We start from the raw sequence: 48,735 nt of genomic DNA on the forward strand, positions 1-48,735 counted from the left end.
CATAACGCCGTTATTCACTGAGCCGCTGCGATGGCGATAACGCCGCAGCGGCGCAAAACGGACAGGCAGGGCGGGATAATATCTCGCCCTTTTTTCATTTTGCGGGTGCTGCTATGCGGCCCCTATCAGGAGAGTTGCCATGAGCCACAGCGATACCATTGTAGCCCAGGCCACACCGCCAGGGCGCGGCGGCGTGGGCATCCTGCGCGTATCGGGTACGAAAGCAGCCGAGGTCGCTCAGCAGCTGCTCGGCAAGCTGCCGAAGCCGCGTTACGCTGATTATCTGCCCTTCCGTGATGCCGACGGCACGCCGCTCGATCAGGGCATTGCCCTCTGGTTTCCCGGTCCCCACTCTTTCACCGGTGAAGATGTGCTGGAGCTGCAGGGCCACGGCGGCCCGGTTATTCTCGATCTGCTGCTGAAGCGCATCGTCGCGCTGCCCGGCATCCGCATTGCGCAACCGGGTGAGTTTTCTGAACGCGCCTTTTTGAATGACAAACTCGATCTGGCGCAGGCAGAAGCGATTGCCGATCTGATTGATGCCAGTTCAGAGCAGGCTGCGCGCTCAGCGCTTAACTCGTTGCAGGGCGCTTTTTCGGCGCGCGTGAATCATCTGGTCGAAGCCCTGACCCACCTGCGCATTTTCGTTGAGGCCGCTATCGACTTTCCGGACGAAGAGATCGACTTCCTCTCTGACGGCAAAATTGAGGCGCAGCTGCAGCAGGTCATCGTCGATCTGGATAACGTCCGCAGCGAAGCGCGTCAGGGCAGCCTGCTGCGTGAAGGCATGAAGGTAGTCATTGCCGGTCGTCCGAATGCCGGTAAATCGAGCCTGCTTAATGCGCTGGCCGGTCGCGAAGCGGCGATCGTCACCGACATTGCCGGTACCACGCGCGATGTACTGCGTGAGCATATTCATATCGATGGCATGCCGCTGCATATCATCGATACCGCGGGATTACGCGACGCCAGCGATGAAGTAGAGCGCATTGGTATTGAGCGTGCCTGGCAGGAGATTGAACAGGCTGACCGCGTGTTGTTTATGGTTGACGGAACGACCACCGACGCCACCGAAGCGGCGCAAATCTGGCCTGACTTTATTGCGCGTCTGCCCGACACGCTGCCGATTACCGTGGTACGCAATAAAGCGGATATGACCGGCGAAACGCTGGGCCTGGCGGAGGCCAATGGCAGCGCGCTGATTCGGCTCTCTGCTCGCACCGGCGAAGGCATCGATCTGCTGCGCGATCACCTGAAACAGAGCATGGGTTTTGCTGGCAACATGGAAGGCGGCTTCCTGGCGCGCCGACGCCATCTACAAGCGCTGGAGCTGGCGGCTACTCATCTGCAACAGGGCAAAGCGCAGCTGCTCGGCGCGTGGGCCGGAGAACTGCTGGCTGAAGAGCTACGCCTGGCGCAGCAGTGTCTGAGCGAGATCACCGGCGAATTCAGTTCTGACGATCTGCTGGGACGGATTTTCTCCAGCTTTTGCATCGGCAAATAAACCCTCTCGCCTCATTGCCAAAGGCAGCCGGTGGCTGCCTTTTTTATTGCTGTAAATCAGCCAGCCGCCGCTGTCCTTAATCTGAAACTGGCCCAGTTTCGCCCTAATCTAATAGAAAATAGTCAGAAAATTCTTACAATGGATCTGATGATTATTCGACCATTATCACGGAGTGAAAGATGGCCAGTCATTTTGTGCGTGCCACGCTACCGTTATCCCTGCCCTGCGCCTTACCCACGTCGCAGGCGGTGCTCGATCACGCCAGCCGTCTGCCCGCGCGCCGTCGGGAACGCTTTCTTGCCGCAAGGGCGCTGCTGGCCGAACTGATGCTTAAGGTTTATGGCCTGACGCCGCTGCCAGAATTAACTACCTGCAAGTATGGTCGCCCTTTATTCGCTAATCGTGATCTGCCCGATTTCAGCATTGCCTATGCCGGAAACGTTATCGGCGTTTTGCTGGCGGAGGAAGGTGGCCGCGTTGGGCTGGATATGGAAATGGTGCGCGCGCACAGCCGTCAAACCATTGAATATCATCAGCGGTTTATCTCCTCCAGCGAACGCACCTGGATCAACGCGCAGCCGGATCCGCTGGAAGCTTCAACGCAAATCTGGACGCTGCGACAGAGCGTGGTTAAGCTGGCGGGCGAAGGGGAGCGCGAAATGGCGGCCATCTGTTTACAGCCTGGCGCCGGACGGTTACGCGCCACCCGCTTTCCTGATGTACAGGTCATTTCCGATGTCGAACCGTCGCTGGTGTGGTCATGCGCGCTGCTCACCAACACCGATCGCCTCTGCCTGTGGGATCGCGAAGCCGATGGCAGCTGGCGAGCCCTGCGGACACTCGAGCTCAATAAGCCCAGTATCGGCTCGCATACGTTGCGTCTTACCAGCCTGCCGCAGGATCGGCCGTTGCAGGCATAAAAAAACCGGAGGCACGCCCCCGGTTTCTGATTGTCATCACTCGCGTACGCTTAGTGATGATCGATAAACGCAATCTTCAGCACGAACAGCAGCGAGACAATCGGCACGCACGGTCCGATTTCACGCCAGCGGCCGGTTCCCGCCTTCATGATGCAATAGGCAATAAAGCCCAGCGCAATGCCCTCGGTAATTGAGAAGCTAAACGGCATCATCACCGCGGTGACAAACGCCGGCACCGCTTCGGTTAAATCGTCCCAGCGAACGCGCGCCAGGCTTCCGGTCATCAATACGCCAACGTAAATCAGTGCGCCTGCCGCTGCGTAAGCGGGCACCATGGAAGCCAGCGGCGACAGGAAAATGACCAGCAGAAACAGTACGCCGGTGACCACCGCCATCAAGCCGGTGCGTCCGCCAATGGCCACGCCCGATGAGCTTTCGATATAGGCGGTAACGGAAGAGGTGCCGATAAACGCGCCGCTCATCGAGCTGATGCTGTCGACATACAGCGCCTGCTGCATGCGGGGAAAGGTGCCCTTTTCATCGGTCAGGCCAGCTTTGTCCGTTACGCCAATCAGCGTGCCGGAGGAGTCAAACAGGTTAACCAGCATGAACGAGAAGATCACCCCGGCCATACTGATGTTCAGCGCACCTTTCAGATCCACCTGGCCAATCACCGAACTCACCGGCGGCGGCGCAGAGAACACGCCGTTAAAAGTGACATCGCCCAATAGCAGGCCAATCGCGGTGGTGATCACAATCGACACCAGCACCGCCGCATGCAGATTCCGTGAAGCCAGAATAGCGATGATAAAGAAGCCGAGTGCGCCAAGCAGCACGCTGTGCGACGTCAGGTTACCGATGGTCAGCAGCGTATCGGGATTGGCAACGATGATGCCAGCATTTTTCAGCCCCATCATGGCGATAAACAAGCCGATGCCCGCGGTGATGCCGACGCGCAGGCTAAGCGGAATATTGGCAATCATCCAGTAGCGCACGCGTAACAGCGTCAGGATCAGCAGGCCCACCGCGCCCCAGAAGATTGCGCCCATGCCAACCTGCCATGAGTAACCCATAGCGCCAACCACCACAAAAGCGAAAAAGGCGTTCAGCCCCATTGCCGGGGCCAGCGCGACCGGCAGATTGGCCACCAGCCCCATCATGATGCTGCCAAAGGCGGCAATCAGGCAGGTGGTGACAAACACCGCCTGGGTATCCATTCCGGCGGCACCGAGAATCTGCGGGTTAACGAAGACGATATAAACCATCGTCAGGAAAGTGGTGAAACCGGCGATCACTTCCGTACGCACGGTGGTGCCGTGCTCCTGCAGCTTAAAAACCCGCTGCAACAAACCCTGTTTACTCATGTGCAATACCCAGATGAGGAATGATTTTCGACGCGTATCCTAACGGCTTTGCCGCTGTGACACACTGATTTTTAGTCCTGGCGGGTTTGCGGGTCGCATTCTCTTACCACCAGGTTACAGTGTTCACCCTGACTAAAAAAAGAGGCGATGTGATGACGGTAGAATGTTTGCTTTTCGATTGCGATGGCACGCTGGTGGACAGCGAGATGCTCTGCACCCAGGGTTACGTGAATACCTTTGCACAGTTTGGCATCCAGCTCTCTTTGCAGGAGATGTTTGAGAAATACAAAGGCGTGAAGCTCTATGACATCATTGCCGACGTAACCGCGCAGCATCCGATTGAGGCCTCCACCGAGACGCTGGAAAGCACCTATCGGGCTGAAGTGGCACGCCTGTTTGATCTGCATCTGCAACCGATCAGCGGCGCAGCGGATCTGCTGGCTGCCATTCGCCTGCCGATGGGCGTGGTGTCCAACGGCACAGTAAAGAAAATGGAGCATTCGCTGGGACTTACCGGCCTGCGCCACTATTTTGGCCCCCATCTGTATAGCGGTTACGACATCGCCCGCTGGAAGCCCGATCCGGCCATCATGCACCATGCCGCACAGCAGATGCAGGTGCCGATTGAGAACTGCATTCTGATCGATGATTCTGAAGCGGGAGCCAAAGCGGGCATCGCCGCTGGCATTCCGGTGTTTTATTACTGCGCCGATGCCCACAACCCGCCGCTGGATCATCCGCTGGTGACGCGCTTTGATGATATGGCGCAGCTGCCAGGGTTGTGGCAAGCCCGGGGCTGGGAGATCGTATAAGCGAGGCCGCTTATGGGTTGTGCCTTGCAGGCTGGCGTTTAGGGTCAACGTCTTTAAGGTCAACGTCTTTAAGGTCGGTCAACGTCTTTAAGGTCAAGGGCCATTTCGTTCTGCCTGAAGGCAGCCCGCTTAAACGGCCAGGTCAACGGCCATTTCGTTCTGCCCTTCGGGCCGCCCGAGCAGGGGCGGCAGTCGCCCCGCCCCTGCACCCCGGCTATCCGGCAAACACAACCGCCCGCCACAGGCGGGTACCCTCGTCGGTTCACATTTCTTCACGGACCGCTCGCGATTCGCTCCTGCTCAGCGCTCCCTTGTCCCGCCATCCATGGCGGGACATCCTGAAATGTTCACCTCCTCAGCGGTGGTGATGCCTCCTCAACGTCAACACCCAGGTCAAAACCCAAAACAAAAACAAAAACAAAAACAAAAACAAAAAAACCTCTAAAACAAAGCCAAAGCCAAAGCCAAAGCCAAAGCCAAAGCCAAAGCCAAAGCCAAAGCCAATTCGATTTTCCAGATTTTGGGTTTTGGGTTTCCTTTTTATATTTTGGGTTTTCTTTTAGATTTTGGTTTTAGTCTTTTCGGTTTTGACGTTGACCTTGAGGAGGCATCACAAACGCCGAGGCAAAAGCGTTTTCCAGGGCGAGCCGCAGGGATGCGGCGAGAGGGCGCGCTGAGCCGGGAGCGAATCGCGTCCGGTCCGTCAGGAAAACGCTTTTGCTGAGGGCACCCACGAAGTGGGCGGTTGTGTTTGCCGGATAGTGCAGGGGCGGGGCGCATGCCGCCCCTGCTCGGGCTGCCTTCAGGCAGAACGAAAGGGTCTTTGACCTTAAGACATTGACCTTAAGACATTGACCTTAAGTCATTGACTTTGAAGACCTTGACTTTGAAGACCTTGACCTAAAGCCGCCTGCAAGGCAAAAAGCCGCCCGCAGCCGGTCTGCTGCTCAGATCTACCCAATGGCGCCCAACACATCTTCCTGTCCCTGCTTCCTGGGCAGCAAAAACAGCGTTGCGGCGATATCAAGCAGGTAAATCAACGCCAACAACGTAATGGCGGCGGTGAAGGAGAAATGCCCGGCCAGCAGGCCAATCACCAACGGGCCAAAACCACCAACGCCGCGGCCCAGATTAAACAACACGTTTTGCGCCGTGGCGCGGGCCTTCACCGGATAGGTGTCAGAGATGAGCGCGCCGTAGCCGCCAATCATACCGTTAACGAACATGCCCATGATCGCGCCGGTAAACAGCATCACCGTGGGATCGCGCAGCTGGGCATAGATAATCACCATTGCCACCGCGCCGAACTGGTAAATCAGGAAAATTTTCCAGCGTGCAAAACGATCGGCCAGCAGGCCAAACAGCCAGATGCCAAAGGTCATGCCCACCACCGTCACCGCGGTCCATAAACCCGATTTAGTCAGAGAAAAGCCGAAATTGCTGGAGAGATAACTTGGCATCCAGATCATCAGTCCGTAATAACCAAAGTTTTGTACCGAACAGAGAATCAGGATGCCGATGCTCGCTTTGGTCGTGGCGCGATCCTTAAACAGCAATTTCAGGCGGGCACCGAACGATAACCCCTGGCCCGGTTCCACGTGGCGGCTGAATGCTTCCGGCTCACCCATGCTGCGACGTATGAAGAAGGAGAGAATCGCCGGTGCCAGCCCAACCAGAAACATCCCGCGCCAGCCGATAATGCCAAGCAGCACCGGCGTGATAAATGCCGCCAGCAGCACGCCCAGTTGCCAGCCCATGCCAACCCAGGCTGAGGCACGGTTACGCTTTTCAGCGGGCCAGGCTTCAGCGATCAGCGCCATGCCGATGCCGAATTCGCCACCCAGGCCAACGCCCGCCAGCGTGCGATACGCCAGCAGATCCCAGTAACCCTGCGCCAGCGCGCACAGTCCGGTAAACACGGAAAAAATCAGGATGGTGACGGTGAGAATACGGATGCGGCCATAGCGATCGCTAAGATGACCAAAAATAATGCCGCCGATGACAGCGCCTATCAGCGTCCAGGTGACCAGCGATCCGGCCTGCGAAGGATCGAGCAGCAGTGAGGCGCTGATCGCTGGCAGCATAAAGCCGAGGATCAGCAGATCAAAGCCATCCATGGCGTAGCCACTGACGGCAGCCAGCATCGCCTTGCCCGGCGTGGCCTGTTTTTTCGGTGAGGAAGCGCGCATTGTTTTGCCCGGAAAGAGAAGAGGCCGCCAGTATAAGTTTGGCGGCCTCGACATGCCAGGCGGAATCATGCGCGGTGCAACAGGGCGTTCCCCTGCCCGCTTAGCGCTTAGGCAGGATTGCTGCCGCTCTCATCGCCAGCCAGCAGTTTATCCAGCTGGTCGCCGCCGACATGGCGGAAGTCCTGGCCTTTCACGAAATAGAAAATAATTTCGCAGATGTTCTGACAGCGATCGCCGATGCGCTCAATGGCGCGCGCGCAAAACAGCGCGGTCAGCACACTGGGAATGGTGCGCGGATCTTCCATCATGTAGGTCATTAGCTGACGCACGATGCCTTCATATTCCTGGTCGACCTTTTTATCTTCGCGATAGATATCGATGGCCGCGCTTAAATCCATGCGCGCAAAGGCGTCCAGCACGTCATGCAGCATCTGCACGGTGTGATATCCCAACGATTCAAGGCTAACCAGCAACGACTGATGCTGCTGGCCAAATTTCTCCAGCGCGGTGCGGCTAATTTTCTCCGCCACGTCACCAATGCGTTCCAGCTCGGAAATGGTTTTGATGATCGCCATCACCAGACGTAAATCGCTGGCGGTAGGCTGGCGCTTGGCAATAATGCGCACGCACGCCTCGTCAATCTCCACTTCCATCATGTTGACCTTTTGGTCGCCATCAATGACCCGCTGCGCCAGCTCACCATCCTGATTGTGCATGGCGGTAATCGCGTCAGTGAGCTGCTGCTCCACCATACCGCCCATGATCAAAACCTGGGTGCGGATGTGCTCCAGCTCGGCGTTGAACTGGCCGGAGATATGTTTGTTCAGATTTAAGCTATCCATTTACGTCTCCGTGGATCAGCCGTAGCGGCCAGTGATGTAATCTTCAGTCTGTTTTTGATGCGGCTTGGTAAACAGGGTGTCGGTGTCGCTGAACTCAATCAGCTCGCCCAGATACATAAAGGCGGTGTGGTCAGAGCAACGCGCCGCCTGCTGCATATTATGGGTGACGATAACCACGGTGTAATCCTGCTTCAGCTCGGTGATCAGCTCTTCGATACGGCCGGTTGAGATAGGATCGAGCGCGGAGCAGGGTTCGTCGAGCAGCAGCACTTCCGGACGAATAGCGATGCCGCGTGCAATACAGAGACGCTGCTGCTGGCCGCCGGAGAGACTGTAGCCGCTCTGATGCAGCTTGTCTTTGGTTTCGTTCCACAGCGCCGCCTTGGTCAGCGCCCACTGTACGCGCTCTTCCATCTCCGCGCGTGGCAGCTTCTCGAACAGGCGCACGCCAAAAGCGATATTGTCAAAAATCGACATCGGGAACGGCGTCGGCTTCTGAAACACCATGCCGACGCGCGCGCGCAGCAGGGCGATATCCTGGCTAAGGGTAAGAATATTTTCGCCATCCAGCAAAATCTCGCCTTCTGCACGCTGATCGGGATAGAGCGAAAACATCTTATTAAAGGTGCGCAGCAGCGTGGATTTGCCACAGCCGGACGGACCGATAAACGCCGTTACCTGGTTTTTGGCGATATCCAGATTGATGTTTTTCAGGGCATGGAATTTCCCGTAATAGAAGTTCAAATCGCGAACCTGAATCTTATCGGGGGTCTGATTTACCATACTCATAGCTGTTCTCTCATTACTGGCGCCGCTTTCGCCGCGCGAAAAAATTAGTGTTTACCTTTGGCGAAAACCACACGCGCCAGGATGTTCAGCAGCAGGACGCACAGCGTGATAATCAACACGCCCGCCCAGGCCAGGCTTTGCCATTCGGCAAACGGGCTCATGGCGAACTTAAAGATGGTCACCGGCAGGTTAGCCAGCGGCTGCATCATGTCGGTGCTCCAGAACTGGTTCGACAGCGACGTAAACAGCAGCGGGGCGGTTTCCCCGGCGATACGCGCGATAGCCAGCAGCACCCCGGTAATGATGCCCGAGACAGAGGCTTTCAACGTGATAGCAGAAATCATCTTCCACTTCGGCGTGCCGAGCGCGTAAGCCGCTTCACGCAGGCTGTCAGGTACCAGCTTGAGCATGTTTTCGGTGGTACGAATCACGATAGGAATCTGCAGCAGCGCCAGCGCAATCACGCCCGCCCAGCCGGAGAAGTGCTGCATGCGTGCCACCACCAGCGTGTAAACAAACAGGCCGACAACGATCGACGGTGCCGAAAGCAGGATATCGTTGATAAAACGAATCACCTCCGCCAGCCAGGATTTGCGACCGTATTCCGCCAGATAGATACCCGCCATAATGCCAAGCGGCGTACCTATTACCGTTGACCAGAGGATCAACAGGCCACTGCCCGCCAGTGCGTTTGCCAGACCACCGCCCGCGGTATTCGGCGGCGGCGTGCTTTCGGTAAACAGCGCCAGCGAGAAGCCATCCACGCCTTTGGTCACCGTGGTCCACAGGATCCACACCAGCCAGAACAGACCAAACGCCATGGTCAGCATCGACAGCACCAGCGCAATTTTGTTCTTGGTGCTGCGCCAGGCCTGCATTTTACGGCGTGATGCCTGTAGCTCAGCACGACTCTGTAATTCCAGGGCGGTCATGAGCGCGCTCCTTCATTTTTAGCCAGACGCATCACCATCAGTTTGGAGATCGCCAGCACGATAAAGGTAATAACAAACAGAATCAGTCCCAATTCCATCAGTGCGGCAACATGCACACCCGATTCCGCTTCGGCGAATTCGTTGGCCAGCGCCGAGGTAATGCTGTTGCCGGGCATGAACAGTGACGGACTGTCGAGCTGGTAGGTGTTACCAATGATAAAGGTCACCGCCATGGTTTCGCCCAGTGCGCGACCTAAGCCAAGCATGATGCCGCCGATCACGCCGTTTTTGGTAAACGGCAGCACGATGCGCCAGATCACTTCCCAAGTGGTACAGCCAATGCCATACGCGGACTCTTTCATCATCACCGGCGTCTGCTCAAACACATCGCGCATTACCGAGGCGATGTAAGGAATGATCATAATGGCGAGGATGACTCCAGCGGCGAGAATGCCGATGCCAAATGCCGGGCCGGAAAACAGCGCGCCGATAAACGGAATGCCGGAAAGTACGTCGCCCACCGGCGTCTGAAAGTATTCGGCAAACAGCGGAGCGAAGATAAACAGCCCCCACATACCGTAAACGATGCTTGGAATGGCGGCCAGCAGCTCAATCGCCGTGCCCAGCGGACGGCGCAGCCAGCCCGGAGCCAGTTCCGTCAGGAACAGCGCAATGCCGAAACTCACCGGCACAGCAATAATCAGCGCAATCAGCGAGGTGACCACCGTACCGTAAATCGGCACCAGTGCGCCAAACTGCTCGTTGGGGGCATCCCAGGTTTTATTCCACAGGAAAGAGAAGCCAAACTTCTGAATGCTCGGCCAGGAGGAGATGATCAGGGAGACGATAATGCCGCCCAGCAGCAATAGCACAACCAGCGCAGCCAGTTTTACCAGCGCGCCGAACAGGATATCGCCTTGCTTGCCAGGCGCTTTAAACGTCGGCTTAGTGGCAGCCATAGAAGTCTCAATAGTCAGGATGTCATGAAGCGGCACTGCGGGCGCCGGGGGAGGGGCCGGCGAACCGGCCCTGCCAATGCTTACTGATATAACGCCTTGCCTGAGCTGTCTTTGATATTGCTTTTCCATGCCGCGCGAATTTGCTCGGTCACAGAATCGGGCAGCGTGGCGTAATCCAGGCTGGTGGCGGTTTTATCGCCGTTTTTGTATGCCCAGTCGAAGAACTTCAGCACTTCTCCGCCCTTCTCCGCGTTGGCCTGATCTTTGTAAACCAAAATGAAGGTGGTTGAGGTGATTGGCCAGGCATCCGCGCCTTTCTGGAAGGTCAGGTCCTGAGCAAAGGTTTTGCTCCAGTCTGCGCCTTTCGCGGCGTTGCTGAAGCTGCTTTCGGTAGGCGCCACCGCTTTACCGTCAGCATCCATCAGCTTGGTGTAAGTCAGGTTGTTCTGCTTGGCGTAAGCGTATTCCACATAGCCAATAGAACCCGGCAGACGCTGAACAAAGGCGGCGACGCCGTCATTGCCTTTGCCGCCCAGGCCGGTTGGCCAGTTTACGGTGTTACCTTTGCCAATTTTGCTGTTCCACTCTTCGTTCACTTTTGCCAGATAGCTGGTGAATACGAAAGAGGTGCCGGAGCCGTCAGCGCGACGCACAACGTTAATGTTGGTCGACGGCAACTTCAGGCCAGGGTTCAGCTTTTTAATCGCTTCGTCGTCCCACTTTTTGATTTTGCCCAGATAGATATCGCCGGTGGTTTTACCGTCCAGCACGATCTCACCTGATTTGATGCCCGGCAGGTTTACCGCCAGCACCACGCCGCCAATCACGGTCGGGAACTGGAACAGACCATTTTTCTGCAGGTCTTCTTCTTTCATCGGCGCGTCGGAGGCACCAAAATCAACGGTTTTCGCGATGATCTGTTTTACGCCGCCAGAGGAACCGATACCCTGATAGTTAACCTTGCTGCCGGTTGCCTGCTGGTACTCCGCTGCCCACTTGGCATACACCGGCGCCGGAAACGTGCCGCCAGCGCCTGTGAGATCGGTGGCGGCAAACGCCGTTACCGCGCTCAGTGAAAGGGTCGCTGCGACGATTTGGGCTACGGTGCTACGCATCAGTGTCATATTCCCTCCAGGGGAGCAATGTCAGATAAATTGTCGTTTTATAAGATTGTTGATTGCTGCTGGAGGGAAAATAGGACAGTTTGGTGACAGTAAAATGTACGAAATATGACAGTTTTATGACGGGGAATGCAGCACGATCGCCCGGCGTTCAGATCGTGCTGCTGAGGGCAGAAGATTGCGGGAAAAACAGCGCCGCTGGGTTTAGCGCCCTTTCTTACGACGGCCCGACTGGGCAAAGCGTTTACGTGAGGCGGCATTGCCGTCCGCTTTTTCACTGCTTTTCGGCGCGTTCACTGCGGGCTTTTTTACTTTCGCTTTCGCTGGCGCCTTCTTGCCGGGCTTCTCTTCCGAGGTCGAGTTTTCAATTAGCTTAAACAGCTCGATCAGCTCATCGTCGGTTAAGTCACGCCATTCACCCAGCGGCAGGCCTTTGAGATTAACATTCATGATGCGCGTGCGTTCCAGCCGCGTCACCTCAAAGCCAAAGTGCTTACACATGCGCCGAATTTGTCGGTTAAGCCCTTGCACCAGCGTAATGCGGAACACCATCGGCGCTTCTTTTACCACTTTGCATTTTTTGGTCACCGTGCCGAGCATCGGTACACCCGCGCCCATGCCCTGAATAAACTCGTCGGTGATCGGTTTATTGACGGTCACCACGTACTCTTTTTCGTGGTTATTACCGGCACGGAGGATCTTGTTCACCAGGTCGCCGTGATTGGTAAGAAAAATCAGTCCCTGCGAATCTTTATCCAGTCGTCCGATCGGGAAAACACGCTTGCTGTGGTTGACGAAATCGCTGATGTTGTCGCGTTCGCCCTCTTCCATGGTGGTGATAATGCCCACCGGCTTATTCAGCGCAATCAGGACCAGATCTTCTTCATCACGCGGCTCAATCAGCTGACCATTCACTTTCACCACGTCTCCGGCAAACACCTGCGCGCCCACGGCGGCCCGTTTGCCGTTAATGAAAACGTTGCCCTGTTCGATATAGCGATCGGCGTCACGACGCGAACAGATGCCGCTTTCGCTGATGTATTTATTGAGACGAGTGGATGAGTTAGTCAGCATGGTTCCTCCGCAAAGAAGCGGACTATACCTTACCCGCATCAGCTTGCGAAGCCTTGGGCCCTGACTGCCGTAGCGCGGTTGCCGCTGGACGATACGGCGTGGCGTCGTGACTGATGGCAACACAACAGAATCCTGCTGATAAACCAGGCAATTGTTGCCGTTTTTTTCGCACCACCCTGTACTTTAGTTACAACTATATATGATAAAGACCATTAAGAAGCACCAGTAAAATTCGTTCATCTGCAAAAAGCTTCTGGCAGGGTCTGACAGAGACACCATCGCAAGCCCACGGCGCGTAACGCGTTCATCCTGCATGATTTTATAGCTATTTCTGCGGCAAATCTGCCGCCTTTGCTGTCAGCATATTTCGCTTCGCGCTACGTCAGATATCTGTGCGCAATAAACCGCACGTGCTTATTGATTACGACCATAATCAAAATAAGTTGACTCTTTAGATGATGATCGTAATTATTAATCCGGTGAGTTGACTACCGCCGCCTGTTTAAGGCGCCCCTTTTGATAACAGAGAGAACATCATATGACTACGCCTTCTGCTGTGCTGATTACTGGCGCCTCTTCCGGCATCGGTGCAACCTATGCCGAACGCTTCGCTCGTCGCGGCAACGACCTTGTGCTGGTGGCGCGAGATAAAGCGCGGCTGGATACGCTGGCGCTGCGCTTATGCCAGGAATATGGCGTTGGCGTTGATGTTATGCAGGCCGATCTGACCCGGGCCGACGACCTGCTCGCGGTAGAAGCGCGGCTGCGTGACGATATGCGCATCGACACGCTGATTAACAATGCCGGTATCGGTCAGTCCGGTGAATTTACGACGCAGACGCCAGCGACCATCGACGCGCTGATTGCGCTCAACGTTACCGCGCTGACGCGTTTGGCCAGTGCTGTCGCACCGCGATTTGCTCAGGCAGGCAGTGGATCGATTGTGAATATCGGCTCGGTGGTCGGTCTGGCACCTGAATTTGGCATGACGGTGTATGGCGCCACCAAAGCCTTTGTGCTGTTTCTGACGCAGGGGATGCGCCATGAATTAACGGCGAAAGGCGTGTATGTGCAGGCGGTGCTGCCAGCTGGCACCTATACCGAAATCTGGGATCGCGCCGGAATTGATATCACAGCGGCGGCGCCGATGATGGAAGTGGGTGAGCTGGTCGATGCGGCACTTCATGGCTTCGACCGTCGTGAAGGCATCACCATTCCGCCGCTGCATAACGCTGAACGCTGGGAAACGCTGGATACCGCCCGTCAGAGCCTGTTTATCGATCTCAAACAGCATGAAGCCGCCGAACGTTATAAAACGGTGCGCTAACTCCCTGCGCTGCTGCCGGTGATGGCTACTTCCGGCAGCGTCACCCAAGATTTAATAAAGGATATTGCGCCATGACAAATACCCCAGTCGCTCTGGTCACCGGCGCCTCATCAGGCATCGGTGAAGCCTGTGCAAGGCAACTTGCCGCCGCAGGCTATCGCGTTTACGGCACCAGCCGACGTGCAGACAGCCCATCATCCGGGGCCTTTACCCTGCTGCCGCTGGACGTTACCGATGAACAGTCGGTCGACGCGGTGATCAAAGAGGTCATTGCCCGTGAAGGGCGCATCGATTTGCTGATCAACAATGCCGGCTTTGGTATTGCCCCCGCCGCTGCCGAGGAGAGTTCCGTCGAACAGGCGTGGGCGCTTTTTGACACCAATTTTATGGGCATAGTGCGCATGACCTGCGCTGTGGTACCGCATATGCGTCGTCAGGGATCGGGGCGAATTATTAATATTGGTTCCATTCTCGGCGTGATTGCTATGCCTTATGTGGCACTGTATGCCGCCAGTAAACATGCAGTTGAAGGCTATTCAGAAGCGCTGGACCATGAGCTGCGTACGCAGGGCATCAGAGTATCGGTGATTGAGCCTGCCTATACGAAAACCGCATTTGATACCCATACCATCGCGCCCGATCGGCCACTGGCGGAATACAGCACGGTGCGTGCCAGCGTGACACAAACCATTCGCCAGGCGATGAATATTGCTGATACGCCCGATGATGTTGCGCGGGTTGTGGTGCGTGTAGCCCAGGCCAGGCGGCCAAAAATACGCTATACGGCTGGCAAGGCCGCTGCTCAGCTGGCCTTTTTACGCCGCTTTGCGCCATCACGCGTGCTGGATAAAGGCGTGCGCAAGAATTTGCAGCTTGATCAGGTACGGAAAAGTTGATGAGCTAATGCCCAGGTCGTTATGCAGGAGCGGAAGATGGATCGGCAACAGTTTATTGCCCATATGCAAAATCGATACGGCACGGCGCCCGACTATCCCTGGGCTAAACTGCCCGACTACGCGGTGTTTCGCCATGGTGACAGCGGAAAATGGTATGCCCTGCTGATAAAAATTGCCGCCAGCAAGCTGGGCGCAGAGAGTGATGCGCTGGTCGAGGCGATCAATATCAAGGTAGCGCCAGGCGTTGCCGGATCGCTGAGACAGCAGCCGGGCGTCTATCCGGCATGGCATATGAACAAAGAGCATTGGGTCACGTTATTGCTTGAGGGCCCAATGGGTGACGACGAGCTGCTGGGCTGGGTGGATGACAGCTATCGACTGACGTGGCCGGGCAAAAAGCGGACGATGCCGCGGTAGAACTATTCGCCTGCTTGCTGTTGAGCGGCAATCACGTCCATACCGATCTGCTGACCGTAAGAGAGTTCCAGCGTGTTGCCATCCGGATCGGCGAAGAAGGCCCAATAACCTACCGGTGCAGCAGATTGCTGTGCCGCCCGCCGCAGTACGCCCTCCTGCTCAGCCAGACGCACTTTTGCATCAATTTCATCGCGGCTGGCGCAGGCCACGCCAATATGTCCAAAAGGCCCCAGCGGCGTATCCACCGTGCTTTGTGATTGCACCAACACCAGCGCAAACGGGCGGGTAAGATCGGACAGCCAGGCCACTTTTTGCGCCTCGGCAATGCCCGGCTCGCGCTGATGAATCACCTGCATGCCGGCATAGCGCTGATAAAAGGCCACGCTCTTTTCCAGATCCCTTACCTGCAACGCTATATGGCTCAATCCACAATCGTTCACTGACATACATCGTCTCCTGTTCCCTGTTGAGCGTTCATCTTGCCACCCGCCTGAGGCGACATTTGATCGTCAGTGCCTGTTCCGCAAAGAGTACGCGAAAAAAATCACCGGCCCTGTAAGGATACCGGTGATGATTTATAAAGCCTGTTGCGGCGGACTTAGCGTAAAACGGGCCTGAGCAGGCCCGCTTGCTTACTCAACGGTAACGGATTTGGCAAGGTTACGCGGCTGATCAACGTCGGTGCCTTTGATCAGCGCGACGTGGTAGGAGAGCAGCTGTAGCGGCACGGTGTAGAAAATCGGTGCAATCACCTCTTCCACATGCGGCAGCGAAATGATCTTCATTCCTTCGCTGTCGCTGAAGCCCGCATCCTGATCGGCAAACACATAAAGCAGACCGCCACGAGCGCGTACTTCTTCAATGTTCGACTTCAGCTTTTCCAGCAGTTCGTTGTTGGGTGCCACGACGATGACCGGCATATCGGCATCGATCAGCGCCAGCGGACCATGTTTTAGCTCGCCAGCGGCATAGGCTTCCGCGTGAATGTAGGAGATCTCTTTCAGCTTCAGCGCACCTTCCATAGCGATCGGATATTGATCGCCGCGGCCAAGGAACAGCGCATGATGCTTGTCAGAGAAGCCCTCAGCCAGACTTTCGATCAGCTTATCCTGTGCCAGCATCTGTTCGATGCGGCTCGGCAGTGCCTGCAGCGCATGAACGATTTCATGCTCTTTTTCCAGACTCATGCCGTGCAGACGGCCCACTTTTGCCACCAGCATCAGCAGTACGGTCAGCTGCGTGGTAAAAGCTTTGGTCGACGCAACGCCAATCTCGGTACCCGCTTTGGTCATCAGCGCCAGATCGGATTCGCGTACCAGCGATGAGCCCGCCACGTTGCAGATTGCCAGCGAACCCAAATAGCCCAGCTCTTTTGACAGACGCAGCGCGGCCAGCGTATCGGCGGTTTCACCAGACTGCGACAGTGTGATCAGCAGACTGTTTTTCCGCACGGCAGATTTGCGATAACGAAACTCAGAGGCGATCTCGACGTCGCAGGTGACGTTGGCCAATGCTTCGAACCAGTAACGCGCCACCATACCTGAGTTATACGAGGTGCCACAGGCGATGATCTGTACATGCTCAATCTGGCCAAGCAGCGTCGCCGCTTCCGGGCCCAACTCACTGAGATCGATTTCGCCATGGCTAAAACGCCCGTGCAGGGTGTTTTTGATCGCCATCGGCTGCTCGTAAATCTCTTTCTGCATGTAATGACGATAAAGACCTTTATCACCGGCATCATACTGCACGTTAGACTCAATTTCGGCACGCTGTACGCTTTCGCCACGCACGTTGACGATAGCCACTTCACGGCGAGTAATTTCCGCGATATCGCCTTCTTCCAGATAGATAAAGCGACGGGTTACCGGCAGCAGCGCCAGCTGATCGGAGGCGATGAAGTTTTCACCCACGCCACGGCCAATCACCAGCGGGCTGCCAGAACGGGCGGCCACCAGCACAGCGGGATCACGGCTGTCCATGATTACCATGCCGTAAGCGCCGCGCAGTTGAGGAATCGCACGCTGCACCACTTCGCGCAGCGAGCCGCCCTGTTTTTGCTCCCAGTTGACCAGATGCGCCACCACTTCGGTGTCGGTTTCAGAGACAAACTGATAGCCGCGTTCAGTCAGCAGCGCACGCAGCGGTTCATGATTCTCAATGATGCCGTTATGCACCACGGTGATCGCCCCGGAAACATGGGGATGCGCATTCACTTCTGACGGCTCGCCGTGCGTGGCCCAGCGCGTATGCGCAATGCCGGTTCCGCCAATTAACGGATGTTGCTCGGCTGCTTCAGCCAGCTTTTGAACCTTACCCAGGCGACGCAGGCGCGTCATATGCCCTTGCCTGTCGACTACGGCCAGCCCGGCCGAATCGTAACCGCGATATTCCAGACGACGCAGACCTTCTAACAAAATCTCTGCGATATCACGTTGTGCTACAGCGCCAACAATTCCACACATAGTTAATTTCCTGACTCATGGCGTTTCGCGCCATTTGCATTGTCTTATGATCTGATATGCCGGTTGACCGGCGCCCCGAGCCTTGTAGAGAGTGGGGCTTATTATGCTTATCCATCTTCTGCGGATAAGTAGGATAACGCGCCTGTAGAGGCCGCTATCGATTTCGCGCCGGCATCGCTGGCCGGCGCAAGTAAATCATGACTTTTTCTTCGCTGGCCGCTGCCAGCCCGATTTTTGCAGCTGTTCTTTTCGGTTATAAACCAGATCGGCCGCGGTAACATCGTGCATCACCGTGGTTCCTGCGGCGATAGTCGCCCCTGCGGCCACGTTGACCGGCGCCACCAGCTGAGTATCAGAACCAACAAACACATTATCGCCGATGGTGGTCACTGATTTATTGACGCCATCGTAGTTACAGGTGATGGTGCCAGCGCCAATGTTAACGTTAGCGCCAATGTCAGCATCGCCCAGATAGCTCAGATGCCCGGCCTTGGAGCCTTTACCGAGACGCGCTTTTTTCATCTCGACAAAGTTACCGACGTGCGCACCTTCTGCCAGTTCAGCACCCGGACGCAGACGCGCAAATGGACCTACGGTACAGTCGGTCGACAGCGTGGCGTTTTCGATCACGGAATAAGGGCTGATTTCACAACCGTCGCCGATAACACTGTTTTTAATGACGCAACCGGCGCCAATCTTGACGTTATCGCCCAGCGTAACGTTGCCTTCGATCACCACATTGATATCAATCTCAACGTCGCGACCATGCTTCAGCTCGCCACGCAGATCGAATCGCTGCGGATCGCGTAGCATTACGCCAGCCAGCAGCAGCTTTTCCGCTTGTTCGCGTTGATAAACACGTTCCAGCGTTGCCAGTTGCAGACGATTGTTAACGCCGTCGGTTTCGCTGGCGCGATCCGGATGAACAGCGGTGATGGTGCGGCCTTCCTGATGCGCCAGGGCAATGATGTCAGTGATGTAGTATTCGCCCTGGGCATTGTTGTTGGTCAGCTTGCTGAGCCAGCGCGTTAAATCAGCGCCGTTGGCAATCAGAATGCCAGTGTTGATCTCATTGATCAGCAGCTGCTGCGGTGAACTGTCTTTCTGCTCAACGATGCCAACAATCTCACCCTGCTCGCGCACAATGCGCCCATAACCGGAAGGATCGTCTAATACCACGGTCAGCAGGCCAATGCCGCCCGCAGGTTTGGCATCGCGCAGGCGGCTCAGCGTCTGCGGCGAGATCAACGGCACGTCGCCGTAAAGCATCAGGATATCTTCGTCATCAGCAAAATGGGGCGCGGCCTGCTGCATTGCATGGCCGGTGCCGAGCTGCTCTGCCTGCATCACCCAGTTTAACGAATCATCGCCTAATGTGGATTGCAGTAGCTCTCCGCCATGACCATAAACCAGATGAATATGGCGTGCGCCAATACTTTTCGCAGCATCGATAACGTGCTGCACCATAGGTTTGCCGGCCAGCTTGTGCAGAACTTTAGGCAACGCCGAATACATGCGCGTTCCTTTGCCAGCCGCAAGGATGACCACGCTCAAAGTGCTGTTTGACATAACTATCCTGTTGGTTTTTTTCAGAGGAAAGTAAAACGGTTTCCCGGTGAGATTACTACATTTTTCTCAGTACGAAATTAGCCAGGCGACAGTGGCTAAAAATAGCTAAAAAAAATGCCAGCCCGAGGGCTGGCACTGTTTATATACCGTAAACCTGTTACATCGCTTTGTTGCGGGTCAACTCGATCACACGCAGCTTGGCAATGGCTTTCGCCAGTTCAGCCGAAGCCTGAGCATAGTCCACGTCGCCGTGGGAACTATTCATGTGCTCTTCTGCCTTGCGTTTCGCTTCAAGCGCACGCGCTTCATCAAGGTCAGAACCGCGAATAGCGGTATCAGCCAGCACCGTTGCCGATCCAGGCTGAACTTCCAGAATGCCGCCAGAGAGGTAAATATACTCCTCTTCACCGCGTTCTTTAACGATGCGAATCATACCAGGTTTGATGGCGGTCAGCAGCGGGGCGTGGCCAGGAAAAATTCCCAGTTCACCTTCGCTACCTGACACCTGGATCTTTTGCACCAGCCCGGTGAACATCTGCTGTTCCGCGCTGACGACATCCAGATGATAAGTCAAAGCCATAACTAACCTCCCGGGAAACCGTGATTACAGTTTCTTCGCTCTTTCCACAGCTTCTTCGATGGCGCCAACCATGTAGAAAGCCTGCTCTGGCAGATGGTCGAATTCGCCTTCCATGATGCCTTTAAAGCCACGGATGGTGTCTTTCAACGACACGTATTTGCCCGGGGAACCGGTAAATACTTCTGCTACGAAGAACGGCTGAGACAGGAAGCGCTGAATCTTACGCGCACGAGCCACCAGCAGTTTGTCATCTTCAGACAGTTCGTCCATACCAAGGATGGCGATGATGTCTTTCAGTTCCTGGTAACGTTGCAGAATAGACTGCACGCCACGCGCGGTGTCGTAGTGTTCCTGACCAACAACCAGCGGATCGAGCTGACGGCTGGTGGAGTCCAGCGGATCAACGGCCGGGTAGATACCCAGAGACGCGATCTGACGGCTCAGCGTAACGGTTGAGTCAAGGTGGGCGAAGGTGGTCGCCGGAGAGGGGTCAGTCAAGTCATCCGCAGGAACGTAAACGGCCTGTACGGAAGTGATTGAACCCGTCTTGGTGGAGGTAATACGCTCCTGCAGCACACCCATCTCTTCTGCCAGCGTAGGCTGATAACCTACCGCAGAAGGCATACGACCCAGCAGTGCTGATACTTCAGTACCGGCCAGGGTGTAACGATAGATGTTATCGATGAACAGCAGAACGTCACGACCTTCATCACGGAATTTCTCCGCCATAGTCAGACCGGTCAGTGCAACGCGCAGACGGTTACCCGGCGGCTCGTTCATCTGACCATACACCAGCGCAACTTTATCGATAACGTTGGAGTCAGTCATTTCGTGGTAGAAGTCGTTACCCTCACGAGTACGCTCACCCACACCGGCAAATACCGAGAAACCTGAGTGCTCAGCCGCAATGTTACGGATCAGCTCCATCATGTTTACGGTTTTACCCACGCCCGCACCACCGAAGAGGCCGACTTTACCGCCTTTAGCAAACGGACAGATCAGGTCGATGACCTTGATGCCAGTTTCCAGCAGCTCTTGTGAGTTAGACTGATCTTCGTAAGAAGGAGCCGGACGGTGAATCGCCCAACGCTCTTCTTCGCCGATGTCGCCTTTCATATCGATCGGCTCACCGAGCACGTTCATGATACGACCCAGGGTCGCAGTACCTACAGGTACTTCAATCGCGTGCTGCAGATCAACGGTTTCCAGACCGCGCTTCAGGCCGTCAGACGTACCCATAGCAATGGTACGAACCACACCGCCACCCAGCTGCTGCTGTACTTCCAGCACCAGACGAGCATCACCATTTTTCACCTCGAGGGCGCTGTACACCTGCGGTACTGCATCCTGGGGGAATTCGACGTCAACAACGGCGCCGATAATCTGGACAATCTTTCCAGTTGCCATCTTGAATCCTCTACCTAATTCGTTTATACCCACCGCCGCTGTGGCGCAGGCATGCATTGCCGCAACACGATGCGTTGGGTATACCTGGTTTAAACCGCGGAGGCCCCCGAGACGATCTCGGTAAGTTCCTGGGTGATGCTGGCCTGACGAGCTTTGTTGTATACCAACTGCAGCTCTTTGATCAGCTCTCCGCCGTTGTCGGTTGCGGCTTTCATCGCCACCATACGCGCGGCCTGCTCGCTGGCCAGGTTTTCCACAACACCCTGATAAACCTGAGACTCTACATAGCGGCGCAGTAAAGTATCCAGCAGCGCTTTCGGATCGGGTTCATACAGATAATCCCAGGTTTTCTTCTCCAGTTCTTCTTCGCCTTCTGCTGGCGGTAACGGCAGCAGCTGGGTAATCGTTGGAGTCTGAGACATGGTGTTGTTAAATTTGTTGCTAACGATAAAGAGCTTATCAAGGCGACCTTCGTCGTAAGCCTGCAACATCACTTTTACCGGGCCAATCAAATCGGACAGAGAAGGTTTATCTCCCATGCCTGATGCCTGAGCCACGACGTTGCTGCCTACTGCACCGAAGAAAGCGAGACCTTTGGAACCGATAATGGCCAGATCGCTCTGTACGCCTTTATCAGACCAGGCTTTCATATCAGCCAGCAATTTTTTGAACAGGTTAATGTTCAAACCACCACAAAGCCCACGGTCAGTCGAAACGACCAGGTAGCCGACGCGCTTAACGTCACGCTCCGCAAGGTAAGGGTGCTTGTATTCCAGATTACCCAGTGCAATGTGACCAATCACTTTGCGCATGGTATCTGCATACGGACGGCTGGCCGCCATGCGTTCCTGCGTTTTACGCATTTTGGAGGCGGCGACCATTTCCATCGCTTTGGTGATCTTTTGCGTGTTTTTTACGCTGCCGATCTTACTACGTATCTCTTTTGCGCCGGCCATTAGCTTCTCCTCAAAGCCTTGCGGCCTGCCTTTTCAGACAGGCCGCCAGACATTACCAGGACTGGGTTGCTTTAAACGTTTCGAGCAGGCCTTTCAGCTTCGCTTCGATATCGTTATTAAAGTTGCCAGTTTGGTTGATTTCCTGCATCAGCTCAGCGTGTTCGCGATCCGCGTACGCCAGCAGAGCGGCTTCGAAGCTGCCAATTTTAGCCAGTTCAACGTCGTTCAGGAAGCCACGCTCAGCAGCAAACAGCACCAGACCCTGCTGCGCAACTGACATCGGCGCATACTGTTTCTGTTTCAGCAATTCGGTCACTTTCTGACCATGGCTGAGCTGTTTACGGGTTGCGTCATCCAGATCGGAAGCGAACTGAGAGAACGCTGCCAGTTCACGATACTGTGCCAGTGCGGTACGAATACCACCGGACAGTTTCTTGATGATCTTGGTCTGAGCAGCACCGCCCACACGGGATACGGAGATACCCGGGTTAACCGCCGGACGAATACCGGAGTTAAACAGGTTAGATTCCAGGAAGATCTGACCATCGGTAATCGAAATTACGTTGGTTGGAACGAATGCTGAAACGTCACCCGCCTGGGTTTCAATGATCGGCAGAGCGGTCAGAGAACCGGTTTTACCTTTAACTTCGCCTTTAGTGAAGTTTTCCACGTACTCAGCGTTAACACGAGATGCGCGCTCCAGCAGACGGGAGTGAAGGTAAAATACGTCGCCAGGGAAGGCTTCACGGCCTGGTGGACGACGCAGCAGCAGAGAAATCTGACGGTAGGCGATAGCCTGTTTAGACAGGTCATCATAAACGATCAGTGCATCTTCACCGCGGTCACGGAAATATTCGCCCATTGCGCAACCTGCATAAGGAGACAGGTATTGCAGAGCAGCAGATTCAGAAGCGGAAGCAACCACGACGATGGTGTTCGAAAGGGCGTTATGCTCTTCCAGTTTACGTACCACGTTAGCGATGGTGGAGGCTTTCTGACCGATAGCAACATAAACACATTTGATGCCAGAATCGCGCTGGTTGATGATCGCATCGATCGCCATCGCGGTTTTACCGGTCTGACGGTCGCCGATGATCAGCTCACGCTGGCCCCGACCGATTGGAATCATCGCATCAACGGCTTTATAACCAGTCTGAACCGGCTCATCAACGGATTGGCGATCGATTACGCCTGGCGCAATCACTTCAATTGGCGAGAAGCCGTCATTTTCGATAGCGCCTTTGCCATCGATTGGTGCACCCAGTGTGTTAACCACACGGCCCAGCAGGCCGCGGCCAACCGGAACTTCCAGGATGCGACCCGTACACTTAACCTTCATGCCTTCAGCAAGGTCAGCGTAAGGACCCATGACCACAGCACCGACAGAGTCGCGCTCAAGGTTCAGGGCGATAGCGTAACGGCTACCCGGCAGGGCAATCATCTCACCCTGCATCACATCGGCCAGGCCGTGTACGCGGATGATACCGTCACTTACAGAAACAATAGTACCTTCGTTGTGAGCTTCGCTCACTACATTGAACTGAGCAATGCGCTGCTTGATCAGTTCGCTGATTTCAGTGGAATTCAGTTGCATATGCTCCAGTTCCCTTAAGACTGCAGGACGTCTGCCAGACGCTCAAGGCGGCCGCGAACGCTGCCATCAATGACCATATCACCCGCACGGATGATAACGCCTGCCATAACAGACTTGTCGATTTTGCAATTCAGCTTAACTTTGCGTGACAGACGTTTTTCCATCGCGGTGCTGATTTTAGCCAGCTGGTCGTTACTCAGCGTACTGGCGGAAATCACCTCAACTTCTGCGGTAGCGTCATACGCCGCGCGCAGCGCGATGAATTGTTCCAGTACTGCCGGTAGCGCCGTTAAACGCCCGTTTTCGGCCATTACCTTAATCAGGTTTTGACCCGCTTCGTCCAGTTGGTCACCGCAGATGGCGATGAAAGAGGCAGATAAAGCTTCCGGTGCTAACGCACCGGAAAGGAGATCAGCCACCTGTTCATTGCTTGCTACTTCTGCAGCAAATGACAGCATCTGCTGCCAGCGATCGACATTCTGCTTTTCAACAGCAAAGTCAAAAGCTGCTTTGGCGTAGGGGCGAGCTACAGTAATTAATTCAGACATCAGCCCCTTCCTCCTTACAGTTCAGCGACCAGTTTATCAACGATGTCGCTGTTAGCAGCTTCATCCACGGAACGTTCGATGATTTTCTCGGCGCCGGCCACAGCCAGCATCGCGACTTGCTTACGTAACTCTTCACGAGCACGTTTACGCTCAGCATCAATTTCTGCCTGCGCTTGCGTGAGGATCTTGTTACGTTCCTGCTCAGCTTCCGCTTTCACTTCGTCCAAAATCTGTGCACGACGTTTATTTGCCTGCTCGATAATGACCTGAGCTTCTTCTTTCGCTTTTTTCAGCTGGTCGGTCGCATTAGCCTGCGCGAGATCCAGATCTTTTTTGGCACGTTCGGCGGAAGCAAGGCCTTCAGCAATTTCTTTCTGGCGCTTTTCGATAGCAGCCATAATCGGCGGCCATACGTACTTCATGCAGAACGCGACAAACAGGATGAACGCGATAGCCTGGCCGAGGATTGTTGCGTTAATGTTCACAGCACAATGCCTCTTGTTAAATTAACTTACTCTGCCGCATCAAGGAGAAGCGGCAGAATCCGTTCGCCAAACATTAGATGAATGGCGAACCCTCGATCATCCAGCGACAGCGAACATCACGTAGAGACCCAGACCAACAGCGATCATCGGGATTGCATCCACCAGACCCATCACAACAAAGAACTGCGTACGCAGCAGAGGAATCAGATCCGGTTGACGCGCGGCGCCTTCCAGGAATTTACCTCCGAGGATGCCGATACCGATCGCAGCACCGATTGCCGCCAGGCCCATCATCACAGCGGCAGCCATGTACAGCAGATCCATATTCAGGTTTTCCATGACAGTCTCCAGTTTGTTTCAGTTAAAAGCAGTAGTGTTGAGAAAAAAATCAATGTTCTTCAGATGCCATCGACAGATAGACAATCGTTAAGACCATGAAAATGAAAGCCTGCAGCGAAATGATCAGGATGTGGAAAATGGCCCATGGCACATTCAGGATCCACTGTGACCACCACGGCAACAGACCTGCAATCAGGATAAAAATCAACTCACCCGCATACATGTTGCCGAACAGTCGTAAACCAAGCGAAACCGGTTTAGACAGCAGGCTCACACCTTCAAGAATCAGGTTGATCGGGATGAAGAGCGGGTGATTGAAAGGTTGCAGAGTCAGTTCTTTGGTGAAGCCACCCACACCTTTCATTTTGATGCTGTAAAACAGAATCAAAATAAAGACGCCCAATGCCATCGACAGCGTAACGTTAACGTCAGCTGAAGGCACCACGCGCAGCGCCGGAAGACCTAACCAGTGCTCACCGATATACGGCAGCAGGTCAATCGGCAGCAAATCCATAAAGTTCATCAAAAACACCCAGACGAAAATCGTCAGGGCTAACGGGGCAATCAGCTTGCTCTTGCCGTGGTACATGTCGCGAACATTGCTGTCAACGAAGCCCACAACCAGCTCGATAGCCGCCTGCATTTTTCCCGGTACGCCGCTGGTGACGTTCTTCGCCACTTTACGGAACAGGAACAGAAACAACAGTCCCAGCACAACAGAGAAAAACATGGAATCAAGATTTAACGTCCAGAACGTCGCTGGTGCGTCGTGTGCCACCAACTGGAAAGTACGCAGATCCATCTGAAGATGTGTCAGATGGTGACCTATGTATTCCTGTGGCGTAGAGAGTTCTCCTGCGGCCATGATGCCTCTTACCCTTTGTTGTTAATTACAGCCGGTGCAACGATTTGAACAATCAACACCGATAACCAGGTCAACCCGAGCGGCATAAACACCGCATCGAACACACCTAACGCCACAATAAGAAAAATGATGGTGGCAAACACCTTCAACACTTCTCCCAGAGCAAAGCTCCAGGCGACTCGACCTTTTGCGGGTGTTTGCGCCTGTAGGCGCCAGGCTAAAATCATAAACAACACGTTAGGCAGCCAGGCCGCCAAACCACCTGCGATGGCAGATGCGCCCCAAGTGACACCTTTCAACGTAAACAGCGCGCCGATTATGACAAACGTCACCAGCTGAATAAGCAGCACGGTCCGGGCAAATTTCACACTGTAAAGAGACACTGACATGACGCTGAAACTCTCCTGCCCCGTTGGGGGTATGTCGCGTGTCGTATGAGACTGTCTTTACTCATTTGAGTCAAGCAGCAAAAAACGAGCAAATTATACGGTGCATACCTGCGATTTCAATCGATAAGTAGAGAAAAGGTGAACAATTATTTAAATTTCTTTCGGAAGGGCTATTTTGTAAAACCATTCTCTCACTGCTTTCACCCTGCTATTTTCTTAAAACGCTTAAAATCCTGGCAATAAAGCGTGCTTCAGATCACAAAATTCTCAGATAATTTATCCATATCAATACGGATTATTCCTGGAATTAGGACTACATGACCATAAAAACCCTTTAAAATCAAACAAATAATTATTCATAAAAACAAAAACAAAAATAACATCGATTAACAGCCTGAATTGACATCAGTACGATCAATTTTGCATTTAAATGCCATCACCCTGGGCCACTTATCGCTGACATATATTTCCGCCTGTAATTATCGACAATGTAAAATGGCAGGCCAGTCGTGATCTTCCTGCTAATAACTTGTGAATATTACGTTAAATGTAACGAGAAATTGCTATCAGTTTCCTGCAGGGCTTTTAACCGAACGATAACATTACCTAAAAACAACAATCGATCTCCAACGGGTTCGAATGCGTTTTTTTTGACCGATGGACAGAATCGATAGCGTTCGCTCAGCGGCTAAAGACGCAAAAAAAGCGATTATTGCGCAGTAATAATCACCAGATGACGCTCACCTTCCAGTTCGGGCACCTGCAATCGGATGATTTTTTCAACAGCAAATGGCGCGGGTAAAGCAGCAATTTCATCGTCTGGCTGCACGCCTTTTAAGGCATAAAAGCGCCCTTCCCTGCCGGGTAAATGATGACACCAGCTTACCATGTCACCAATGGAGGCAAAGGCACGGCTGATGACGCCATCAAAGCCAGGCTCGGCAGGAAAATCTTCTACGCGGCTCTGTAAGGGTTCAATGTTAGTAAGCCCTAACTCATGCTTAACCTGACGCAGAAATCGCACGCGTTTTCCCAGACTGTCTAACAAAGTAAAATGCGACTGCGGCCGCACGATAGCCAGCGGAACACCAGGCAATCCCGGACCGGTGCCAACATCGATGAAGCGTTCGCCCTGTAGATGCGGTTCGACCACAATGCTGTCCATGATATGCCTGATCAACATCTGCTGCGGGTCACGAACTGAGGTCAGGTTGTAAGCCTTGTTCCATTTATCCAGCAAGGCGACATAGGCAACCAGCTGCTGTTTTTGTTGATCGGACAATGAAATGTTGGCCGCTTTCAGCAGCGTATCGAGTTTAGCTATCACAACGTTACCAGGAATTCAGAGGATAAAAGGCGGGCGTACAGCAGTACGCCCGGGTGATGCAGTCAAAATCAGGCACTTTTACGCAGCAAGCCCTGCTTTTTCAGGTAAACCAGCAAAATCGAAATTGCCGCTGGCGTCACACCAGAAATACGCGAAGCCTGGCCAATTGAAACCGGTTTATGATCGTTAAGCTTGGCGATCACTTCGTTCGAAAGGCCGCTGACGTTGTGATAATCAAGTTCGACAGGCAACGCGGTGTTCTCATTGCGCTGTTGACGATTGATCTCTTCCTGCTGACGCGCGATATACCCTTCATATTTGACCTGAATCTCAACCTGCTCAGCGGCTTCTTCATCCACCAGTGCTGGAGCGAACAGGCTCAGGGTCATCAGCTGGTTATAGGTCATTTCCGGGCGACGCAGCAGATCTTCACCGCTCGCTTCTTTGGTCAGGGCAGCACTCAGCACGGTATTCACTTCTGCCACGCTTTCTGATTTAGGGTGAACCCAGATATCGCGCAGACGCTGGCGTTCACGCTCGATCGATTCCAGTTTGTCGTTAAAACGTGCCCAGCGAGCGTCATCAACCAGACCTAATTCGCGGCCCGTTTCGGTCAGACGCAAATCGGCATTATCTTCACGCAGCATCAAACGGTATTCGGCGCGTGAGGTAAACATGCGGTACGGCTCTTTGGTACCCAGTGTACACAGGTCATCAACCAGCACGCCCAGGTAGGCCTGATCGCGGCGAGGTGCCCAGCCCTCTTTGTCAGCAGACAGGCGCGCGGCGTTCAAACCAGCCAACAGACCTTGCGCGGCTGCTTCCTCATAACCGGTAGTGCCGTTAATCTGACCGGCAAAGAACAGGCCATGAATAAATTTGCTTTCCAGCGTCGGGTGCAGATCGCGCGGATCGAAAAAGTCATACTCAATGGCGTAGCCCGGACGGACGATCTTCGCGTTTTCCAGGCCCTGCATCGAACGAACGATCTGCATTTGGACATCAAACGGTAGGCTGGTAGAAATACCGTTTGGATAAATTTCATTGCTGGTCAGGCCTTCCGGTTCAAGGAAGATCTGGTGCGCGTTGCGATCGGCAAAACGCATCACTTTATCTTCGATCGACGGACAATAACGTGGGCCAATGCCTTCAATCACCCCGGCATACATCGGGCTGCGATCGAGGTTATTGCGGATCACATCATGGGTTTTTTCGTTGGTGTAGGTGATATAGCACGGCACCTGCTGGGGATGCTGTGCGGCATTGCCCATGAACGAAAAGACCGGCAACGGCGTATCACCGTGCTGTGGTGCCAGAACGCTGAAATCGATTGTGCGCGCATCAATACGCGGCGGCGTGCCGGTTTTCAGGCGGCTGACGCGCAGTGGCAATGCACGCAAACGGCGTGCCAAAGGAATAGAAGGCGGATCGCCAGCACGGCCACCGCTGTAATTATCCAGTCCGATGTGAATTTTGCCGTCAAGGAAAGTCCCAACGGTCAGGACCACCGATTTTGCACGAAACTTGAGACCCATCTGGGTTACGGCACCCACAACACGATCGTTTTCAACGATCAGATCGTCGACCGCCTGCTGGAAGATCATCAGGTTTGGCTGATTCTCCAGCGCGGTTCTGACGGCCTGCCGATAGAGGACGCGATCGGCCTGAGCACGAGTTGCCCGCACCGCGGGGCCTTTGCTGGCGTTTAGTATCCTAAACTGGATGCCGGCATGGTCGATAGCATGTGCCATCAGGCCGCCCAGAGCGTCCACTTCCTTAACCAGATGACCTTTCCCAATGCCGCCAATCGCCGGGTTACAGGACATTTGTCCCAGCGTGTCGATATTGTGAGTTAATAACAGGGTTTGCTGACCCATCCTGGCAGCTGCCATTGCGGCTTCAGTGCCTGCATGACCGCCACCGATCACGATGACGTCAAAAGGATCGGGATAAAACATGGAAGTGCACCTCAAAGTTGGACCATCAGGATCGTGTGGTGTCCTGGGTGAAAGATTCTACTTAAATTCAGTCGAAGGGGAAAGCGCCGGGATCCGTAGGTTTTAAAAGATAGATCTTTAATTCTTTGATGATCTCTCTGTTAGATCTCTTATTAGGATCGCCATTATCTGTGGATAACCACGAATTCATGCACAATAACAGGAGATTACAAAGGATCGTATGCTGTGAATGATCGGTGATCCTGATCCGTATAAGCTGGGATCAACTTTGCTAGTTATGCACAGGCTGAAAAAGCATCAGCGGTTGTTCTTTGGATAACTACCGGTTGTTACCAGCATTAAGGCCTAGTTATCCACAGATATTCCGGTGCAAAACGTGCGATCCAGGGAAAAGATCGCCCATTAAGGACGCGATCGCGAGCCAATAACGATCGTTTTGACGCAGGATCGTCTCCTTATAGCTGCTCGATCCAGCTTTCCAGCCAGACTTCCGCAGGATCTTCAGGAATCTCATGCTCCAGCATATCGATTTCCAGGCGATCGCCGATGCGTTGCGCACCACGATTTTGCAATAGCGCATCAAACTGCTTAATCGCGCCGCAAAAAAGATCGTATTCACGGTTGCCAATACCAATTGCACCATAGCGTACCGCTGACAGATCGGGTTGCCGCTTGGTGATCTCATCAAACAGCACCTGTAAATTGTCCGGCAGGTCGCCTGCACCATGCGTCGATGTCACCACCAGCCAAATTCCGGATAACGTCAGTTCATCCAGCGCCGGTCCGTGCAACATTTCGCTGGACTTGCCCACTTCCTCAAGCTTTTCAGCCAGATGTTCAGCAACGTATTCCGCGCTGCCCAGCGTGCTACCGGTAATAAAGGTAATGTCAGCCATGAAGATCCCCCGTTAAAGAGGCGCATTGTACGCTGTGATTAACGTCTGATCCACCTGTGGAAAACAAGGTTATGGTTGATCGGCGATCCGCTGCTGGCAGTGCTGGCGAGCGGATCCGGACAGGGATAACTTTGTGCACAACTTGATCAGGGTTTGATGGTTCGCATGATGGGGTTTTGCAGGGAGATCAGCGTTTCAGTGGATTGGATCTCATCGATAGTCTGAATTTTATTGATCAGCACCTGCTGCAGCGCGTCGATTGAGCGGCACATGACCTTAATGAAAATGCTGTAGTGGCCGGTGGTGTACCAGGCTTCTACTACTTCGTCGAGTGCGTTCAGGCGCGCCAGTGCGGCAGGGTAGTCTCGGGCGCTTTTCAGGATGATGCCGATGAAGCAGCAGACGTCGAAGCCGAGGCGGCGCGGATCGATCTCAACGCGCGTGCCAAGAATGATGCCCGCCTGCTTCATCTTTTCTACCCGTACGTGAATGGTGCCCGGGCTGACATTAAACTGTTTGGCCAGCTCTGCGTACGCTGTGCGGGCGTTCTCCAGCAGCGCATTAAGGATGCCGCGATCAAGATTATCGAGTTGAATATTGTCTGTCATAGAGCGGGTTTCCAGAGGAAAAGGCATGCGGCAGAATGTGCAGGAAAACAGCGGGGATGGCAACAGTCAGGCAGCGGTTTCCCGCTGCCTGATGGGGATTAACGCTTACGCCACAGCGTGACCTGGGCAACGCTATGCTGGAACTTACGCGCGGTCTCACGAATCACGAATGGCACATCACGCGGCGCCGCCAGCTGTTCAAAATCTTCAGCCAGCATTCTTTGTAGCGCCTGCAGCGTGGTCAGCGCTTCGCCGTTCTCGCGGATACCGCCCAGCCAGTTCTCTTTTGGCGTGTAGTCTTCCAGCCAGGTATAAGGCGAGGCGATCACCAGTAGCCCGCCTGAGACGATCATTGGGGTAACATCCTGCAAAAAGCGCGCGGGCTGGCGCAGGCGATCGATCAGGTTAGCCGCCAGCACCAGATCATAGTGATCCGCCTGCGGTTTCAGATTACAGGCATCGCCCTGTAAAAAGCTGATGCGCCGCGCTTGCTCCACATTCAGATCGAGTGCTTTCAGGCTGACCTGACGGTACTCCACCAAATCGCCCTCTTCCGGCACCACATAACGAAACTCATCGCCGCTGGTTAGCTGCAACGCGACATCAATAAAGCGCGCCGAGTAATCCATGCCGACAACCCGATCGAAATGGCGGGCAAGCTCAAAACTGGCCCGACCGGTGGCGCAGCCAATGTCGAGGGCGCGGCCGCGTTTTTTGCTGTGTTGTAAGGCAATATCTACCAGCGCGGTGGCATAGTTGTCGACGCCGAAGTAGTCCGGACCATACTGAAAATCGAGATACTGCGACACCATGCTGTCGGTTTCATACGGATTAAGCTTTGCCACTTCTTTATGCTGCGAAACGACGTATCGGAAGCCCGCATGCTGAAAGAAGTGGCGGCGGAATGCGTAGCGCGCGGATTTCAGGGCTTCATTACCGGTGGAAATCCAGCTGCCGCCTTTGATGATGTTGTGCTGACCATCAAAGGTCGGCGTGGAAAAATCATCATAGAGCGGATGAACACGAAAGCCCTCAAAGCCGCTGATGGGCGTTGTGGTCCACTGCCAGACATTTCCGATCACATCGTACAGTTCACCCTGCTGAAAACGGTCAACCGCACAGGATGAAGCCCAGTATTCCAGATTGATATTGCCTGGTGCCCGTGACCAGTTGGTCTGATCGCTGTCGAGGCTGTCGCGAAGAAAGGTCCATTCTGCTTCGCTCGGCAACTGCACCGGCTCACCGGTCACTTCAGCTTTCCAGCGGCAGAAAGCGGCGGCTTCCAGTTGATTTACCTCGGCAGGCCAGTCCCACGGCATTGTGACCTCTTCGGTCAGCAGGCGTAAACGCAGCGCGTTAGGATGGGCGATATCACCGACCCAAAACGTTGGCTTGTCGGCTTTAGCGAACTGACACCAGCGCCAGCCTTCGCCATCCCACCACGTTTCATTTTGATAGCCGCCAGCGGTAACAAACTCGAAAAACTCAGCGTTGCTGACCAGCATTTTACTGGCACTGAAGGGCGCCACATCGCTGTGCAGCGTGCCGTATTCATTATCCCAGCCGTAGGTGTCATCGGTTTTACCCTGACTCACGCGGCCACCGGCCTGCGACACCAAACTGTTATGCGGTACCGCATCACGCTGATGGCGCGCTTGCGGACAGGCTGGCCAGTGCGGCTGCGGTTTTACCCACTCGATCGGCAGCTGACGTATTAATACGCTGGAGGTCTCCAGATGAATACGCTCATGCTCAATGCCCATCAGAATCACCCAGGCCGGGCTATGCCAGTCGATCGGCAACGTTAACGGTAGGGTGCGAATCACCTCGCTGACTAACGCAAACACGTTGTTACGATAATCACGGACTTCGGCCACGCTCGGCCAACTGTAATGGCTGTCGTTCAAATCATCCCAGCTCATCTCATCCACGCCGATCGCCATAATGGCTTCGATACGATCGTCAATGCGCCGATCGATATAGCGTCCCGCCATCAACTTGTTGATATAGAAGGTCGCGGTATGGCCGTAATAGAAGATCAGCGGGTGGCGCAGCGAAATCGCCTTGTTGAAATAGGCTTGTTCGTCCGCCAGGCAATCAAACAGGCTCTCGTACAGCGTCCATGTTTGCGTGAAGTAATCGAGCAGCTGTTGGCGTTTTTGTTCCGGGTCAGTGCCGCTCAGTAAAAGCGTGCGGGTGGGTGCAGGTAAAGCGTTATCAGAATGGTACTGTAGTGACGTCACGTTATGCTCCTGGTGCCAAATGGCTACAAGCGTAACGGTAAACTGTAGCAAAGAAGCGTGAAATGCGTATGACTCAACGTTTCCAGCGACGGAGCAGGCGGCTCTTCAGGCCAGTATCAAAGCGCCAGATATGATCGAAAATACGCATAATGCCCGGCTTACCGTGGGCTGACATGGCCACCGCATGAAAGCGCTGTTGCTGCTGTTGCTGACTGGATTTAACCGCGGCGATGACGCTATCCGGCAGGCGCTGCGCAATAAAATCAGACAGAATGACCGCATCGGCATCGTGCCAGGCAGGTTCGGCCAGCCGGCGGAGAATGGCTTCCAGGCAGGCCGCCAGGTTAGTGCCGCCGCGAAAGCGCTGACTGAGAAAACGGATCGCCTGTTCCATGCCGTTGTCGCCGGTCAGCTCGTAGCCAATCACATCCTGCGCGAACAGCATAATGTAGCAGCGTCGTTTGTCGGCCAGCGCCACCTTGAGCAGCGCCAGACAAAAGGCTTTGGCACAGCGTTCGTTAAAGCCGCCCATGGAGCCTGAAGTATCGACACAAACAATAAAAGGCCCGCGTGGCTGCTCTTCGTGCTGCTGGTGGCTAACTGGGCGCAGGGAAACATGATCGTGCCAGGCATCGCCCTGCAAGCGATAGGTGAGCAGGCGTTTCTCCACCAGCCGCCGATAAAACTCCAGCTCAAGATCGCTGATGCCCAGCGTGGCCAGTTCAGGCGGCAATAGCCGCATAACATCGGCGCTTTGATGGATGCCGTTGACCTCTTCCGGCACCGATTCCGGCTCGCGCACCCAGGCATGATGCTCTTCCAGCGGCGCATCCGGCGTCGGCACGGATTTGGCTTCACGGCTGCGACCCAGCTGCTGCGCCAGCTTCATCAGCTCCGGCTGTTGCGCCAGGAAATCGCCATATTGCACGATGAGCTGATAATCGCCGCGTTGTAAGGTTGAACTACTCATATCCCACAGCCGGCCCGCAGCGGCTTCGTCATCGTCCGCCAGCACGGGTGACAATTGGCCGCTCATGGCCAGCCGCTGCTGCAGTTCCGCCAGCAGCTTTTCACGCTCTGCTTCCAACAGCTGCTGATTCAGCGTCAGCGTCTGCAACGTCAGGCTCAGTCGCCAGCGCTGCAGAAATAAGGTGTGTTGTGCATGACTCAGCAGCAGCGCATCGCTATGGCCAATCAGCTGTGAGGCCTGATCATAAAAAGGCGACGGCAACGCTGCCAGCTGCTTCAACAGCGAGGGCAACTGCTGGCAGAACTGCTCGCTACTCAGCAGCTGAGCATGCTGGAACAGGCTGAACTCCTGCTCCAGCGCAGGCGGCACCGGCGTGCTTTTCAGATGCTCAAGAATTTCGCTTTTCCAGCGCGGCACATCGCGCAGCATGGCCTGCTTCATGCGGGGAAACTTTTCAAAAAACAGCGCCAGCTGCGGCGAGGCTAATAACGCAATAATCAACTCTTCGATAAGCTCGCCTTCACCTACTGCCAACAGTGCGCTGAGCGTATCGAGCGAGATCACTGGCGCGCCTTTTTCAGCTGTTCTGCCACGTCCTGCAAGCTGTTTTCAATGCGTGCCAGCCAGTCATCACTGATAAACAAACAACGCTGATGCTGACTGAACTGCGCGCGCTGCATGCGTAGCTGACTTTCCAGCTCTTCCAGCGCGGTGACGATCTCTTCCGGCAGATCGCGATTATCGGCCGCGCCGGGGAGCGTCAGCCGTGAAGCCTGCAGGCTGAGATCCCGAATAACCAGATAATCCTGGCTATCGACCTGCATATCCAGCACCTGCGCAAAACCGATGCCGTTAAGCTTGCCGCGAATGTCGCCGTGCTTTTGCAGCCAGTGCGTCAGCGCGTCCTGACTGAGCTCAATATGGCTTACCTGCATATCATGTAGCGTCAACGGCTGTTGCAGCATCAGCGTAATCTGTTCGCCAGCCAGGGCGGCAGGCAGGTCGTAATGCGGTTTACGGCTGAACATGCCGCCATGTTTTTCCAGGCGAATCGCCAGTTCGCTGTTCTTTTGCTGCTGCAGGCTTAGCCGACGCGCGGTGATCTGCTGAATTTTCAGCTGCATCGCCTGCTGCTGCCACGCCTGCTGGCAGATCAACGCATCGATTTCGCGATCCAGCATTTTCATCGAGGCGAGATCGTGCCACAGGCAATCTTTCAACAGGATCAGATCGACCGGCGCAATCGCCTGACGTCCGCTATAAAATGCACAGGCCTGCAGTAGATGGATCGCTTTTTTCCAGCGGCGGTCAGAAATGTAGGGAGCGTCGGGCTGCTTTTCGAGCTGCTGGCGTAGCTGATAAATCAACTCGAAAACGTTATCAGGCAGCGCCACTTTGGCAATGCCCAGCTGCCATTCATGGTATTCCTCATCGCTGATGCAGAGCGAATCGGCCACCGGATTGCTGTTTTCATCCTGCTGATGCGTCAACATACTGCGGAAATTCTGCTTTTCGTGCACATTATCGAGCCAGAGCCGAATCAGCATGCGATCGTAAAGCGCTTCCAGGCCGCTGTCTGCCTCGGGCAGCTCGTTTGATGCGGTAACCAGCAGGCGCATTGGGATGCGCTCTTCGCAGTCGCCGTTGCGAAAGCGGCGTTCGTTAATGGCGGTCAGCAAGGTGTTAAGAATCGCTGGCCCGGCTTTCCAAATCTCATCCAAAAAAACGATCTCTGCGTCGGGCAAATAGCCTTTGGTCAGCCGCTGATAACGCCCTTCGTCTTTTAGCGCCTGAATCGACAGTGGACCAAACACCTCTTCTGGCGTGGAAAAGCGCGTCATTAAATATTCAAACGCCCGCGCATGCTGAAAGGCATATTTTAGGCGGCGCGCGATGAGGCTTTTGGCAATGCCTGGCGGGCCAAGCAGAAAGACGCTTTCGCCACTCAGGGCGGCCAGCAGGCAGAGACGTATCGCATGATGACGCTCATACAATCCTTTCTCTAACGCATTGCTGAGGCGCGAAATTCGTTCAGCCAGTAAATGAGGTTGGGCCATAATCACAAATCATCCTGTAAACCGATTTAAGCTGCTTTTCGCCAGCGCACACACTATCGGCTATCATGCTTGAAAGAGTTGATTGCAGTCAGCTTTTTTATCCTGAAAGGGTGAGCCGACGCGATGCAGCCTCGTTGCAGGGATAGGCTTTTCATGTAAATCGTGCATACTGTGCTCTTTTTGGCGCCGCCCAACACAAGACAAATCCTATGAGCTCGGATAAAAAACAGCCCCTCGCAGCCGTCACTCTGGCTGCCATCGGCGTGGTATATGGTGACATTGGCACCAGCCCGCTTTACACCTTACGCGAATGTCTCTCCGGCCAGTTTGGTTTCGGGGTTGAGCACGATGCCATTCTGGGCTTTCTGTCGCTGATTAGCTGGCTGTTGATCATCGTGGTGTCGCTGAAATACATCAGTTATGTGATGCGTGCCGATAACGCCGGTGAAGGCGGTATTTTGACGCTGATGTCGCTGGCGGGACGCCATACCGGTGCTCGTACCACCGCGCTGCTGGTGATTATGGGACTGATCGGCGGCAGTTTCTTCTATGGTGAAGTGGTGATCACCCCGGCAATTTCGGTGATGTCCGCCATGGAAGGGCTGGAAATTGCTGCGCCTTCGCTGGATGCCTGGATTGTACCGCTCTCGGTAGCCGTACTGACCTTTCTGTTTATGATTCAGAAGCAGGGCACCGGGCTGGTGGGCAAGCTGTTTGCTCCGGTAATGTTGCTCTGGTTTCTGGTGCTGGCGGTGTTGGGTATTCGCGGCATTATGGATAACCCAACGGTGCTGCAGGCGCTCAATCCGTGGTGGGCGTTCCATTTCTTTGTCGAATATAAGACCGTCTCCTTCTTTGCGCTGGGCGCGGTGGTGCTGTCGATTACCGGCGTTGAAGCGCTTTATGCCGATATGGGCCACTTCGGCAAATTGCCCATCCGCGTCGCCTGGTTTAGCGTGGTGCTGCCTTCGCTGATACTGAATTACTTTGGTCAGGGCGCGCTGCTGCTTACCCATCCTGAAGCGATCAAAAACCCCTTCTTTCTGTTGGCGCCTGACTGGGCGTTGATTCCGATGCTGATCCTCGCCACGCTGGCCACGGTAATCGCCTCGCAGGCGGTTATTTCAGGTGTGTTTTCCCTGACCCGCCAGGCGGTGCGTCTCGGCTATCTGCCGCCGATGCGCATTATTTACACGTCGGAAAAAGAGGCCGGACAGATTTACATCCCGATCATCAATTGGGTGCTCTATTTTGCCGTGCTTATCGTCATTATCAGTTTCGAGCACTCCAGCAACCTGGCTGCCGCTTACGGTATTGCCGTGACCGGTACCATGGTGCTGACCACCATGCTCTCCTGCACGGTGGCGGTGAAAAACTGGCACTGGAATCGGGCGGCCGTGGGTCTGATTCTGGTGGTGCTGCTCTGTATCGATGTGCCGCTGTTCTCCGCAAACCTGGTGAAGATTTTCTCCGGTGGCTGGCTGCCGCTCTGTCTGGGACTGGTGATGTTTATCATTATGACCACCTGGAAAAGCGAGCGTTTCCGCCTGCTGCGCCGTATGCATGAACACGGCAATTCGCTGGATGCGATGATCACCTCACTGGAGAAATCGCCGCCGGTACGCGTGCCCGGCACCGCGGTGTATATGTCGCGTGCGCTAAACGTTATTCCGTTTGCCATGCTGCACAACCTCAAACATAACAAGGTGCTGCACGAGCGCGTGGTGCTGTTGACCCTGCGCACGGAAGATGCGCCTTACGTGCATAATTTACGTCGCGTAGCGATTGAGCAGCTCTCCCCAACGTTCTGGCGTGTGGTGGCAAGTTATGGCTGGCGCGAAACGCCCAATATGGAAGAGATTTTTCATCGCTGCGGGCTGGAAGGATTGAACTGCCGGATGATGGAAACGTCGTTCTTTATGTCGCACGAATCGCTGATCATCGGCAAACGGCCATGGTATTTGCGGCTGCGCGGCAAACTTTTCATGGCGCTGCAGCGTAATGCCCTGCGCGCGCCGGATCAGTTTGAGATCCCGCCAAATCGCGTGATTGAGCTGGGCACGCAGGTAGAGATTTAAAAACAAGGGCGACGCAATGTCGCCCTTTTTATTACCAGCTCAGCGTGACCACAAAACCGCCGCTGGCCGCATTGGCACACTGCATCCGCATGCCGTGGAGCTGTGCAATATGATGAACGATCGATAACCCCAGCCCACTGCCTGATTTAACCTGACCCGGTGGACGGTAAAACCGCTCGCCCAGACGCGTCAGTGCCTCCGCATCCACGCCCGGTCCATTATCCGCCACCTGAAGATGCCGACTGCCCAAAGTAAGCGTAATACGATCGGCGGGATGTGCGTAACGAATGGCATTGTCGATGAGATTGCGCAGCAGTAATGCCAGCAACAACGGCTGTCCTGACATCGTTACCGCCACCGGAGCTTCAACAGCAAGCGCCATGCCCGCCTGGTAAGCCTTCGCATCGTGATCCATCACCGCCTGTTGCAACAGCAGGCGCAAATCGATCGCTTCGCATTCTGGCAGGCCGCTCTCGTCGTCCAGTCGGGAAAGTGTGAGCAGCTGATCCACCAGCCGGGTGGCGCGATCGATACCGCTGGTCAGGTTATGCAGGGCATGTTCACGCATCACCGGATCGTCATGCGCCAGCTGAACCACTTCCGTCTGTACTTTCAGCGCAGCCAGCGGGCTGCGTAGTTCGTGGGCCGCATCGGCGGTGAAACGGCGTTCGCGGGTTAACAGCGCATTGATACGGGCAAACAGCTGATTGAGTGCGTTGACCATCGGCCTGACTTCGGCTGGCAGCTCTGGCGTTGCCAGCGGCGTACTGTCATCCGGTGCGCGCTGTACCAGCTGAGCGGTAATGCGCTTCAGCGGTGCCAGTTCGCGGGTAATCAGCCACAACAACAGCGCAATTAACACCGGCAATACCACCAGCCACGGCGTAATATTGCTCTGAACCAGATCGCGGCTCATGTCCTGGCGATATTCCCACTCCTGGCCCACGGCGACGACCGTGCGTTTATCGGGCGATGTCAGCCACAGCAGCCGCCAGCGATCGTCATCGCCGCGCAGTTTGCCGTCGGTAAAGCCATCGCGTGAATAATTGAAAATGATATCTTTGCCATTCTCACCGTCATTGAGCACCATCCTGCCGTCGCGGCTGAAGATGGCAAAAGCCAGCGCATCGTCTTCCTGTGCGCCGCGATGATCGTGCAGCAGCGTTTTAGTTTTTGGCAGTCGCGTGGTTTGCGTATCGAGGCTATCGGGATTAAGGGCGATCAGCCGTTTGGCGAACAGCATCTGTTGCGTATCAAACAGTTCATTGATGGTATGACGCGTCTGTTGCCAGGCGAGCAGGCTGGCGGCACTCCAGCCCAGTAGCGTAAGCAGAATAAAGCCGGCCATTAAGCGCGTGCGTAAACTCACGGCGCTTCTCCCAGCGTGTAGCCGACGCCATGTACGGTGCGGATAAAGGTGCTGCCAATCTTTTTCCGCAGATGATGGATGTGCACTTCAACGGCATTGCTGGAGAGATCCTGCTCCCAGCTGTAGAGCTTCTCCTCCAGCTGCGCCCGCGTTAACACCCGTCCCGCATTCAGCAGAAACAGTTCCAGCAGGGCGAGTTCCCGACTTTTCAGGGTCAACGGCTCGCCGTAAAGCGTGGCGGTATGTGTGCCGGGTTCGAGCGTCACTGCGCCGTGTGTGAGCGTGGGTTGCAGCTGACCATGACGGCGGCGAATCAGCGCCTGCAAACGTGCAGCCACTTCCGCCAGCGCAAAAGGCTTACAGAGATAGTCATCGGCACCGCGCTGCAGGCCAGTAACCCGATCTTCCAGCGCATCGCGCGCGGTGAGAATCAGCACCGGTACGTCAGCGCCCTGCTGGCGCCAGTGGCGCAAAATATCCAGACCGTCGGTTTCCGGCAGGCTGAGATCCAAAATCACTGCATCATAGGGTGCCGCCGCCAACGCCTGCTGACCCGCTTTGCCGCCGGTAAACCAGTCGATGCTGAAACCCAGCTTTGCCAGCCCTGCCCGTAATCCATCGCCAATCAGCGGATCATCTTCAATTAATAATATGCGCATGCTTTCCTCCTGCATGGAGCGAGTTATACGCAAGCGCGTCCGCGCTTGTACAGGCAGTTGCGCTAAAAAACGGCATTTTTCGCGTTTTCACAAAAAAATTTACCGCGACTTTACTCCTTAAGAAGCTGTTAAGAACTGCATGCTTTACTTAGCTCTGTAACGCAAACACATTCACGGACAAGAGGTGACACAATGAAAAAGCATGCAGCCCTTCTCGCAATTGTTGCTCTGGCTTCGACGCCAGTATTAGCCGCACAACAGGGCGGTTTTGTTGACCCAAGCCAGCCAGCCGCCAGCGTCAGCGCGCAAAAAGGCGGTTTTAGTGGCCCAAGCGGTAGCGTAGTGACGGTAAAACAGGCACAGGACATGAAGGATGACAGCTGGGTTATCCTGCGCGGTAACATCGTTGAGCGCGTCGGTGAGGATGATTATACCTTCCGCGATGCCACCGGTTCACTGAAGGTCGAGATCGACAACAAGCACTGGAACGGTCAGAACGTGGCACCCGGCGACAAAGTCGAGATTCAGGGCGAGCTGGATAAAGATTTCAACAATGTTGAGATGGACGTTAAACAGGTCCGTAAAATCCAGTAATTCTTCCCAGCGGGCTGCTGCCAGGCAGCCCGTTTTAACCCCTAAAACAAATTTCCTCCGCCGTGAGCGAAACGTTTCGATAGCGATCACATTTCCATCATCTCCTCGTTGTCTTCCCGTCGCATTTTTTCCACACTGCCGCCAGCGAAACGTTTCGCTTGGGAGTGAAACATGAAAAAAGGCCCGTTACTTAACTCTGTGGTGTCAGCAGTTATCGCACAGCTCGGTCATACCGATACGGTGACCATCGGCGATGCCGGCTTGCCCATTCCACAGGGGCCGCTACGCATCGACTTAGCCCTGACACACGGTATTCCGTCGTTTATGCAGGTGCTGGAAACGGTCAGCGAAGAGATGCAGGTTGAGCATGCGGTGCTGGCCGAAGAGGTGAAACAGCATAACGCTGCGCTTCATCAGGCTATGCTGGCGCAGCTGGAAAAACTGCAACAGCGCCAGGGCAATATCATCGCCATTGAATACATTCCGCATGATGCGTTTAAGCAACGCACCCGACAGAGCCAGGCGGTCATTCGCAGCGGAGAGTGTTCTCCTTATGCCAATGTCATTCTCGGCGCTGGCGTCACCTTTTGAGGCAGCTATGCAACCTTTACTGCAACTGACCGGCATCGAAAAAGCCTTTCCTGGCGTGAAGGCGCTTAACGGCGCCTCGCTTTCCGTCTATGGCGGCCGGGTGATGGCGCTGGTGGGCGAAAACGGCGCCGGCAAATCCACCATGATGAAGGTGCTGACCGGTATTTATAGCCGTGATGCCGGATCGCTGAAGTGGTTGGGTGATGAAGTGAGCTTCAGCGGGCCAAAAGCGTCTCAGGAAGCAGGTATCGGCATTATTCATCAGGAACTGAACCTGATTCCTCAGCTGACCATCGCCGAGAATATTTTTCTTGGCCGCGAATTCACCGGGCATTTTGGTCGTATCGACTGGAAAAAAATGTACGCCGAGGCGGATAAGCTGCTGCAACGCCTGAACCTGCGTTTCAATAGCCACCGGCTGGTGGGCGATTTGTCGATTGGCGATCAGCAAATGGTTGAGATTGCCAAGGTGCTCAGCTTCGAGTCGAAAGTGATCATCATGGATGAACCGACCGATGCGCTGACCGATACCGAAACGGTTTCCCTGTTTCGCGTCATTAATGAACTGAAAGCGCAGGGCTGCGGCATCGTTTATATCTCGCATCGCATGAAAGAGATTTTTGAAATTTGCGATGACGTTACCGTGTTCCGCGACGGTCAGTTTATTGCTGAGCGCGCAGTGAGCGACATGACGGAAGCGTCGCTAATTGAAATGATGGTGGGCCGTAAGCTGGAAGATCAGTATCCACGGCTTAACCAGGCACCGGGCGACGTCCGTCTGCGGGTTAAAAACCTCAGCGGTTCTGGCGTGGAGAATGTCAGCTTCGAGCTACGCAAAGGGGAAATCCTCGGCGTTGCCGGACTGATGGGCGCTGGCCGAACCGAACTGATGAAAGTGCTGTACGGCGCCTTGCCACGTACGCAGGGCGAAGTCACGCTCGACGGCCGCGTTGTGCAGGTGCGCGCGCCGCAGGATGGCCTGGCAAACGGCATCGTTTACATCTCTGAAGATCGTAAGCGCGACGGGCTGGTGCTCGGCATGTCGGTCAAAGAGAACATGTCCCTCACCGCGCTGCGCTATTTCAGCCATGGTCGCGGATTAAAGCACGCGGCTGAACAGCTGGCAGTGGGCGATTTTATTCGTTTATTCAACGTTAAAACGCCGTCAATGGATCAGCCCATTGGTCTGTTATCCGGCGGTAATCAGCAGAAAGTTGCCATTGCCCGTGGCTTAATGACCCGGCCAAAAGTGCTGATTCTTGATGAACCGACGCGCGGCGTCGATGTAGGCGCGAAAAAAGAGATCTATCAGCTGATTAACCAGTTCAAACAGGAAGGACTGAGCATCATTCTGGTCTCATCCGAAATGCCGGAAGTGCTCGGCATGAGCGATCGTATTCTGGTGATGCACGAAGGTCATCTGAGCGGTGAATTCACAATTGAGCAGGCCACGCAGGAAGCCTTGATGGCGGCGGCGGTCGGTAAGCAATCCAGCGAGGAGTTGGCGCATTTATGAGTACTCAAACCTTACCGGCCAGCCGTCGCTGGTTCAGCAAAGCCTGGCTGCTGGAGCAGAAATCGCTGATTGCGCTGCTGATTCTTATCGCCGTGGTCGCCAGTCAGAGCCCGAATTTCTTTACTCTGCCAAACCTGTTCAACATTCTGCAGCAGACGTCGGTAAACGCCATTATGGCGGTCGGCATGACGCTGGTGATCCTGACATCCGGCATCGATCTTTCAGTCGGGTCGCTGCTGGCGCTGACCGGTGCGGTTGCGGCGTCGATTGTTGGTCTTGAGGTGAATGCGCTGGTGGCCGTGGTGGCTTCTCTGGCGCTTGGCGCGGCCATCGGGGCGCTGACCGGCACCATTGTCGCCAAAGGCAAAGTGCAGGCTTTTATCGCTACGCTGGTAATGATGTTGTTGCTGCGCGGCGTGACCATGGTTTACACCGACGGTAGCCCGGTTAATACCGGCTTCAACGACAATGCCGATCTGTTTGGCTGGTTTGGTATCGGCCGTCCGCTGGGTATTCCTACACCGGTATGGTTGATGGCGATCGTGTTTTTGCTGGCCTGGTACATGTTGCACCATACGCGCCTTGGCCGTTACATCTATGCTTTAGGCGGCAACGAGGCGGCAACCCGCCTTTCCGGGATTAATGTCAGCCGCATCAAAATTATCGTCTATTCGCTGTCGGGCATGCTGGCGGCGCTGGCAGGCACCATTGAAGTGGCGCGTCTCTCTTCTGCGCAGCCGACCGCGGGAACGGGTTACGAGCTGGATGCAATTGCTGCCGTGGTACTGGGCGGAACCAGCCTCGCGGGTGGTAAAGGTCGCATCATGGGCACGTTGATTGGCGCACTGATTCTGGGCTTCCTGAACAACGGCCTGAATCTGATGGGCGTCTCTTCCTACTACCAGATGATCGTCAAAGCAGCCGTAATTCTGCTGGCGGTGCTGGTGGATAATAAAAGCAGTAAATAACCTCTTACCTTATCTACACAGGACAGAACATGAAAAAGCTGACGGCTCTGGCAGTAATTCTTGGCGCAACCCTGAGCGCGGGTGCGATGGCAAAAGATACCATCGCGCTGGTGGTTTCCACGCTGAACAACCCATTCTTTGTCTCACTGAAAGATGGCGCACAGAAAGAAGCGGACAAGCTGGGTTATAACCTGGTGGTGCTCGATTCACAGAATAACCCGGCTAAAGAGCTGGCCAACGTGCAGGACCTTACCGTGCGCGGCGCTAAGCTGGTGCTGATCAACCCGACCGACTCCGATGCCGTTGGCAACGCCGTGAAGATGGCTAATCAGGCTAAAATCCCGGTTATCACCCTCGACCGCGTAGCGGCAAAAGGCGAAGTGGTTAGCCACGTAGCTTCCGATAACCGTTTCGGTGGCAAAATGGCCGGCGACTTTATTGCCAAAAAAATTGGCGAAAACGCCAAAATCATTGAGCTGCAGGGCATCGCCGGTACATCAGCAGCCCGTGAGCGTGGCGAAGGCTTCAAACAAGCAGCCGATGCGCATAAATTCCAGATCCTTGCCAGCCAGCCTGCTGACTTCGATCGCACCAAAGGCCTGAACGTCATGCAGAACCTGCTGCAGGCACATCCTGATGTGCAGGCGGTATTTGCGCAGAATGATGAAATGGCGCTGGGGGCGCTGCGTGCATTGCAAACCGCCGGTAAATCTGATGTCGTGGTGGTCGGTTTTGACGGCACCGCCGATGGCGTGAAAGCGGTTGAAGCAGGCAAGCTGGCAGCAACCGTTGCGCAGATGCCGGAAAAAATTGGCATGATCGGCGTGCAGACCGCTGATAAAGTGCTTAAAGGTGAAAAAGTGCAGGCGATCATTCCGGTCGACCTGAAGCTGGACACCAAATAAAACAAAGAAAAGTATGGCACCGCGCCACCAGTTAATGGTGGCGCACTTTTTTGGAAAACCCTCCCATGATTAAAACCGGTAAACTGGCCGTGCTCGGCAGCATCAATGCAGATCATATTCTCAATCTGACGCACTTTCCGCGTCCGGGTGAAACGGTGATCGGTAAGCAGTATCAGATCGCTTTTGGCGGTAAAGGGGCGAATCAGGCGGTGGCCGCAGGTCGGGCAGGTGCGGATATCGCGTTTATCGCCTGTGTTGGCGAAGATGATACCGGCGAGCGGGTGCGTCAGCAGCTTGCGGTCGATCGCATTGATGTGGCCCCGGTGGCGGTGGTGCCTGCGATGGCAACCGGCGTGGCGATGATTTTCGTCAATGGCGAGGGTGAAAATGTTATCGGCATTTATGCCGGCGCTAATGCGGCGCTGACCCCGCAGCGCGTGGAGCAACACCAACAGGTGATAGGCGTTGCCTCGGCGCTGTTGATGCAGCTGGAGTCTCCGCTGGAGAGCGTGCTGGCCGCTGCGCAGATCGCTCGTCAGCATGATACGCACGTTATTCTGAATCCGGCGCCCGCCGCCGCGCTCAGCGACGAACTGTTGTCACTGATCGATATCATTACGCCTAATGAAACCGAAGCGGAAATTCTGACCGGCATTCCGGTTAAAAACGATGATGACGCTGCTCGCGCCGCTAGCTGGCTACATAATAAAGGTATTGCGACCGTATTGATTACGCTGGGCAGCCGTGGCGTCTGGCTCAGTGAGCAGGGACAAGGGCAGCGCATTGCGGGCTTCAGGGTGACCGCCGTCGATACTATCGCCGCGGGCGATACCTTTAACGGCGCGCTTATTACCGCTCTGCTTGAAGGCCAGCCGATGACAAAGGCGGTGCGTTTTGCTCACGCCGCGGCGGCCATCGCCGTCACTCGTTCTGGCGCGCAACCGTCGGTGCCGTGGCGGGAAGAGATCGATCGTTTCCTGGCCGAGCGGGTTTAATCCGTGGCGACCATGAAGGATGTGGCTCGGATGGCTGGCGTTTCAACCTCAACGGTGTCGCACGTCATTAATAACAACCGCTTCGTCAGTGAAGGCGTTCGGGAAAAAGTGCAGTCGGCGATCGGCCAACTTAACTATGCACCTTCCGCTCTGGCGCGCAGCCTGAAGATGAACCAGACGCGCACCATCGGCATGCTGCTAACCGCCAGCAGCAACCCGTTTTATGCGGAAGTGGTGCGCGGCGTGGAAAACAGCTGTTACGAGCGCGGCTACAGCCTGGTGCTGTGCAATACCGCTGGTGACGAAGAACGTATGAATCGTAGCCTGGAAACCCTGCTGCAAAAACGGGTGGATGGGCTGCTGATCATGTGTACCGAAAGTCATCTGCCGTCAGCCGACATCCTGAATCGTTATCCTTCTATTCCCACGGTGATGATGGACTGGGCGCCTTTCGAGGCAAACAGCGACATCATTCAGGACAATTCGCTGCTTGGCGGCGAGATGGCGACCGATTACCTGATCTCACGCGGCTTTACGCGTATCGCCTGCATTGCGGGTCCGCAGGACAAAACGCCGGCTCGCCTTCGCCTGCAGGGTTACCGTAATGCGATGGCCGCCGCCGGGCTGGATGTGCCGTCTGACTATATAGTGGAAAAGAACTTCGAGTTTCAGGGTGGTTTTGATGGCATGAGCGAACTGTTGTCGCTGGAACAACCGCCACAGGCGGTCTTTACCAGTAACGATGCAATGGCGGTGGGGGTTTATCATGCCCTGTATCAGGCGGGGCTCAGCATTCCGCAGGACATGGCGGTGATCGGCTACGATGATATTGAACTGGCGCGCTACATGACGCCGCCGTTAACCACCATTCACCAGCCTAAAGATGAACTGGGCGAACTGGCGATTGATACGCTGATTCATCGTCTGCGTGAACCCGGCGCCAGTCAGCAAACGCTGGTGCTGACGCCGGAGCTGGTGGAACGCCATTCGGTTAACGGTTTTTAGCCTGCTTTGTCGACGATTTATCGCGATTCGCAACAAGGTGTCGTCCATCGCCAGGTTTGAGCAGCATGAACACTGCGGCTGAGAATACTGACAGCACGCCCATGGTCAGGAACGTGGCATGAAAGTGATCAACCGTAGTGCTTTCAAAACTCTCATAAAAGCGCAGCACCGCGGCGCTTACCGCCACACCAAAACTGATCGATAGCTGTTGTGTTACCGCCAGCACGCTGTTGCCGCTGCTGGCATTCTCATCCGTTACATCAGCCAGCGTAATAGTGTTCATCGCGGTGAACTGTGTTGACATCGCCATACCCAGAATAAAAAGCGGTGCGACCATCAGTGCAATACTGGCGCCGGGAGACTGCAGCGCAAAACTCATAATCATCACGCCAATAAAGATGGTGATGCCAACCAGCGTTTTACGGTAGCCAAACCAGCGCAGCACCTGCGTAACCGTAGACTTGGCCAGAATAGAACCCACCGCCGTGGGTGCCATCATGCAGCCTGCAATGATCGCGGAATACCCAAATCCTACCTGTAACATCAGCGGCATTAAGAACGGCACGCAGCCGGTACCGAGACGGGAGGCAATGTTACCGATGATACCGACCGAGAAGGTGCGGGTCCTGAAAATGGGCAGGCCAATCAGCGGAAAAGGATGGCGCCGTGCGTGCTGTATATAAAGAAGCAATAAAACAACGCCGCCGGCTAAAACGGCTGATGCCAGCCAGCCCGACACAATGCGCTCACCAAACAGTTCGATCCCCACAGAAATCATTACCAGGCTGATGCCAAACATCAAAAAGCCCGCCAGGTCGAAACGTCGCTTTGGCGTGGTGAAATCCGGCATATATTTGCGCGCATAGATAATCCCAAGAATACCGATCGGGATATTAATGAGGAAAATCCAGTGCCAGGTCAGATAGGTCACCATCACGCCACCCAGCAAAGGCCCCAGAATCGGACCGACCAGACCTGGCATGGTGACAAAGTTAAGTACCGGTAGCAGTTCACTACGAGGATAGGCACGTAACAGCGCAAGGCGAGCAACCGGCATCATCATCGCGCCGCCCACGCCTTGAATAATACGTGATGCCACTAACAGACCCAGCGTGCCGGACAGTGCGCACAGCAGTGAGCCCAGCGTGAACAGTGTGACCGCGATAATGAATATCTTACGTGTACCGAAGCGATCGGCGAGCCAGCCACTCACCGGAATCAGCATGGCGACGGTCAGGGTGTAGCTGATGATGGCGGATTGCATCGCCAGTGGCGAACGCTCCAGGCTTACGGCAATCGCGGGTAAAGCAGTGTTGAGAATGGTGGCATCGAGCGCCTGCATAAAGAAGGCCATCGCAGCTATCCATGGCAATCCGGACATACTGCGTGCAGATTTGATCATTAACGTTCCTTTTTGTCTTCCGGAAGCAATAAATTGCGCCCTGCCGGTGATGTGCGTAAAAGCATAGCACCGGCATCTGCGTGAAGAGTAAGGTTTGTCTGGTGCAAAAAAGGCGTTTTGCCGATATTTCAGGCATGTTTTGCTGTTTTTTAATACGTTCGTTTAAAAAAAACGCGCTTGGAAAAATAATTCAAATAAACACTTGTCACCCGTCAGGAACTCCCTATAATGCGCCTCCACTGACACGGAACAAC

The 48,735-nt window shown here is 54.8% G+C and carries 45 protein-coding genes (1 of these 45 cut by a window edge); 15 read left to right on the forward strand and 30 right to left on the reverse strand.

From position 1 onward, the window contains the following. From yidC to ACJY2L_RS16815, 3 genes are all read left to right on the forward strand, one after another. Positions 1-5, forward strand: the 3' portion of a protein-coding gene (gene yidC / locus ACJY2L_RS16805; protein WP_067434929.1) for a membrane protein insertase YidC. 1,639 nt of this gene lie to the left of the window's left edge; the window shows 5 of its 1,644 coding nt (coding positions 1,640-1,644); its start codon lies beyond the left edge, outside the window; the stop codon is at positions 3-5. A 134-nt stretch (positions 6-139) separates the two neighbouring features. Beyond that, positions 140-1,504: a tRNA uridine-5-carboxymethylaminomethyl(34) synthesis GTPase MnmE gene (gene mnmE, locus ACJY2L_RS16810; RefSeq protein ID WP_439213936.1), complete on the forward strand. Its 1,365-nt coding sequence runs from the start codon at positions 140-142 to the stop codon at positions 1,502-1,504. 179 nt (positions 1,505-1,683) lie between these two features. Further along, positions 1,684-2,424: a 4'-phosphopantetheinyl transferase family protein gene (locus ACJY2L_RS16815; RefSeq protein WP_067434935.1), complete on the forward strand. Its 741-nt coding sequence runs from the start codon at positions 1,684-1,686 to the stop codon at positions 2,422-2,424. Positions 2,425-2,474: 50 nt separating this feature from the next. Here ACJY2L_RS16815 and ACJY2L_RS16820 read toward each other — a convergent pair whose 3' ends face one another. Next, positions 2,475-3,788 carry an NCS2 family permease gene (locus tag ACJY2L_RS16820; RefSeq protein WP_439213935.1) on the reverse strand — a complete coding sequence of 438 codons (1,314 nt, stop codon included), beginning with the start codon at positions 3,786-3,788 and terminating at the stop codon, positions 2,475-2,477. A 152-nt stretch (positions 3,789-3,940) separates the two neighbouring features. Here ACJY2L_RS16820 and yieH point away from each other — a divergent pair, with 152 nt between their 5' ends. Next, entirely contained in the window at positions 3,941-4,600 is a 660-nt protein-coding gene (gene yieH, locus ACJY2L_RS16825; RefSeq protein ID WP_067434941.1) for a 6-phosphogluconate phosphatase, read from the forward strand. A gap of 953 nt (positions 4,601-5,553) precedes the next feature. Here yieH and ACJY2L_RS16830 read toward each other — a convergent pair. The 7 genes from ACJY2L_RS16830 to rluF all read right to left on the reverse strand — a co-directional run bounded on the left by ACJY2L_RS16830 (position 5,554) and on the right by rluF (position 12,506). Further along, positions 5,554-6,789: an MFS transporter gene (locus tag ACJY2L_RS16830; RefSeq protein ID WP_439213934.1), complete on the reverse strand. Its 1,236-nt coding sequence runs from the start codon at positions 6,787-6,789 to the stop codon at positions 5,554-5,556. A gap of 107 nt (positions 6,790-6,896) precedes the next feature. Next, positions 6,897-7,631, reverse strand: a complete 735-nt coding sequence (phoU, locus tag ACJY2L_RS16835; protein ID WP_067434950.1) for a phosphate signaling complex protein PhoU — start codon at positions 7,629-7,631, stop codon at positions 6,897-6,899. A gap of 15 nt (positions 7,632-7,646) precedes the next feature. Beyond that, positions 7,647-8,420, reverse strand: a complete 774-nt coding sequence (gene pstB / locus ACJY2L_RS16840; RefSeq protein ID WP_187488860.1) for a phosphate ABC transporter ATP-binding protein PstB — start codon at positions 8,418-8,420, stop codon at positions 7,647-7,649. A 44-nt stretch (positions 8,421-8,464) separates the two neighbouring features. Further along, positions 8,465-9,352, reverse strand: coding sequence for a phosphate ABC transporter permease PstA (pstA, locus tag ACJY2L_RS16845; RefSeq protein ID WP_067434956.1), 888 nt, complete (start codon positions 9,350-9,352; stop codon positions 8,465-8,467). Further along, entirely contained in the window at positions 9,349-10,311 is a 963-nt protein-coding gene (gene pstC / locus ACJY2L_RS16850) for a phosphate ABC transporter permease PstC (protein ID WP_067434959.1), read from the reverse strand. Before pstC ends, pstA begins: the two co-directional genes overlap by 4 nt. A gap of 80 nt (positions 10,312-10,391) precedes the next feature. Further along, positions 10,392-11,435 carry a phosphate ABC transporter substrate-binding protein PstS gene (gene pstS / locus ACJY2L_RS16855; protein ID WP_187487136.1) on the reverse strand — a complete coding sequence of 348 codons (1,044 nt, stop codon included), beginning with the start codon at positions 11,433-11,435 and terminating at the stop codon, positions 10,392-10,394. A 201-nt stretch (positions 11,436-11,636) separates the two neighbouring features. Then, entirely contained in the window at positions 11,637-12,506 is an 870-nt protein-coding gene (gene rluF / locus ACJY2L_RS16860; RefSeq protein WP_439213933.1) for a 23S rRNA pseudouridine(2604) synthase RluF, read from the reverse strand. Between the two features lie 538 nt (positions 12,507-13,044). On the opposite strand from rluF, the gene ACJY2L_RS16865 reads away from it, so the two are divergent. The 3 genes from ACJY2L_RS16865 (at position 13,045) to ACJY2L_RS16875 (ending at position 15,146) form a co-directional block, all read left to right on the forward strand. Continuing rightward, positions 13,045-13,833 carry an SDR family NAD(P)-dependent oxidoreductase gene (locus ACJY2L_RS16865; RefSeq protein ID WP_439213932.1) on the forward strand — a complete coding sequence of 263 codons (789 nt, stop codon included), beginning with the start codon at positions 13,045-13,047 and terminating at the stop codon, positions 13,831-13,833. A 71-nt stretch (positions 13,834-13,904) separates the two neighbouring features. Beyond that, entirely contained in the window at positions 13,905-14,729 is an 825-nt protein-coding gene (locus ACJY2L_RS16870; RefSeq protein ID WP_439213931.1) for an oxidoreductase, read from the forward strand. 36 nt (positions 14,730-14,765) lie between these two features. Further along, complete coding sequence (locus ACJY2L_RS16875) at positions 14,766-15,146, forward strand: MmcQ/YjbR family DNA-binding protein (RefSeq protein ID WP_439213930.1); 381 nt, start codon at positions 14,766-14,768, stop codon at positions 15,144-15,146. Between the two features lie 2 nt (positions 15,147-15,148). On the opposite strand, the gene ACJY2L_RS16880 is transcribed toward ACJY2L_RS16875, so the two are convergent. The 19 genes from ACJY2L_RS16880 to ravA form a co-directional block, all read right to left on the reverse strand. Next, the gene (locus ACJY2L_RS16880; protein WP_067434975.1) at positions 15,149-15,592 is read right to left on the reverse strand and encodes a VOC family protein; all 444 of its coding nucleotides are present in this window, start codon (positions 15,590-15,592) and stop codon (positions 15,149-15,151) included. Between the two features lie 186 nt (positions 15,593-15,778). After that, a complete protein-coding gene (glmS, locus tag ACJY2L_RS16885) occupies positions 15,779-17,608 on the reverse strand; it encodes a glutamine--fructose-6-phosphate transaminase (isomerizing) (protein ID WP_067434977.1) in 1,830 nt (609 codons plus the stop codon). Between the two features lie 195 nt (positions 17,609-17,803). Next, entirely contained in the window at positions 17,804-19,177 is a 1,374-nt protein-coding gene (gene glmU / locus ACJY2L_RS16890) for a bifunctional UDP-N-acetylglucosamine diphosphorylase/glucosamine-1-phosphate N-acetyltransferase GlmU (RefSeq protein WP_439213929.1), read from the reverse strand. Positions 19,178-19,334: 157 nt separating this feature from the next. Continuing rightward, positions 19,335-19,757: a F0F1 ATP synthase subunit epsilon gene (locus ACJY2L_RS16895; RefSeq protein ID WP_067434983.1), complete on the reverse strand. Its 423-nt coding sequence runs from the start codon at positions 19,755-19,757 to the stop codon at positions 19,335-19,337. Positions 19,758-19,781: 24 nt separating this feature from the next. Then, a complete protein-coding gene (gene atpD, locus ACJY2L_RS16900; RefSeq protein ID WP_067434986.1) occupies positions 19,782-21,164 on the reverse strand; it encodes a F0F1 ATP synthase subunit beta in 1,383 nt (460 codons plus the stop codon). Positions 21,165-21,253: 89 nt separating this feature from the next. Then, on the reverse strand, positions 21,254-22,120 hold the full coding sequence (gene atpG, locus ACJY2L_RS16905) for a F0F1 ATP synthase subunit gamma (RefSeq protein WP_067434989.1): 867 nt from the start codon (positions 22,118-22,120) through the stop codon (positions 21,254-21,256). 52 nt (positions 22,121-22,172) lie between these two features. Continuing rightward, positions 22,173-23,714 carry a F0F1 ATP synthase subunit alpha gene (gene atpA, locus ACJY2L_RS16910; protein ID WP_067434992.1) on the reverse strand — a complete coding sequence of 514 codons (1,542 nt, stop codon included), beginning with the start codon at positions 23,712-23,714 and terminating at the stop codon, positions 22,173-22,175. A gap of 14 nt (positions 23,715-23,728) precedes the next feature. Next, positions 23,729-24,262, reverse strand: a complete 534-nt coding sequence (gene atpH, locus ACJY2L_RS16915) for a F0F1 ATP synthase subunit delta (RefSeq protein ID WP_067434995.1) — start codon at positions 24,260-24,262, stop codon at positions 23,729-23,731. A gap of 14 nt (positions 24,263-24,276) precedes the next feature. Beyond that, positions 24,277-24,747 (reverse strand): F0F1 ATP synthase subunit B, encoded by a 471-nt coding sequence (gene atpF / locus ACJY2L_RS16920; protein ID WP_067434996.1) that lies wholly within the window; start codon positions 24,745-24,747, stop codon positions 24,277-24,279. A 96-nt stretch (positions 24,748-24,843) separates the two neighbouring features. After that, a complete protein-coding gene (gene atpE / locus ACJY2L_RS16925) occupies positions 24,844-25,086 on the reverse strand; it encodes a F0F1 ATP synthase subunit C (RefSeq protein ID WP_038629267.1) in 243 nt (80 codons plus the stop codon). Between the two features lie 49 nt (positions 25,087-25,135). Continuing rightward, on the reverse strand, positions 25,136-25,951 hold the full coding sequence (atpB, locus tag ACJY2L_RS16930; RefSeq protein ID WP_067434999.1) for a F0F1 ATP synthase subunit A: 816 nt from the start codon (positions 25,949-25,951) through the stop codon (positions 25,136-25,138). Positions 25,952-25,959: 8 nt separating this feature from the next. Then, on the reverse strand, positions 25,960-26,340 hold the full coding sequence (gene atpI / locus ACJY2L_RS16935) for a F0F1 ATP synthase subunit I (RefSeq protein WP_067435000.1): 381 nt from the start codon (positions 26,338-26,340) through the stop codon (positions 25,960-25,962). A gap of 709 nt (positions 26,341-27,049) precedes the next feature. Continuing rightward, positions 27,050-27,667: a 16S rRNA (guanine(527)-N(7))-methyltransferase RsmG gene (rsmG, locus tag ACJY2L_RS16940; protein ID WP_439213928.1), complete on the reverse strand. Its 618-nt coding sequence runs from the start codon at positions 27,665-27,667 to the stop codon at positions 27,050-27,052. Positions 27,668-27,735: 68 nt separating this feature from the next. Further along, positions 27,736-29,625, reverse strand: coding sequence for a tRNA uridine-5-carboxymethylaminomethyl(34) synthesis enzyme MnmG (mnmG, locus tag ACJY2L_RS16945; RefSeq protein WP_225701208.1), 1,890 nt, complete (start codon positions 29,623-29,625; stop codon positions 27,736-27,738). Positions 29,626-30,080: 455 nt separating this feature from the next. Then, the gene (gene mioC, locus ACJY2L_RS16950) at positions 30,081-30,521 is read right to left on the reverse strand and encodes an FMN-binding protein MioC (protein WP_439213927.1); all 441 of its coding nucleotides are present in this window, start codon (positions 30,519-30,521) and stop codon (positions 30,081-30,083) included. A gap of 146 nt (positions 30,522-30,667) precedes the next feature. Next, on the reverse strand, positions 30,668-31,129 hold the full coding sequence (gene asnC, locus ACJY2L_RS16955) for a transcriptional regulator AsnC (protein ID WP_067426480.1): 462 nt from the start codon (positions 31,127-31,129) through the stop codon (positions 30,668-30,670). Positions 31,130-31,227: 98 nt separating this feature from the next. Beyond that, complete coding sequence (gene ovoA / locus ACJY2L_RS16960) at positions 31,228-33,372, reverse strand: 5-histidylcysteine sulfoxide synthase (RefSeq protein WP_439213926.1); 2,145 nt, start codon at positions 33,370-33,372, stop codon at positions 31,228-31,230. A gap of 73 nt (positions 33,373-33,445) precedes the next feature. Then, positions 33,446-34,906, reverse strand: a complete 1,461-nt coding sequence (gene viaA / locus ACJY2L_RS16965) for an ATPase RavA stimulator ViaA (protein WP_439213925.1) — start codon at positions 34,904-34,906, stop codon at positions 33,446-33,448. Further along, a complete protein-coding gene (gene ravA / locus ACJY2L_RS16970; protein WP_439213924.1) occupies positions 34,903-36,399 on the reverse strand; it encodes an ATPase RavA in 1,497 nt (498 codons plus the stop codon). Before ravA ends, viaA begins: the two co-directional genes overlap by 4 nt. Positions 36,400-36,608: 209 nt before the next feature. On the opposite strand from ravA, the gene kup reads away from it, so the two are divergent. Next, positions 36,609-38,477 (forward strand): low affinity potassium transporter Kup, encoded by a 1,869-nt coding sequence (gene kup, locus ACJY2L_RS16975; RefSeq protein ID WP_439213923.1) that lies wholly within the window; start codon positions 36,609-36,611, stop codon positions 38,475-38,477. A 31-nt stretch (positions 38,478-38,508) separates the two neighbouring features. Here kup and qseC read toward each other — a convergent pair whose 3' ends face one another. Then, the gene (qseC, locus tag ACJY2L_RS16980) at positions 38,509-39,846 is read right to left on the reverse strand and encodes a quorum sensing histidine kinase QseC (RefSeq protein WP_439213922.1); all 1,338 of its coding nucleotides are present in this window, start codon (positions 39,844-39,846) and stop codon (positions 38,509-38,511) included. Continuing rightward, positions 39,843-40,505, reverse strand: coding sequence for a quorum sensing response regulator transcription factor QseB (gene qseB / locus ACJY2L_RS16985; RefSeq protein ID WP_187488849.1), 663 nt, complete (start codon positions 40,503-40,505; stop codon positions 39,843-39,845). Before qseB ends, qseC begins: the two co-directional genes overlap by 4 nt. A gap of 192 nt (positions 40,506-40,697) precedes the next feature. Here qseB and ACJY2L_RS16990 point away from each other — a divergent pair, with 192 nt between their 5' ends. The 7 genes from ACJY2L_RS16990 (at position 40,698) to rbsR (ending at position 47,079) form a co-directional block, all read left to right on the forward strand. Further along, positions 40,698-41,099, forward strand: coding sequence for a YgiW/YdeI family stress tolerance OB fold protein (locus tag ACJY2L_RS16990; RefSeq protein WP_439213921.1), 402 nt, complete (start codon positions 40,698-40,700; stop codon positions 41,097-41,099). Between the two features lie 171 nt (positions 41,100-41,270). After that, a complete protein-coding gene (rbsD, locus tag ACJY2L_RS16995; RefSeq protein WP_067426498.1) occupies positions 41,271-41,690 on the forward strand; it encodes a D-ribose pyranase in 420 nt (139 codons plus the stop codon). 7 nt (positions 41,691-41,697) lie between these two features. After that, positions 41,698-43,206: a ribose ABC transporter ATP-binding protein RbsA gene (gene rbsA, locus ACJY2L_RS17000; RefSeq protein WP_067435013.1), complete on the forward strand. Its 1,509-nt coding sequence runs from the start codon at positions 41,698-41,700 to the stop codon at positions 43,204-43,206. Further along, positions 43,203-44,174: a ribose ABC transporter permease gene (rbsC, locus tag ACJY2L_RS17005; protein ID WP_187487148.1), complete on the forward strand. Its 972-nt coding sequence runs from the start codon at positions 43,203-43,205 to the stop codon at positions 44,172-44,174. Before rbsA ends, rbsC begins: the two co-directional genes overlap by 4 nt. 29 nt (positions 44,175-44,203) lie before the next feature. Next, entirely contained in the window at positions 44,204-45,079 is an 876-nt protein-coding gene (rbsB, locus tag ACJY2L_RS17010) for a ribose ABC transporter substrate-binding protein RbsB (RefSeq protein WP_067426504.1), read from the forward strand. Positions 45,080-45,144: 65 nt separating this feature from the next. Then, the gene (gene rbsK / locus ACJY2L_RS17015; RefSeq protein WP_439213919.1) at positions 45,145-46,074 is read left to right on the forward strand and encodes a ribokinase; all 930 of its coding nucleotides are present in this window, start codon (positions 45,145-45,147) and stop codon (positions 46,072-46,074) included. Positions 46,075-46,077: 3 nt separating this feature from the next. Then, positions 46,078-47,079, forward strand: a complete 1,002-nt coding sequence (gene rbsR / locus ACJY2L_RS17020; protein ID WP_368733610.1) for a ribose operon transcriptional repressor RbsR — start codon at positions 46,078-46,080, stop codon at positions 47,077-47,079. On the opposite strand, the gene mdtD is transcribed toward rbsR, so the two are convergent. Further along, positions 47,066-48,481, reverse strand: coding sequence for a multidrug transporter subunit MdtD (gene mdtD / locus ACJY2L_RS17025; RefSeq protein WP_439213917.1), 1,416 nt, complete (start codon positions 48,479-48,481; stop codon positions 47,066-47,068). The two genes, rbsR and mdtD, sit on opposite strands and share 14 nt — an antisense overlap. Positions 48,482-48,735: the final 254 nt, after the last annotated feature.

Source organism: Duffyella sp. Ts4 (assembly GCF_051851875.1).
Lineage (GTDB): Bacteria > Pseudomonadota > Gammaproteobacteria > Enterobacterales > Enterobacteriaceae > Duffyella > Duffyella gerundensis.

Excerpts from the sequence above, each read along its gene's own strand:
- mnmE (WP_439213936.1), top strand. The coding sequence starts at position 140 with ATGAGCCACAGCGATACCATTGTAGCCCAGGCCACACCGCCAGGGCGC.
- ACJY2L_RS16815 (WP_067434935.1), top strand. The coding sequence starts at position 1,684 with ATGGCCAGTCATTTTGTGCGTGCCACGCTACCGTTATCCCTGCCCTGC.
- ACJY2L_RS16820 (WP_439213935.1), bottom strand. The coding sequence starts at position 3,788 with ATGAGTAAACAGGGTTTGTTGCAGCGGGTTTTTAAGCTGCAGGAGCAC.
- yieH (WP_067434941.1), top strand. The coding sequence starts at position 3,941 with ATGACGGTAGAATGTTTGCTTTTCGATTGCGATGGCACGCTGGTGGAC.
- ACJY2L_RS16830 (WP_439213934.1), bottom strand. The coding sequence starts at position 6,789 with ATGCGCGCTTCCTCACCGAAAAAACAGGCCACGCCGGGCAAGGCGATG.
- phoU (WP_067434950.1), bottom strand. The coding sequence starts at position 7,631 with ATGGATAGCTTAAATCTGAACAAACATATCTCCGGCCAGTTCAACGCC.
- pstB (WP_187488860.1), bottom strand. The coding sequence starts at position 8,420 with ATGAGTATGGTAAATCAGACCCCCGATAAGATTCAGGTTCGCGATTTG.
- pstA (WP_067434956.1), bottom strand. The coding sequence starts at position 9,352 with ATGACCGCCCTGGAATTACAGAGTCGTGCTGAGCTACAGGCATCACGC.
- pstC (WP_067434959.1), bottom strand. The coding sequence starts at position 10,311 with ATGGCTGCCACTAAGCCGACGTTTAAAGCGCCTGGCAAGCAAGGCGAT.
- pstS (WP_187487136.1), bottom strand. The coding sequence starts at position 11,435 with ATGACACTGATGCGTAGCACCGTAGCCCAAATCGTCGCAGCGACCCTT.
- rluF (WP_439213933.1), bottom strand. The coding sequence starts at position 12,506 with ATGCTGACTAACTCATCCACTCGTCTCAATAAATACATCAGCGAAAGC.
- ACJY2L_RS16865 (WP_439213932.1), top strand. The coding sequence starts at position 13,045 with ATGACTACGCCTTCTGCTGTGCTGATTACTGGCGCCTCTTCCGGCATC.
- ACJY2L_RS16870 (WP_439213931.1), top strand. The coding sequence starts at position 13,905 with ATGACAAATACCCCAGTCGCTCTGGTCACCGGCGCCTCATCAGGCATC.
- ACJY2L_RS16875 (WP_439213930.1), top strand. The coding sequence starts at position 14,766 with ATGGATCGGCAACAGTTTATTGCCCATATGCAAAATCGATACGGCACG.
- ACJY2L_RS16880 (WP_067434975.1), bottom strand. The coding sequence starts at position 15,592 with ATGTCAGTGAACGATTGTGGATTGAGCCATATAGCGTTGCAGGTAAGG.
- glmS (WP_067434977.1), bottom strand. The coding sequence starts at position 17,608 with ATGTGTGGAATTGTTGGCGCTGTAGCACAACGTGATATCGCAGAGATT.
- glmU (WP_439213929.1), bottom strand. The coding sequence starts at position 19,177 with ATGTCAAACAGCACTTTGAGCGTGGTCATCCTTGCGGCTGGCAAAGGA.
- ACJY2L_RS16895 (WP_067434983.1), bottom strand. The coding sequence starts at position 19,757 with ATGGCTTTGACTTATCATCTGGATGTCGTCAGCGCGGAACAGCAGATG.
- atpD (WP_067434986.1), bottom strand. The coding sequence starts at position 21,164 with ATGGCAACTGGAAAGATTGTCCAGATTATCGGCGCCGTTGTTGACGTC.
- atpG (WP_067434989.1), bottom strand. The coding sequence starts at position 22,120 with ATGGCCGGCGCAAAAGAGATACGTAGTAAGATCGGCAGCGTAAAAAAC.
- atpA (WP_067434992.1), bottom strand. The coding sequence starts at position 23,714 with ATGCAACTGAATTCCACTGAAATCAGCGAACTGATCAAGCAGCGCATT.
- atpH (WP_067434995.1), bottom strand. The coding sequence starts at position 24,262 with ATGTCTGAATTAATTACTGTAGCTCGCCCCTACGCCAAAGCAGCTTTT.
- atpE (WP_038629267.1), bottom strand. The coding sequence starts at position 25,086 with ATGGAAAACCTGAATATGGATCTGCTGTACATGGCTGCCGCTGTGATG.
- atpB (WP_067434999.1), bottom strand. The coding sequence starts at position 25,951 with ATGGCCGCAGGAGAACTCTCTACGCCACAGGAATACATAGGTCACCAT.
- atpI (WP_067435000.1), bottom strand. The coding sequence starts at position 26,340 with ATGTCAGTGTCTCTTTACAGTGTGAAATTTGCCCGGACCGTGCTGCTT.
- mnmG (WP_225701208.1), bottom strand. The coding sequence starts at position 29,625 with ATGTTTTATCCCGATCCTTTTGACGTCATCGTGATCGGTGGCGGTCAT.
- mioC (WP_439213927.1), bottom strand. The coding sequence starts at position 30,521 with ATGGCTGACATTACCTTTATTACCGGTAGCACGCTGGGCAGCGCGGAA.
- asnC (WP_067426480.1), bottom strand. The coding sequence starts at position 31,129 with ATGACAGACAATATTCAACTCGATAATCTTGATCGCGGCATCCTTAAT.
- ravA (WP_439213924.1), bottom strand. The coding sequence starts at position 36,399 with ATGGCCCAACCTCATTTACTGGCTGAACGAATTTCGCGCCTCAGCAAT.
- kup (WP_439213923.1), top strand. The coding sequence starts at position 36,609 with ATGAGCTCGGATAAAAAACAGCCCCTCGCAGCCGTCACTCTGGCTGCC.
- qseB (WP_187488849.1), bottom strand. The coding sequence starts at position 40,505 with ATGCGCATATTATTAATTGAAGATGATCCGCTGATTGGCGATGGATTA.
- ACJY2L_RS16990 (WP_439213921.1), top strand. The coding sequence starts at position 40,698 with ATGAAAAAGCATGCAGCCCTTCTCGCAATTGTTGCTCTGGCTTCGACG.
- rbsD (WP_067426498.1), top strand. The coding sequence starts at position 41,271 with ATGAAAAAAGGCCCGTTACTTAACTCTGTGGTGTCAGCAGTTATCGCA.
- rbsA (WP_067435013.1), top strand. The coding sequence starts at position 41,698 with ATGCAACCTTTACTGCAACTGACCGGCATCGAAAAAGCCTTTCCTGGC.
- rbsC (WP_187487148.1), top strand. The coding sequence starts at position 43,203 with ATGAGTACTCAAACCTTACCGGCCAGCCGTCGCTGGTTCAGCAAAGCC.
- rbsB (WP_067426504.1), top strand. The coding sequence starts at position 44,204 with ATGAAAAAGCTGACGGCTCTGGCAGTAATTCTTGGCGCAACCCTGAGC.
- rbsK (WP_439213919.1), top strand. The coding sequence starts at position 45,145 with ATGATTAAAACCGGTAAACTGGCCGTGCTCGGCAGCATCAATGCAGAT.
- mdtD (WP_439213917.1), bottom strand. The coding sequence starts at position 48,481 with ATGATCAAATCTGCACGCAGTATGTCCGGATTGCCATGGATAGCTGCG.